Source organism: Paenibacillus sp. WLX1005, from assembly GCF_046603685.1.
In the GTDB taxonomy this organism is placed as follows: domain Bacteria; phylum Bacillota; class Bacilli; order Paenibacillales; family Paenibacillaceae; genus Saccharibacillus.
Window position 1 is genome coordinate 1,920,317 of record NZ_CP176756.1, and the last position, 57,671, is coordinate 1,977,987.

A 57,671-nucleotide genomic window follows, 5' to 3' on the forward strand; every position below is an offset into this window, starting at 1 on the left:
TATCGTTTTTATGATGTATTCATGGATAAGATCAATTCATGACATCCGCATGTGTAGAAATGTTGACGTTTACAAAACTGCTGAGAGCAGAATAATATGCTACCGTCACAGACAGAATTCAACAGCTCGGATAGGCGGATAAACCGTCATATCGTCATACTCTGTAGCACGGAGCACATGGAATAACATATGCTCCGATACGTAGATAGAGTATACATGCATGTTTGAGTATCAAGACAGTATTCAGCTGATCTAGCTGGATCGGTTTGATACCTGATCAGCATATGATCGATCATTAGCGTGCGGCAGCGACAGCAGCTAGAAATTCCTGAGCGGCGGCAGTGACTTTGGTATAATCGCCGTCTTTTTGCGCAGCCTTCGTAATGTAACTACCGACACCAACGCCAATGCAGCCAGCTTGCAGCCATTCATGTACATTTTGCGGAGTTACGCCACCAGTTGGAGCGATAGGTGCCTGTGACAAGGGGGCAGTGACTGCTTTGACGTACTGTGGTCCAAGGGTTTCTGCCGGGAAGAGCTTCACGATATCGGCACCTGCTTCCAGCGTCTCTACAATTTCAGTTGGTGTATAAGCACCACTGATCGTCACTGCCTGATAGCGGTTGGCAATGCGGATCATATCTGGGTTGAGCTGCGGGCTAACCAGCAGTTCAGCACCAGCAAGTAATGCAGCACGAGCAGTTTCAGCATCCAGAATGGTGCCAGCGCCTACCAGCACATCGTCCTGTTTGTATTTGGTAGACAATGTGCGAATGATGCCGAGCGCATTCGGTACGCTCATCGTAATTTCCAATGCTTTGATACCGCCTTGGACGGCTGCATCGGCAACTGCCAGCGCTTCTTCTTCACTATCCAGACGAATGATTAACACAATGCCGGTATCGGCAATTTTTTTCAGATTATCTAGCTTTCTCCACATCTTCATATCCTCCAGTCGGTTATTCACCAGCTTGGTTTGCTGTTCAGGTGTAAGGGAAGTTCAATCGGCAAGATTGGTGTATAGCCGTTCTCCGCGATACCCTAGCTGATTGGACAACTTGAGTGCAGCATCTTTGACCAATTTTACAATCATCTGCTCACGTTCTTCATTCATGCCGGAATACATACTGGCAACGCTGATTGCCGCTACTGGTTGATTCCATTGATCATAAATGGCAGAAGCGATACAGTACATTTCCAGATTATCCTCACGATCATCGATGGAATATCCACGTTCACGAATAGCATGCAAATCCTGCAACAGATCAGGCAATGTTGTCTTGGAAAAGGCAGTACGGGCAGGTAGATCGCCATCGCCGAGCAGATAGGTTACACGATTGTCCGACATTGCCGCCAGTAGTGATTTGCCCAGACCGGTCGTATGAATATAACGCCGGGAACCAAGCTTGGCAGTCGGACGCATAACGGAATAACTTTCCGCTTTGTCCAGATAAACGACTTTGCCTTTATCCTCAATACCGAGGAACACGGTACTGCCTGTTTGCCGATTCAACTCTTGCAGCACGGGTCTTGCCAGATGAGGCACTCCCAGATTGGATACATAAGCCATTCCTGTTTCGAAAATACCCAACCCCAGACGATACGTTTTCAGGCGCGCATCATCCAACTCAATGAAACCTTTGTAGACCAAAGTCTGCACTAGCTCAAACGCACTGCTCTTCGGCAAGCCCAGCTCTTTGCAGATTTCATTTAACGTCAGGGGCGATTCGCTCTTGGATAGTAGCACAAGCAGATCAACGACCCGCTCAGCTGATTTGTTCACGCGAAATTTGTCCATAGTGGCTCCTTTGATGCACTATAAAGTTCGCATATGTGAACTTGTTTCGATATATCGAACTAACGCCCATTATAAAGACAACATTTTTGAAATTCAATGGCTTTGACCAAAAAAATAAATTTTATTTTGGATATGGAAAAAGCTATTGAAATGCAAATGAAAACGTTATACCCTAAACGTATATTGTTCGAAATATAGAACTTAGTTCGCATATGTGAACTATAATGCTCTTTTATGTGTAGTATGAATGGATCATGTGGTACATTTCGTTTTCTATATCGCTTATCGGTTTGCATTCTGTATGCGTGTTCATGATGGGATACAGCACCAAAGTGATCATTGTATCGTTATTTTATCATTAGTTGGAATTTTGCCCAATGCTTATTCAGTAGTGAAGGGAGTCATCTATTATGAAATCTACAGTTATCTTTTTGATCGGCTCTGCCGGATCGGGGAAATCAACGATTGGCAAATATATTGCACGTACATACGGGTGTACGTATCTGGATAAAGATATTGTATGTAATACATTTACGGGAGCGCTATTAGAGGCTAACGGCTATTCTGCTCATGATCGTGATGGATGCGATTATTATCGGGATGTGGTGATGCCGCTAGAATATCGCGCTTTGCTGGATATTGCGAATGATAATGTGCAGCTGGGGCATTCTGTTATACTGGATGCGCCATTTCTTGGTTATTTTGCAGAGCGGGAGTATGTACAAGAACTGGTGGAGCATTATGGATGGGATCAGTATGACGTTCGTACGCTAGTGCTGCGGGTAAAGGTAGATTTTGACGTATTACGTAAGCGTATGCAAGAACGGAATCTGGAGCGAGATCAGTGGAAGTTTGACCATTGGGATGAGTTTGTGCAAGGCATACAGCAGAAAGTTTGCTTATGGGATCAGGTAGAGATGATAGAGTTTGATAACAGCGGAGATGTGCTAGATGAGATCGGCTTGAAGCAGCAGCTTCAGCTACATCCTACTTCTTGTGATCAGCATATCGTTGGAGTCGATTGATAGGATGAGCGTTATGCAATATATCGTCTTCAATCCAGTCGTTGCCAGCAGTGACGACTGGATCATCTGAGCTGAAAATAATGCTCCATACTAGAAAGTAGCAGCGTTATAATGAAAGATAGTAGATGTGATCGCAACACCTATGGTATAGAAGCTGCTTCGCTTAGAATGCCTGTAGAAGTGCTATAGCAATTCGCCAGATGGCATTGTTAGAATCGTTATCTGTACTAATGCCCCAATCACCAAACTGTAAGAAATACGAAGAATGGTAATCTGAGGATTGCTTATGATTGTCAGCAGCATTAAGGTCATACTGTTCAGCGATTCGTTCTCGGTCGGACAGCTGGTTAGATGGACGAGTCTGTGTAGTGGCAACAAGCTGATCGTCAGGCTGTGTGGCGGCATGTGCAAGATTCGGTAACGTTACTACTACGGCGCTTATGTATAACGGCAATATCCATTTTGAGGCTGGGATCATAATAAGTATCCTCCTAAGCTAACTGTTTCTTTTATGTTAACGCTATACAATCGGAAAAGTTCTGTGTAGCATTGTTACATCATGTAATGTGCTGACGCTTGGCATGGATTGGACTTGTGAAATGGATGCAGACACTTGCGAAGGAGGCTTGGACGATGTCGGTGACTCCGATTGAAGTACATATTGTTCCGGCAACAGCGGAACATCAGGAATTTTTGTGGGAAATGCTATATTTATCACTTTATGCTGAGCCGGGACAGGAGCCATTTGCACGCGAGATCGTACATCAACCCGGCTTGTCCAAATATGTGGAGCATTGGGGAAGAACGGGAGATGCCGGATTTATTGCGTTGGTTCAAGAGGAGCATAGTACCGATATGCAGCCGATTGGAGCAGTGACTTCGCGTTTTTTTACAAATGATAATAAAAGCTACGGGTATGTCGCTGATGATATTCCTGAACTGTCGCTTGCGATTGTACCGGGTTATCGTGGGGCGCATATCGGAACTTCGTTAGTTTTTGCATTATTGGATGAGTTGCGGCGGCGCAAATATCCAGGTGTATCGCTCAGTGTGAGTCCCGGCAATCCGGCGCTGCGCCTGTACGAACGATTTGGCTTTCGCGAAGTAGGTGTGGAAGGCACTTCGCTAACGATGTTGTTACGCTGGGACGGATAAATGTATAAGCTACGTTTACTATATAGTATATGAGTGACAGGTATACATGGATACTTTGCAACACAACTGCCGGACAGGATGTAACAATGAGGCTTGCTGCGGTATACTTTACTATAGACAGACTATACAGCAGACAGGAGAACTTATGTCCAGAAAAGCGTTATCCAGTATTCTTTTCATTATTGTGGCAGTTGTGGCAGTGTTGTTTGGTGCGAATGAGTGGATGGGGCAGTCCAGTACACCGAGTAGTGAAGCGACATCAGGTTCAGCAACGTCGTCCAATACTGCATCGTCCACTACAACGTCCACGCCCTCGACATCATCCTCATCGACAGACAAGCAAGCAGCAACTAACTGCACGATCATCAATACGTTTGACGGAGTGGCGAATTATTTGCGTCAGTATGATGGTCAGTTGCCCTGCAATTATGTGACCAAAAAGCAAGCGGAGCAGTTAGGTTGGCAATCGTCCAAAGGTAATCTGGCAACCGTAGCACCGGGTAAAAGTATTGGTGGCGATACGTTCAGTAATCGCGAAGGATTGTTACCCAAAGCATCCGGTCGCAAATGGCACGAGGCAGATATCAACTATACATCAGGCTTCCGTGGTGCAGATCGCATTCTCTATTCGACCGATGGGCTGATTTACAAAACGACCGATCATTATGAGTCTTTTCAACAGGTAAAATAGATGTGATCTGAGGGAATAGCAGATACTACAATATAAAAATGAGATACGGAGAAGCATCATGATGAATCTAACGTTGGAACAATCAATCCAATACGCTGCTGAGCTACGTAGCAGTGGGCAGGCAGAGCAAGCGAAGACAGCATTGGAGCAGCTATTACAGCAATATCCACAGCAACCGGATGTGCTATATCAGTTGGCATGGACTTGCGACAATCTAGGGTTAGAGCGTCAGGCGGTGCCGTATTATGAGCAGGCACTACAACATGGTCTGACCGGTGAGGATCGTCCAGATGCGATGCTTGGATTGGGCAGTACATATCGCACATTGGGACGATATGAAGATTCACAGCAGCTATTAGAACAAGCCATTGCACAGTATCCCGAGCGGCGGGAATTGCAGGTCTTTTATGCGATGACATTGTACAATCTGGACAAATCGGCTGATGCGATCGGTATTCTGCTGGAACAATTGGCAGCGACTACTTCCGATGCAGGCATTGCCCAATATGGCAAAGCGCTGCGCTTTTACGCGGATAAGCTAGATCAAGTGTGGGACTAACACGTATACACACTCTGCAAAATGTACGAATATAAATGTACGAATATAATAGAAAGCCAGTCATCCGGAACGATTGTTACGATGACTGGCTTTTATTTGCGTTGAGACGAATATAGTCCAACTGCGGCGACTGCAAAGGAGCCTTTTCAAAACGAAGATCATAATAATGATCCAACTGAATGATCTGAATAATGTCACCTGTTGTATGCACTGCCTGTGTCTTGTCGCCAAGTTGAATAATAATTCCTTTATCGTTCACGCCAATCACCTGATATGTACCTTCTACGGTTTGAATGCCACTGCGGTATACAAAGGTTGCAGCAATGATAACGATAACAGTCAGGGCGATGATCTGTAGTATGCGCTTTTTCACAAAAGTCACCTCGGTCTGGATTGCCTGCTTTTGTTCCAACATACCAGAGTGAGCAGGGGATTGCATCCGTCCGCAGGCTGAATCAGTCATTTACCTAAGGTTGATCGAGGATGTAGAATACGTGTATACACTGTAGATTCCAGATATTTGAAACTTATAATCCAGCAGATGCGTCTGAACATTGGAATAGCAGACTACATAGTATGATCCATTTGCTAATTAACGGAAAGGAGCAACCAATCATGAAACAGAATTTGTATGACAACCCGGAATTTTTTGAGTATTACAGTAAGATGCGCGATTCAGGCATTACGTATAATGAATTTGTGGAGCAACCGGCATTGCGTTCATTGCTGCCATCGTTGGAAGGGAAAATAGTGCTGGATCTGGGCTGTGGCTCCGGGCAATTGGCTGTTTATTTGCTGGAGCAGGGTGCTGCACATATTACGGGTACGGATATATCTGCCAGTATGCTAGGGCGCGCACCACAACATGAGCAGATTACGTATATGCAGGCACCGATGGAAGAATTGGATTTCCCGGGAAATTCTTTTGATGTAATCGTTAGTTCCTTGGCACTGCATTATATAGAACAGTACGAACCACTCATGCACAAGATTGCCTACTGGCTGAAGGATGGCGGTAAGATTGTATTCTCGACTGAGCATCCCATCGTAACCGCCAAGCTGGATAAAGACGGCTGGATCAAGAATGAGCAGGGAGAGCGGCTATATTATGCGGTGGATCATTACAGTCAGCAGGGTATTCGATATTCACACTGGGTAGTGGATGGGGTCATTACGTATCATCGGACGATGGCTACGCTGATCAATGGAGTAATCCAGAGCGGATTGCGCTTGGATGCAGTGTTGGAACCAGAGCCGATTCCAGAAGGCTTAGAGAACATGCCTCAGCTGATCCACGAGCTGCGCAAACCGTCATTTGTAGTCATTGCAGCAAGCAAGGAATCGTAACTAAGATGCAGAGCCAATTGTTGCATATCACAAAATCAATTTTTACAATGAGCGTGATGCGTAGAGATTGAGATTTGCTATCATTATATAAATAGAAGAAGCTTTGTACCGCGTTCCTATCACAGGACACGATACAAAGCTTTTTGATGTTCCCCATAGTACCATTCTAGCGCTCAGCAATCCAGCATCAAACGATGCGCTTGCGAATCCAACCAGATATCCAATCCGTCAAAATAACCAGAACAATAATCCCTAGCAAAATCACTCCAACGCGGTTCCAGTTACGCATCTGCAAGGCGAACAGCAATGGTGTACCGATCCCGCCTGCGCCGACCAAACCAAGTGTGGTGGCAGAGCGCATATTGATCTCGAATCGATACAACGCATACGAGAAGAATTGTGGAATAACCTGCGGCAGAACAGCAAACCACAATATTTGCAGCTTGCTGGCACCGGCAGCAGTCAATGCTTCAGACGGACCTGTATCGATACTTTCAATCGATTCTGCATACAGCTTGGCAAGCATACCGACCGAATGAACGCCCAGCGCCAGCACACCGGCAAAGGAGCCAGGACCAACCGCTTTGATAAATAAAATCGCAACGATCATTTCCGGGAATACGCGGATTACGCTCAATACAACCTTGCCACCACCGGAGATGGCGCGCAGCTTACTCATATTTGCCGCTGCCCAGAACGCAAACGGGATACAGAGAAAAGCAGAGATAAACGTACCAAGAATAGAAATAATTAGCGTATCCAGCAATCCGCGTAGCAGATCCTCTCCCGCTGGATCGTACACATAATTCCAATCGGGATGCATAAAGCCATCTACAATCGATAGCGACACCGTCTTGGCAGTAGATTGAAATCCTTCAAAGTTCAAACCGTTAAACGCCCAGATATACACTGCCACCAGAATAGCGACCCATACCCACGGGCGCAGACGATGCCAGAGCGGACGAGCAGACCACACATTCATAGCAATTTCCTCCGTACAACCGTACTGGCATAATCAATCACAAGCACAATAACGAGCGTTAGTAAAATAATCATCGCTGCTCGATCATAGCGGAACAGACCAAGCGAGCGGTCCAATAGCAAGCCGATTCCGCCTGCGCCAACGAGACCGAGTACAGATGCCGCACGTACATTCACTTCAAATGCATACAGCAAATACGACATATAATACGGCAGCGCCTGCGGAATCACACCGAATACGATCAACTGCACTCGATTGGCTCCCACTGCTGTCATCGCTTCGAGCGGACCCGGATCAATCGACTCAATCGCTTCAAACGTCAGCTTGGCAATCAGACCGAACGAAAAGAACAAAATCGCCAGCATCCCTGCAAATGGTCCAATTCCGAATACAGCGACAAAGATTGCTGCAAACAGCAGATCCGGCACAGTACGTACCAGATTCAGAATCAAGCGCACTGGTATCGCAACGGATCTGTTGGGCGTGACATTATATGCACACAGCAGGGCAAATGGAATCGCCAGCAGTCCGCCCAGCATCGTGCCAACGAGTGCGATTTGCAGCGTTTCGACCATAGGCTCCCAGATTTTCGGAAAATAACTCCAATCCGGTGGCACCATTTCAGCTAGCAAAATGCCCATTTGTGGTAACCCACGAATCAACTGATACGGCGTAACTTCCGTCTGAATGGAGCAAACGATCAGCAGAGCGATGAACAGCCCCCACGTAGCATATCGCTTATACTTGGGCGGTGCGACAGGCGTGATGGACGTACCTGTGGTTCCCATACTCATTGCATTCCACCTGCCGTCACACCCGGTTTACCCGGAATAACGGATATTACATCATCGCCAGGTGGATGATCGCCCAGCACCTCATCGCGATGAATCGCCCGTCCATAAATATGGGCAAACACATCGTCTGTCGCTTCTGCCGGTGTGCCGTCAAATACAACTTCCCCTGCACGCAGCCCAATAATCCGAGTCGCATATTCACGCGCCAGATCAATAAAATGCAAATTAATAATCGTCGTAATCTTCAATTCACGATTAATACGCTGCAAGTCATCCATCACCTGCCGTGTGGTTAGCGGATCAAGCGAAGCGACTGGCTCGTCGGCGAGAATGATTTGTGGTTGTTGTGCCAGCGCACGAGCAATGGATACCCGCTGCTGCTGACCGCCGGATAGCTGATCGGCGCGGCTGTAGGCTTTATCGCGAATATTTACACGCTCCAATGCATCCATTGCCAGCGCGGTATCCTCAGCTGGAAACAGACCAAGCACGGTGCGCAGTGTAGAATGATGACCTACTCGTCCAGATAATACATTGCGCAGTACGGTCGAGCGTTTGACAAGATTAAAGCTTTGAAAAATCATGCCGATCCCGCGACGGATTCGGCGTAGACCGGAACCGGACGCTGTAGTGATCGATTGTCCATTGATCACAATATTACCTTCACTAATATCGTGCAGACGGTTAATTGAACGCAGTAATGTCGACTTGCCTGCGCCGGACAGACCGACGATCACGACCAGTTCTCCTTTGTTAATTGTAAGGTTAATCTGATTCAGACCGCGCGTTCCGTTCGGGTATACTTTGGATACATTTTGAAATTCAATCATGCAAACCCAACTTTCATTTCCAGATTTTCTATATAAAGAGAGGATACAACTTGCAGCAGTCTACAATAAGATGTTGTTTATCATTGATGTTGTAGAAATAGAACCAGAACTAGAATAGAAACATGAACAGTTCAACAGCAGACAGCACCGCCCGCAAAACAAGGACGATGCTGTCTTGGTAGTCATGTTTGGTGCAGCCATAGTATCTGCTGTGTTGGATATGCTTGATGGTGGTAGGTGCTATCAACGCTATACAGAATTATTGTGCCTGACCGACTTCTTTGGCATATTCGCGAACCGGATCAAAGTTTTTGTCATCGCCTTTTTCGTAACCGACGTGGGTATAGATTTCTTCGATGACTTTTTGTCCTTCTGGATCATTACCGATATCGATAAACGCCTGACTGATTTTATCTCTCCATGCTTGATCCATGTCGGAACGGACGCTGATCGTATCGTTTGGAATCGGTGCGGAGAAGTGCAGGACGCGCGTCTGGTCAAATACGTCCGGTACGTCTTTTTTCACAGTGTTGCGTGCATCTTGGAAGACTGCAACTGCATCCACCTGACCGTTTAATAATGCCATAACAGCAGCGTCATGACCTTTGATCGTTACGCCTTGTACATCGGTATCTGGATCAACGCCAGCTTGTTTCAGCTCAGCAGCTGGGAATACATAACCAGCGGAAGAAGTCACATCCTGCCAGCCGACTTTTTTGCCTTTCAGATCTGCTAGCGATTGAATCGGTGAATCCTTTTTTACCAGAATCATCGATTTGTAGTAATTCACTTTATCGGTAGTCGGTTGACCAGTTTCATCGTTCACGCCATAGCGCTGTGCTTGCAGCAACAGATCGGCAGCTTTACGATTGTCATGTGCGAGTACGTAAGCGTTAGGCGGCAGGAAGCCGACATCGACTTGTTTGGAAGCCATCGCTTCTACAATCGTATTGTAATCTGGCGATACGGATACACTAACTGGAATACCGAGCTTGTCACCGAGCAGTTTTTCCAGTGGTTTGGCTTTGGCTTCCAGTGTTTCGGCATTTTGAGATGGGACGAATTGTACTTTCAATTCTGTCGGCACATAGGCGGTACTGCCGGCAGCGGTGGAGTTTGCGGATGTGGAGCTATTGCCTCCGCATGCGGTCAATCCAGCCGCTAGAGCCAGAGTCATGCCGAGTGCTACTACTTTTTTGAACAACTTGATTTCCCCCTAGGATGTAATAAAATAATGAAACTATGTAATGCGTGAACGATGTTGTCACAGTCACAATTCGTATTCTACCAGCGTTCGAAAAGCGAAGGGTCAAACGTACCGTTGATTTGTGTTAGAAAACTGTAAAATAGCCCCAGTATAGAAATAACATTGTTTACACTGTTCTGATGTTCATATGGTACGGTTAGCCCGTTTGATGGAATAATAGATAGAAAGGAAGTATACATGTGAATTCATCTTCTTTTATACCAAAATCGTTGATACAGCAGTCTTCTTCGTCCGGTACATATGCCTTACGAATTATGGCGACTACCGATCTACATGTGAGTCTAACTGGATATGATTATGATCGTGATCTGGAAACGGACAGTATGGGATTGTCGCGTACAGCAACGTTGATCCATGCAGCGCGGTCGGAATGTATCAATCATATTCTGCTGGATAATGGGGATATTTTACAGGGGAATCCGCTCGGTGATTATGCAGCAGCTGAACGGTACTGGCAGGATAAGCAGACTGGTGAAGGGGTTCATCCATTCATTAAGCTCATGAATATGCTTCAGTATGATGCGGCAACTGTCGGCAATCATGAATTCAATTATGGATTGGATTATCTGGAGCAGTGTCTCGCCGGCGCAGAGTTTCCTTATACAAATGCCAATGTGTATCGTGTGCAGGAAGAGCAGCCGCAGACGTTGTTATCGCCGTATCTTCTACTCTATCGCACGTTAACTGGTACACAGGGACAAACCGCAGAGCTACGCATTGGCATCGTTGGTGTGGTGCCGCCGCAGATTATGAATTGGGATCGTAGTCATCTCGAAGGTCGCGTATATGCAACGGATATGGTAGAAGCAGCGAGCGATGCAGTAACTCAGGTAAAGCAAGCTGGGGCGGACATCGTCATCCTGCTGGCACATTGCGGATATGCCGAGGAAGATTCACCGGCTATTGGCGAAAATGCGGTATTGCCGCTCAGCCGAATACCGGGTGTGGACGCGATCATTTTCGGACATGCGCATAAGGTGTTTCCAAGTGGGGAATTCGCCGGACGTCCCGGTGTCGATTGGCAGCAAGGGCATATTCATGGCATTCCTGCTGTTGAGCCGGGCGTATGGGGGAGTCATCTCGGAATCATCGATCTGGAGCTGGTTGCCGAACAGGGTGATCAAGAACTGCGCTGGCATGTAGAGCATAGTAAAGGGCATGTGCGCGCACTTGTGAATCCATCCAGCGAGACATCTGGTGCACGCGCTTCGATCCAGCCGGACGCTGCGCTCGAACAGGCGGCGCAGGAAGCCCATGAACGTACATTGCAGTATATTCACACGCCTGTCGGTGAACTGCTACAACCGCTGCACAGTTATAGCGCCTTAGTAGAAGATTCCGCGGTGGTGCAGCTTATTAATCATGCCCAGACCGAAGCTGCTGCTGCGCTGCTGAATGATACGCCATATGCCCATTTACCGTTACTGTCGGCAGCTTCTCCATTTAAGACAGGCGGGCGTTACGGTCCGGCGCATTATACTGATATTCCGGTCGGACCGCTGCATCTGCGGCATATGTCGGACATTTATAGTTATGCCAATACATTGTGCATCGTACGCGTGAGTGGAGCGGAGATCAGGGAGTGGTTGGAATGGTGTGCGGGATTATATCATACGATTGTACCGGGGAAAGAAGGACAGGAATTGATTGATTCGGCATTTTCGCCGTTTCAGTTTGATGTGATCGATGGGCTGGAGTATGTGATTGATGTAAGTCAGCCACCGCGTTATGATGTCGAAGGTAATATGTTGAATCCTCATAGTTATCGAATTGTACAGCTGACATATCAAGGGCAACCGTTGGAGAAAGAAAGGATATTCGCCGTTGCGACCAATCATTATCGCGCGTATTCGACTGCCCTTGTCAATCCTGATGGTCAACGTGTTATCGTAGATGCTGGAATCGAGAACCGAGAGGTATTAACCGAATATATTCGGCGGCGCAGCAGCATTGCTCCGATTGCAGATCATAACTGGCAATTGGTATCGTCAAATGTGAGTACAACGGTCGTATTTTCGTCTTCTCCACAAGCACGTTATCAACTGGAAAAAGAATCATCCATTGTGTGGATCGGTGAGCAAGATAACGGATTTGCCCGCTATGCTTTTATTTTAAAACCGTTTTCTCATTCTTCATGTGCAAAATAGTGATCAGCTGAATAGAACATCTTCCGATCAGCAGCGAGATTGTGCAAGATCAACCTGTTGCAAAGCACTTCAGCCCTTTCATGGCATGAAGTGCTTTTTGCCGTAAATAGGGCACAGCGATGCTTGTATCGTCATGCTGAAACACGTATGATTAACAGTAAGTTTTTCGGTTGTAATATCAGGAAAAACTGTAAGCGCAGTGAGGAATATGGATTATCGGTCTCTACATACCTATCCTATGATGAGGTGAATGCTCATGAGCCAGCAACCTGCAATATTGGACAGTATTATTAAACAGTTTATGTATTACCGCACACTGGGTGAAAAGGCGATGCGTCAGCTGGAGCCGGAGCAATGGTTTGTATCGCCAAACGAAGATAGTAATAGCATCGCTGTCATTGTGAAGCATTTGCATGGCAATATGCTGTCGCGCTGGACAGACTTTTTGACCAGCGACGGGGAGAAGGAATGGCGTAACCGGGATGATGAATTTGAAGACGATACAGCAGATCCAGAGCAGGTATGGCAGCGCTGGCAGCAAGGCTGGGATTGTCTCATTCAGACGTTGGAGCACATGCAGCCGGAACAGTTGGAGCAGATCATTTATATTCGCAATGAAGGGCATACCGCGCTGGAAGCGATCAACCGTCAGCTCTGTCATTATCCGTATCATGTCGGTCAGATCGTATATATTGCCAAAATGCTCAAACATGGTAGTTGGGATAGTCTGTCGATCCCGAAGCGCCAGTCGAATGATTATAATGAAAAGAAATTTGCCGCACCGCCGGTACGACGTCATTTTACGGAGGAAGTCTAAGAATGAGCAAATGGAATCAGCTATGGAACAAGAAACAGGATGCCGAGGTGATCGAAGCACCGACGTGGGATATTCAATTAACCGATGATGAGAGTCAGCCGCTGCGCTTGCAGTTTGACAATCAACGCGAGTTGCAAAAGTTTATTTTGACATTAACGGTGGAACAGCTGCTGGGCGCGCAAATCTATGATCCTGATCAGCGTAGTATGCCAGGCAAGCTGTACGTATATCATGTGTTTGAATAAGCAGGAGGTGTTGGGACAAGAGGAGGCGATACAGATATGAACGATTCCATCGGAGACTGGATGGGCGATGGAGTGATAGGCGGTTTGCTGGATTTGTTGGAGGATGCGCCGCTTTATTTTGTCATTCCATTCGTTGTTGTTCTGCTGATGCTAGTAAGTCTGTTCGTGATTGGCTTTGTGCAGACGCTTACGCAGTGGCTGCGCAATCGCTCGCAGGATGTGTTGACCGAACCCGTCATCGTGAGTGGCAAGCGCCAGCATGTAAGAGGAAGTAGCAATAGCAGCGCATCTACATACTATTATATTACTTTTGAAAAGCAGGATCGTTCGCGTGTCGAGCTGGAAGTGCCGGGGGAAGACTACGGCGTCATTGCCGAAGGGGATAACGGTCAGCTGACGCATCAGGGCAGCTGGTTCAAAACATTTGAAAGGATCGTGTAGCAATGAACATGTTATTTGAGTACAACTGGCAAGTGCGTCAGGATTGGTTTGACTGGTGCCGTGAATTGCCAGAGGAAGAATTGCTAAGCGAACGCGTTGGCGGAATGGGCAGTTTTTTGAAAACGTTATTTCATATTGTGGAAGTGGAATATAACTGGATGACCGATCTGAAGCAGCAGGTGCATCCGTCTTATTTTGACGAATCCTTTGAACAATATCGTTCGCTGGCTCAAGTAGAAGAATTGTCCCGACGTCTGCATCCACAGGTGGCAGAAGTGGTATCTCATTGGCACCCGGAGCTGGAAGACCGGGAATTGCAAGATTCTGGACCAGATGGTCAAGTAGAAACGCATACGTACGGCGAAGTGATACGCCATGTCATTGCGCATGAGATTCATCATATTGGTCAATTGTCGATCTGGGCACGCATGATGGATCGCAAGCCGGTTACTGCGAATCTGATCCGCCGCGGTCTAGGTCATACATCGCCTGAGACGAATCAATGATGATGTAGAACGATATGCAGCTGCGGCTACCTTTCCATGAAGTCATAACGGGGGAAATGGTAACATGCTACAGTAACTTGTATGATCTTGCTCAGTATACAGCGCGTTAGCACAGCAGAACTTCCTAAGCTGCTTGTCATACAGCTATATTGATCATAATGTTATAAAAAAGTTTGCCTGACTGGTTGTACGTTTCTAGCCCCCATTACCATACTAGTGCAGGAGCGAAACGACAGCAGCATACGATCCGGGAACGATCGGCTGCTGAAGGTTCCCTTTCCTTCCTGACATGATGATAATCGAAGGGTGGACATCACAATGGCAGGATCACCAAACTTAAAATTCAACACACAAGGAAACGTACTGTTTCGCCGCAATGCTGACAATGTAGGTTATGAGACGAATGTTGGTCAATTACCATCGCTGGAAGGTGTTGCTTCTACCGATCTGTACATGACCAAAGGCAATATTCGTGAACCGCACTGGCATCCCAATGCAGGTGAATACGATTATGTGATCGAAGGCGAACTGGAATTTGTCATCTTTGATCCGATCTACAAACAGCTGCAAAAGTACCATCTCAAACCACGCGATGTTCTGTACATCCCGCAAGGCTACTGGCACTGGATCGTACCATTGACTGAGAAAACGCATATTCTGGTCGTGTTTAACAACAACGAACCAACTACAGTCGCAGGCTCGGACATTCTGCGCTTTACGCCGGGCGAAGTGATGGAGATGGCATACAGCATGCCAGCTGGCGATTATGAGCAGCTGATCTCCAACATCGACGGTACGATCGTCATCGGTCCATCCAATAACGAAACGAACGATACGCTCAAAGTCGGAACCGACACTGACAATGATCCACGTCCACAGGATGACAAAGATAAAGGGCATACACGCAAATAAAACAGCAAGAGCTTGCATAGAATGATAGTAAACCAGCCCGTTCCGATCATGTTGTATCGGAACGGGCTGGTTTTTACATACACACCTATTTGGAAAGAATATTCTAGTGGAAGTAAGATTAGAAATAGAAATAGAAATAGAAATAGAAAAAGAAACAGAAAGCGGAAGTGGATTTTGTACTCCACACCATGTATCTGTTCTATTCAAATAATAAATAACAAATAACAACAGGTCATTCCCATCCATCCCGTTCAATGCTACGCGGGAAATGGTCTGACCTGTTGTCTGATACACATCTTCCTATACATCGCATACGATAGGCTATAGGTCAATACATGGTGAACTAAAATCCGCTTAACACCAGCTCAATTAACGCCAATTTCAATGCTTGCAATGCATCTTCCGACGGCATGCGGATATACCGGGCAAACTGGATCATATCCGGCTCAAAAAGACGCAGCAGCTTTTCCATTGCTGCCGCGTTTGGTTGTACAGAAGCCTGCTGGATCAATTGGCAGATTGCATCTTCCGACATATCGTTTGTAATGCTTTCTTTTTCCATTTGCTCACCGCCTGTTGGGAAATATGATAGTGTGCAGCTACCTGTTTTTCCGTTAGATCACGGACGAACAGGGCGGTCATGACTTGCTGTTCCATGCCTTCCGGTAACGACTGAATCAATTGCTGTATCCATAGACGATTGTCCGTCTCGTCTGTAAATGGTGGCGAATACGATACGTCATACAATAGCGGCAATTCCCGGTTGATCCGTGTACGACTACGGTATTGCATCCTCCAGGCAATGCGTCGGAGTTCGGCTTTGTATTTCTCATACGTAGGACTGGATATGGATAACGACATGAGGCATCTCCTTTCGGATGATAAGATCAGTGAAGCTGTGAACGTTCAAAGATAATGGTAATCAAAAAAGGAAAAATACAACTTTATAAATAAAAATTTACATATAATTAAAGCGAAATCGAAGATTGACCGAAAATAAACACAGAACATAATCGTTATCTGAATTTGCGCGAAAAACACAACTTTTGCCGCAGAGATGCGTACAATGATATGGCTGATCTACCGGCATCCGAAGAGGAAGCATGACCGCCGTCCCATCTTTACAATGTTAGAAAGGGTATCTTCCAGCATAGTCTTGCTTCTGCAAAGGCATGACCTCTATAATAGAAACTGCTGTATTCATCGGCGTACGGGCATGGAAACATTGCTACATTGAACTGGGAGGACATCATGGCTATGAAATTTAGAACAAAAGGCCCCGGTCTGGCGTTTGCTACCAAATTGGTCGTTACAGCGGCACTGACCGTATCGGTAGGAGCTGCACCGCATGTGGCACCACAGGTACAGGCGGCATCCAGCGAGAAACCGGCGGTCATTACCATTGGCGGCAAAAGCATCGATTGGTCGACAGCACCCTTTGTCATGAACGGAACGACAATGGTTCCGCTGCGCGAAGCGGCAAAAGAACTGGGAGCACAGGCAACATGGGATGCATCGACGCACTCGGTTGTGATGTATAACAACGGAGACACCATCGTGCACACACCGAATACTTCCAAAATCACACTGGACGGATATTCACTCGATATGCCTGAAGTATCACGCAATGTGTACGGCACGATGATGGTGCCTGCACGCTTTTTGGCAGATGCGTTCAAAGCGAAGCTAACGCTCAATTCCACACCGGAACTGGCAACCATTGAGCTTACACCGGATCAAGACACGGTCATGTCCAATTCGGTTAAAAGTGTAGATACGTATTTGCAAAACCAGAACTATTCTGGTCTGGCGCTTGTTGAATACAAAGGCAAAGTTGTCCTGAAAAAAGGATACGGTCTGTCTGGCGTCAACAAAACGACTAGCCCGGACGGCATTTCTCGTATCGCTTCGCTCAGCAAATCCTTTACCGCGTCGTCGGTTATGAAGCTGATCGAAGAAGGCAAAATCAGTCTTGACGACAAGCTGACCAAGTACATCCCAGACTTCCCGCGCGGTGACGAGATTACTGTGCATATGCTGCTGTCCCACACCGCAGGCTTCAACTCCAACTTTACCCGCGGCGAAGGCACGACATTGGAAGATACGGTCAACGAGATCAAAACAAAGCCACTGCGCTTTGAACCCGGAACAACGTTTAACTATAGCAATCAGGGGTATGTATTGCTGGCATACATCGTACAGCTCGTCTCTGGCGAATCGTACGGTCAATACATTCAGCAAACGTTCCTTGATCCGCTGAACATGAAGGATACTGGCGAAGCAACGTCTGCAACCAAAACGATCTCCGGCTTTATCCAAGACAAAAAAACTAGCGATTGGTCAACCGCAGGCTATTACTGGTCCCAATCCGGCACAGGCACATTCTATTCCAGTCTGGATGACATGATGAAGTGGTACAAATCATTTGCCAACCACACCATCCTGAGCCAGTCCACGATCGATAGAATGTTCACGCCGTACTCACAACTCAAACCATACGGATACGCCTTCCTAATCAAAGACGTAGACGGCAAACACACCATTTACCACAACGGCAGCGGCACCGGCTACGCCACAGGATTCACCTACAACCTCGACGACGACGTCATGGTCATCCTGCTCGGCAACCACTACGGAATGGACATGGCAACCATGCTCACCCAAACCCAAACCCTAGCCAACCACGCCCTAGTAAAATAAGCCACACCCAGCAAAAAAACCGCATCATCAAATCACAACCCGATCAATAACCACAAAAAGCCAGGTTCTCCAACCCTGTACCCAACAGGAAGAGAACCCGGCTTTTTTAATACAAACAAAACAAATAACACTCCACAATCACCCACCCCAAACCAAAAAAATCTATAATCACTAAGTCCAAACCTAAAATCAAAATCAAAGCGAAAACAAAAAATAAGACTATTCCCCAAAGTATATAATCACTTATTTCATCTACCCAACTTAAACTCTCTAACTACATCCAACACTACTCAAATCCATAAAGTTCTAATAAACGAATTTTCAACTAATTTAATCTTTCACCTTACTTCCCCTCTCCCCAGTGGAAGTTGGAACTCACTCGTATGATGAAAGCAGCACAGAACGTAGGGAAGGAAATAAGGGGTAAGGACGCCTTTGGAGTGCGGGAATCTTCCTTCTCTCCCTAATCCAAAGATTCCCGCGGCTCCACCGAAGGACGTCCCCTTATTCCTTCCCGAAGTGCTTGCTGCTCCCCACCCAAGCCCCCCCAAGTTCCACCATCCCCCCATCCATTTGACATTGCCCAAACATTCCACCATCATAATAAACCATAGCCCTACCAATCCAACTACATATCTGCTGCCCCACCCGGCAATCTTCAGCTCAACTGCTGCTCTAAACGCAGTTCAACCCCAAAGGAGGACATTTCCATCATGACCCCAATCATAAACTATGCCCATCGCGGCGCATCTGGCTATTGCCCAGAGAACACAATGATAGCATTCAAAAAAGGACTGGAACTAGGCGCCACCGGTATCGAAACCGATGTTCAGCGCACGAAAGACGGTAAACTGGTACTCATCCACGACGAGAGTGTAGAACGCACAACTGGACAGCAAGGCGAGATCAAAGACCTGACCTATGACGAGATCAGCCGTCTGGATGCCGGTTCGTGGTTTGATAGTGCCTTTGCCGGAGAGAGGATTCCGCTGTTGGACGAATTGCTGGATTGGGCAGCTCCAACAGAACTCATTCTCAATCTGGAACTGAAAAATAACATGGAAGCTTACACAGGTATGGAGGAGCAGGTGATTGCTGCGATACAGCAACGCGGTTTGTCGGCACGCACGATCATTTCAAGCTTCAACCATTATTCACTGGCAACATGCAAGCAGCTAGCACCGGATATTCGCACCGGCATTTTATATGGAGACAATCTATATCATCCGTGGGCATATGCGCAAAGTGTTGGAGCGGAGGCATTACATCCGTATCATCTATTTCTAACTGAGGAGATTGTGCAACAGGCAGCAGCTCATGGCGTGATCAGTAATCCATTTACGATCAATGAGCCAGAGCGGATGCGCGAGCTGATTCAGATGGGGGTAGCTGGCATCATTACCGATTATCCAGATCGTTTGGCGGAATTATTGTCCTCTACAGTGTCCTGATTTCTAAATATATTTTGGATATTTGCATAAATTGTAGCGACAACTATAAACTGAACAAGCGTCGTGTACGTTATATAATGTATACGGCGCTTGTTGTGTTGTTCAAAGCTGTGTTTTTGGTTGTTTTGTGGTATGTTTAAAATCTGTTCCTGCGAGGAAGGAGCATGATTTGGAACGTTTCTGGAATCGCCACTATCGCGCTTCGGATATGCCGACTTGCCAGGTGTAAATTGAAACTTTGCAAGCGTAACAGAAAAAGTTACAATAGGGAGATATCCATGAACAGAGCGCCGCAAATGGGAGACTTTTGATGAAAAAACTACGTATCGGGCGCTATCTGAAACTGAACACAATCCGCTTACTGCGGCTCAAAAAAGGCTCGCATCAGGTGGCGATCGGATTTGCTGTCGGCTTGATTCCTAGCTGGTATCCGTTGCTCGGCATAGGCCCGCTAATCTCACTTGGTTTGAATCGACTAGTAAAAGGCGCTTTGCCAGCTGCGATTTTTGCGGCTTCGCTGGATTCATTCGTCTGGCCGCTGACCTTTTTCCTGAATTATCATACAGGGCATCTGCTCGTTAGTCTGATTAGCAAAGCCAGCTGGCCAACTCGAATGCTGCACATTCAGATACCAAATTGGCCTGAGGATTATATGCAGCCATTGCATGAATCGCATCACTGGCGGGATGCGGGATTGTATTTTGCTACAGGTGCCGCTGTGAACAGCATTGTATTTGCCGTCATTATTTATATTATTATCAAATGGGTGATGCTTCGTTACCGTTTGCCATTACTTCATCTACTGCGCCGCAAAAAATGATTCTTCCTGACGCCAATATGCACCAATACGGGTATTAGTATATACTGCTTCTTCAAACCTATGAACATAACACTACACTACGACTCGGAACAAAGGAGGAACACCCGTGAACTTTGGCGCACGCATGCTCAAAACTGGCATCGCGGTTACGCTTGCTTTATATGTAAGCTCCTGGCTCAATTTAACACCGCCGGTCATTGCGGCAATCGCTGCCATCTTCGCCATGCAGCCTTCGATTTATCGCTCATTCCGTTACTTTTTGGATCAGATTCAGACCAATACACTGGGTGCGATTTTGGCACTGCTCGGCGGGATGGTCTTCTCCAATGACCCGATTGCCGTCGGTCTGATGTGTATCGTCGTCATTATGATCTGTCTGCGTCTGAATATGGGCGATACGATTGGATTGACACTCGTTACCGTTATTTCGGTGATGGAGGTGTCTGGACAAGGACAATGGCAATTTGCCTTGAATCGGTTTACGCTCAGTATTATCGGTATCGTATCGGCGTTCTTGATCAATGTACTCGTTGCGCCGCCGAAGCCACTGGAGCAATTCAAGGCGCAGATTCAGAATACATTTAGCACGATGTCGTTGCTGCTGCGCACTGCGGTGTCGGATGAGATCAAAGAAGCTGTCTTTCGCGATGAGAAGCGTGGATTGGATGGCACGATTCAATCCTTGTCTGATAAATACAACCTGATGGAAGAAGAGTTGGGCAAATTGAATCGTCCTTCGCTTACAACGCAGCGTCATCTAGTTGTGAACAAGCAGATGGTTACAACGCTTCGCAAAGGGATGGATGTGTTGACGGCGATTGAACAGCATTATTTTCAGGCGGAACGCACTGCCGAGATCGATGAATATTTCGATTCCCATCTGGAAAAGCTGATCAAATTCCATGAACACATCCTGCTCAAGGCAGATGACAAAATCAAAAACAACGGCAATGAAGCGGCTGAGGTGGAGGCCGCCAACGATAAATTCTTGGATACGATGATTGAGCGGTATCAGGAAAACTTTGGCGGCGTTCTTCGATTATCGATCGTCGCTGCCGTTATGTATGATTATGGATACCAGCTGGAACGGTTGAATCGCTTGGTAGATCATGTGAACAGCCCCGGCAAGGACAAAGACCATGGACGTCATGACAGCGACAAAGAACTGAAAGAAGAATTGGACAAAGACAAACGTACCTCATCATCGCGCAATCCGCGCAACTTTCCATCCTGGCCCTGGAAGTGACTTGCAGGGCCGGGGTCAATACAAGCAAAGCATTACGCATTCGGTTTAAAGGAGATCGAGAGGAATGACAAGTATTCCTTATGAATTGGAACAATCTATCGGCTATAAATTAACCATTGCTTCACGTCTGGCTAGCAATCGTTTGAATCAGCAATTCCGCGATGCCGGATATCCGGTTACGTATGAACAATGGATTCTGGTATCGTATTTATGGAAAAGGGATGGACAGACTCAGAATCGTCTGGCACGACTGTCACGCAAAGATCAGCCTAGCGTCTCGCGCTTAGTGGACAATATGATTCGGCGCGGTATGGTCACCAGAGTTCCACATCCAGACGATCGTCGTACCAATCTGATCTATCTGACCGATTATTGCCGCAGTATCTTGGATGATCTGGCTGCCAAAGCATATCAGACGATCGAAGAGATTTTCAAAGGATTTACAAGTGAAGAACGCGAGCTAACTGTCAAGCTAATCGATCGTATGATTAAAAACATGGATTAATGTATATTCCAGTTTCTGTTAACTTTTTGTCATTCTGGTTAAAAAGAAGATGAGTGATAAAAAATGAACAGGAGGGATATGCAATGATTTCAACGGAAGAAAGACAACGCTGCATCGAAGCTTGTATCCAATGTGTGGAAGCTTGTAACAACTGTTATACGTCATGCTTGGGTGAAAAGGACATTGATATGATGCGGGAGTGCATCCGTCTGGATCGTGAATGTGCCGATATGTGCCAATTTGCGATTAAGGTGATGAGCACGAACAGCCCGTATTTGCAACAAATTTGTGAGCTATGTGCGCAAATCTGTGAAGATTGTGCCAATGAATGCGGCAAGCATCATCATGATCATTGTCAGCGCTGTGCGGAAGCCTGCCGTCATTGTGCAGAGGCTTGCCGCAGTATGGTTGCCTGATTGTAATGCTTTACAATGAAACAAGCTTTAGCAAAAACCGGATGGCGGATGTTACCGCAGCCGGTTTTTTGCCGTGTGTATCGGTTTGTTCATACCGGTATATCCGAATAGGGGCAAGGTGTCTAATTACGATCAGGTTATATGGCATTCAAACGATACGGTATACGGATTGGATAGCACTGTACCATAACCGTTTACCATTGCACACATGACACAAGCGTGCCATACTGGATAGAATGGGTGAAGCAATAATCAGAATCATTCATACAGCTGTATGCTTCGCTGTCATGATGAATATCGTTGTTGTGCAAATGTTTTAATAATAAGGTATAGTAGAATATGATGTTGACGGTAAAGGAGATTAGTCATGATTGCAAAAACAGAGCAAGATATCGAAGGCTTAAAGAAAATTGGTAAAGTGGTCGCTATCATCCGCGACGAACTCAAAAATATGGCACAACCCGGTGTACGTACGATCGATCTGGATCGCCGTGCAGGGGAATTGTTTGAACAGTACGGTGCATTGTCCGCACCGAAAGTAACCTATGATTTCCCCGGATTCACCTGTATTAGCATTAACGAAGAAGTGGCTCACGGTATTCCTGGTGAGCGCGTTATTCAAGAAGGCGATATGGTCAATGTAGACGTATCTGGTTCGTTGGATGGTTATTTTGCTGATACTGGCGTATCGTTCGTAGTCGGCAAAGGGAATCCGCAACTGGAAGCGCTATGCGATGCGTCCATTCAAGCATTCGATGCTGCCATGAAAAAGATCAAAGCTGGTTCCAAGCGTAGCAATGCTGGAAAAGCGAGTCATAATACCGCTCGTAAGTTGGGCTTCACGGTAATCACCAATCTAACTGGGCACGGCATCGGTAAAGGATTGCATGAAGAACCGGAATATATCCTTAGCTATTATGATCCAACCGATAACGATCTGTGGAAGGAAGGCTCTGTCATTGCCTTTGAACCTTTCGTATCGACTAAAGCTGAAGAAGTGGATGAAAGCAATGACGGCTGGACGCTGAAAACGGCGGATGGCAGCTATGTTGCGCAATATGAGCATACGCTGATTATTACCAAGGGCGAGCCGATCATTTTGACCCGCTAACAACAAAAAAGCCGCATGACCGAAGAATGTTCTCCGTCGTGCGGCTTTGTTATTTGCAATTTATACTGGAACGTCGTAAAATAAAAAATGCTCTGCAAAAATGCAGAACAGTGTGAAGTAACGCTATTATTTTTAAGATTAGCATGTTCTTTATGGATTTGTCAAGATTTTTTTTGAGCAGGTTAGTTGTACGTTAGTAATCATCCATAACTAGAATGAGTCCTCGGCAGAACTGGGGATAATATAACAACAGACAGACGGCATCGTGCCGATCTGTACAATTGATGGAGCAAAGGGGATGGCAGTATGGCAATAGAAGATCAGGACTGGAAGATGGAGCAGCAGCGTGTCGATGATGTGACTGCCAAGATCAACAGCAAGATGGCTGTACTGGAACAGCAGGTTGGCGAAAGCCGCGGCGATGTGGTTGGTATGCGGAAGGACTTCTGGGACGAAGTATCGATCAACCTTAGTGAGCAGGATGATGTCGGCGAGACGTCGACTAGCTTGCGTCAGCAATCGCAAGTATTGTCTGAGCTAGAGCTGAGTCACCGTCGTTCCAGTTTGACACTGGACAAGCTGCGTCGTCTGTCCGGTTCCCCGTATTTTGGACGAATTGATTTTCAGGAGCATGGCAGTGATCAGACCGAGCAGATCTATCTTGGGATCGGTTCATTTTTGGATGATAACGAAGAGGATTTTCTAATCTATGATTGGCGTGCACCTGTATCTAGTCTGTATTACGACGGTGCACCGGGAAAGGCGTCATATCGCACACCAGTCGGCAACATCGAAGGCAAGATGGAACTGAAGCGCCAGTTTGTCATTCGTGATGCAGATATCAAAGTACTATTTGATACCGGAGTGACAATCGGCGACGAGCTGTTGCAACAAGTATTGAGCCATAGCGCGGACAATCAGATGAAGAATATCGTTGCTACAATTCAAAAGGAACAGAATAGCGTCATTCGTAACGATAAAAGTCGGATGCTGATCGTGCAAGGAGCGGCGGGAAGCGGGAAAACGTCTGCTGCGCTGCAACGGGTCGCGTACCTGCTGTATCGGTACCGCGAAGTGTTGCGGGCGGATCAGATGGTGCTCTTTTCCCCGAATTCGATGTTCAACAGTTATGTGGCAACCGTGCTACCGGAGCTGGGCGAAGAAAATATGCTGCAAACGACATTCCAATCGTATCTGGAAGTGCGCATCGGGCGTGAATTCGATCTGGAAGATGTCTTTTCACAAATGGAATATTTGCTCGCTTGGTCGGACGATGATGGACATCCGGCGCGTGTGCAGGGCATTCGCTACAAATCATCGCTGGATTATTTCCATGCGATTCGTCGCTATGCCGAGCAATTGCTACAAAAGGATATGAAATTCCGCCCGGTTCGTTTTCAAGGACGTGAGATTGTGTCGTCGCAGCGGATGCTGGACAAGTTCTATAGCTACGATCCAGCGGTGAAGCTGGGGAATCGGATCGAAGATATGCGTGATTGGTTGCTCAAGGAAGTGAACGATTTTGGGCACAATGAGCGCAAAGAGCCGTGGGTGGAAGAGCAGATTCAGATGCTAACGACCGACGATTATCATCGTGCATATACGATGATGCGGCGCAAGCAGAAGAACAAGTCGGTTTCATTTGACGATTTCCAATTGCAATCAGAGATGGCGGCGCGGATGGTAGTGAACAACTGGCTGAAGCCGTTACGCAAATGGACGAAACGGCTGCGTTTTATCGATCTAACAGGCTTGTATCGCGCGCTGTTTGAAGATGAGCAGCTGATGGCTGGTTTGAATCATGGCAATGTGCCAGAGGGCTGGTATGAGTTTGCACCACAAACGGTGAATCGTATGCGTCAGGGCGAGCTGGGATATGAAGATGCAACACCATATTTATATCTAAAAGAGCATCTGCAAGGCTTCCGCTCCAATACGGCGATCAAGCATGTAATCGTCGATGAGGTGCAGGATTACTCGCCATTCCAGCTTCAATTCATGAAACGATTATTCCCGCGTGCGCGCATGACGGCGCTCGGTGATCTGAATCAGGCAATCTACAGCCATAATTCAGTCTTTGACGAAGAAGAACCGCTGTTGGAGCTGTATGGTAAGGATCAGACAGAGCTGATCCGATTGACGCGCAGTTATCGCTCCACATACGAGATTGTTGATTTTACGCGGTCGATGATTCCGGGCGGTGAGCATATCGTGCCATTCAACCGTCGCGGCGACAAGCCGATTGTGAATCTGTACGATGATCGGGATGATATGCATCAGGAGATTGTGCGCAATATTCATCAGTTACAGCAGCAAGGCTATCAATATACGGCGATTATTTGTAAAACAGAGAGTGAATGCGCTGAAGCTTACGAAGCGCTGCGAGGTCAGATTACGATGCGTAAAATGACCAAAAACACGCCAGTATTTGAAAAAGGGACGATCATCATTCCAGCGTATTTGGCAAAAGGTGTAGAGTTTGACGCGGTCATTCTGTACAATGCGTCTGCGGATCAGTATCATCGGGAAGCGGAGCGAAAGTTATTTTATACCGCGTGTACGCGTGCAATGCATCTGCTGTATGCGTATTCGGTCGGTGAGGTGACGCCATTCATTCAGCAGGTGAATGAAGAGCTGTACGAGCGTCATGATTATCGCGGTTGATTGCAAACGGCGATGATGCAGCTAACCCAATCACAGGGCTTTTTACGCTAGAATGTAAAAAGCCCTGTTTTCTATAGAAAGGAGACGAACATAGATGAATCGCAGACAACGTAATAAGATCATTCCCAGCGAATGGGTGATCGTCTGTCAGTTGGATAAGCAATCAGCTACATATAATAGGTATGAATTGTGGGCATTCGATTGGAAGCGTGGTGCACGTATGAGCTGGGAAGGATGGACGACGCGCGAAGAGCTACTTGCCTTCCATGTACCAATCCGTCGCAAAATAGGCGGCAAAGCTACAATCACCATCCCAGTTGCCAAACTGGCAAAGCGTGCACAATGGCTGAATGTGAATGAGCAGCAATACGAGCAACTTCAGCCTGTTTTATATCAATCGGTTACGTATCGCCAATGGCAGCAGTGGAAACAAACGCTAGACAAGGCATCCTCGTATTGCTAAGAGTAACAATGACGAATGACAAATCATGTAGCGGTAAGCAGATCGACTGTCACATGCTGCTGGCAAAATCAGATCGTTCGCACATCCGCCAGCAGCTCCGTCGTGCGAGTGGAATACATGCCGTGTAGCTCCTTGCGATAACGCGATGGTGTACAGCCATGATGCTGCTTGAATACCGAGATAAAATAACTCAGACTATCAAATCCAACCTCCAGCGAAATATCTACAATTTTGCGGTCGCTGTTTTCCAGCCATCGACATGCTTGCTGGGTGCGATAACGATTGATGTACTCAATCGGGCTTTTCTGAGTGAGACTTTTGAAAAAACGACAGAAATGTCCTTCACTCATATTGACGATATCTGCCAACTCACGCAAACGCAGCGGCTGCTGGTAATGCGCATGAATATGACTGAGCACCGTTTTGAGCCGTTCCATTCGGTCACTTACGGCAGGCTGCTGCTCCAATGGATGATCCATATGCTCATACATAAGCCCAATGATCAGATACAGATACGCTTTGGTCGTCAATTCATAGGCAACCGGACGTTGTAAATTCACTTGAATTATTTGTTCCAACAGCTCCAGAATGCGCTGTTGCCATGACAATGACGGATCAAGATGCAGCGGTGCATGTACCTGCCGTGCCAGCAGGGGGTCCAGATAATTGCCCTGCAAATGATCGTAGGAAGCGCTATCCAGCAGCGACATGCCAAACACGACCGCACAATAACTACACATCTCGCCATCGACACGATAAGCGGTATGAATCTCACCGCTATTGACGAAGATCGCTTCTCCAGTCTTGACCTCGCAGTTCACCCCACCAACTTGAAACAACGCACGCCCCTCAGTTACTAGAATAAACTCCGGCTCCTGATGCCAGTGACATTCCAGAATCACCTCATCGCGCAGATCGTTCATTTCATAAATGCTTACCGGATACATCGTACTGCCGTGAATCCGGTTTTCGCGTAGCGTGTCGCGCATTCGTTCCAGACTCTGCATGTTCATTCCTCCCGTACATCAAAATCACGATACTTTTCATCAAAATAAAAGAAGAAAAGCGCTTTCTTAATCAATATCATTATACACAGAGATGAAGGTATAAGCCAAATGGCAATTATGATACTGGATGATTCCAGCTGAAAGGAAGAATATTATGAAATTTACTGATGGCTACTGGATGACACGCGAAGGGTACAGCATGCAGCATCCAACGGATATTCGCGATATTGTACGCAAAGGCGACGAAGTAACTCTCTATGCAGCAACAAAACGTGTTCAGCACAAAGGCGATACACTGAACGGTGCACTATTAAAAGCTACAATCAGCTCCCCACTGCCAGATGTGATCAAAGTGACACTGAACCACCACAAGGGCGGTTTGACTAAATATCCACAATTTGAACTGGCACAAGCAGATACCGATATTGTGATCGAAGAGAGCGAACAGGAACTGACCTTTACAAGTGGCAAGCTCAAAGCATCTGTTCAGAAAAATACTGGCTGGAATATTAGCTTTGACTATGGCAACCGTCATCTGACTGGTAGCGTACCTAGAGGACCTGCTTACATTAATGGACCTGAGAAGAGCGTCTATTTCCGCGAGCAATTGCAGCTTGGCATTGGCGAATACATTTACGGATTAGGCGAACGTTTTACCCCGTTTGTGAAAAATGGTCAAACGGTAGATATCTGGAACGAAGATGGCGGAACGAGTAGTGAACAAGCATACAAGAGTATCCCCTTCTATCTGTCCAGTCAGGGCTACGGCGTATTCGTTAATCACCCAGAAAAAGTATCATACGAGATTGCTTCGGAAAATGTATCCAAAGTCCAATTCAGCGTAGAAGGCGAGACGCTGGAGTATTTTATTATCGGTGGTACGAATCCGAAGGAAGTACTGAACAATTACACTGCACTGACAGGCAAACCTGCATTGCCACCCGCATGGACATTCGGTCTGTGGCTGACGACATCATTTACGACGGATTATGATGAAGAAACGGTCAATCACTTTGTCGATGGTATGGCAGAGCGTGATTTGCCATTGTCGGTATTCCATTTTGACTGCTTCTGGATGAGAGAATACCAGTGGTCGGATTTCAAATGGGATGAGCGCATGTTCCCTGATCCAGAAGGAATGCTGAAGCGCCTCAAAGACAAAGGCTTGAAAATCTGCGCGTGGATTAACCCGTATATTGCTGAGAAATCATACCTGTTCGATGAAGGAATGGAGCATGGCTATCTGGTCAAACGTCCAGACGGTAGCGTGTGGCAATGGGATATGTGGCAGGCAGGTATGGCTTTGGTCGATTTTACCAATCCATCCGCAGTGAAATGGTATCAGGATAAGCTGAAAGTACTCATCGATCAAGGCGTCGATTCATTCAAAACCGACTTCGGTGAACGCATCCCGACGGATGTCGTGTACTTTGACGGCTCCGATCCGGTCAAAATGCACAACTATTATACCTTCCTGTACAACAAAGCTGTATTCGAGTTGCTAGAAGACAATCTCGGTAAAAACGAAGCGGCATTGTTCGCACGCTCCGCTACGGTAGGTGGACAACAATTCCCGGTTCACTGGGGTGGCGACTGCTCGTCGACGTTTGAATCAATGGCAGAATCACTGCGCGGTGGATTGTCGCTAGGTGTGTCCGGTTTTGGTTTCTGGAGCCACGACATCTCCGGCTTCGAAATGACTGCCGCCCCAGCCGTATACAAACGCTGGGTTCAATTCGGGATGCTCTCTTCGCATAGCCGTCTGCACGGAAATGAATCGTATCGTGTACCTTGGTTGTTTGACGAAGAGTCAGTAGACGTGGTGCGCAAGTTTACCAAGCTAAAATGCACTTTGATGCCATACCTGTTCGAAGCGGCAGTTACCGCATCTGAGCAAGGCACACCGATGATGCGCCCGCTAGTGTTGGACTTTTCCAATGATCCAACTACTCATACGCTGGATCGCCAGTATATGTTCGGCGATTCGCTACTCGTCGCTCCCATCTTCAACGAGCAGGGCGAAGTGACGTACTATGTACCAGACGGACAATGGTTCAACCTACTGACGAACGAAACCGTACAGGGCGGTCGCTGGTATCGTCAAACCTTTGATTATATGACTCTGCCATTGCTTGCCAAACCAAACAGCATTATCGCCTTCGGCAACCAAGACAGCAAACCGGATTACGACTATACCGATGGTGTCCAGCTTCACCTGTTCAACTTGGAAGAAGGCGCCACAGCATCCACCCGAATCGTAAACCAAACCGGACAACCGTCCGCAACTATAACCGCAACACGCACCAATGGCACCATCGAGATCCAAACCGAAGGCACCTTGACCAACTGGACAGCCACCCTACGAGGCATCACCAACGCCACATCCGTAGAAGGAGCCACCCAAGAGTCTAACGAACAAGGAATCCTGCTTACCCCAACCGCCAATATCATCCGCATCACCCTGTAACACCCAAACGAACGATACACTTCCCAAGCAAACCTTACGCGACATGCGCAAGGTTTGCTTTTTTCATCCATTTAGGGTTTTAATCTCTACACATGACATAGGAGCACGGAACGGAGGGAAGGAAATAAGGGATAAGGACGACTTAGAGTGTTTGCGGACTCCAAACACGAGGTTCAATAAAGAGTGATTTTTGCGAAGCGAAATATCTTACTGCTTTGGAGGGGCGGGAATCTTCATTTCTTCCTAATCCCAAAGATTGCCGCGGCTCCACCGGAGTCCGTTTCCTTATTCCTTCCCAGAGTGAATGTCACCCATATAAGCAGTATAGGCTCACAGCCTATCTATGTTAAAAGTTGCATTCCCTTTCCCAAAGCCGTACTATAATATCAGCATAAAAACGCTACCATTTCCATTTCACTCACAAGGAGGAACACCATGAAGCTGAACCGTATTCAATCCATTCGCACCAACAATTTTAAAGACACCGAAATGCTTGAGAAAATCCAGCACGTCTGGAAAGAAGCCTATCAACAACAACAGCAGGATGCCGCTAGCACCTTGTATGGCGTCTATTATGACTACGAAAGTAACTACAAAGGCGACTATTCCCTCAGCACTGCGGTAGCCAATGACCACAGATCAGCAGAAAGTCTGGATATCCCCGAAGATGCACCGTACCGCATTTTTCAAGTGAACGGAACCGACAAGCAAAAGGTATTGCAGCAATGGAAGCAAATTTGGCAGCTTGAAGAGAGCGGCGAACTGATCCGCGCCTACACTGTTGATTACGAGAAATACGAACCGGACGGCACCGTAAGCATACATATTGCCGTAGCGCCGGATAGCAGCGAAACCGCTGTGTAATAACGACAGCAACGTATGTTACGGAGCTAGAACGTTATCCCATGCCAAAATAAAATCAAGCCCGTTCTCCCTTCAATCTATACAGGGAAAACGGGCTTGGTTGGTTATTATGGAATCTCTTGCTTTTTATCATCGAATTACATCTTATCAACTACTATCTCATCCACTACTATCTCACCGACTCACATCGTATTCATATTAGTCTACTTTGATATGAACGGACTGACTTTGTGCAGGTGTCTTTTTCGCTTTCACCATATAGATCGCGCCGATCACGATATACAGCGCAACAAATACGACCGAATACCGATACATGGACGTATAGCTGGTTGCACTGGCAATCGTACCGAGGATCATCGCACCTAGTGCAACACCGAGGTCAAGGGAGTTGAGGAACATGCCGTTTGCCATCCCGCGCTGATGCGGATTAACGACCTGAATCATCCATGTTTGCATCGTTGGCTGCAATGCTCCCCAGCCAAGCCCATAACAGAGCGCTGCACCGAACAGACCGAGTGTAGAGTGGGCGAGAGACAGCAGTAATAGTCCAGCGATCAACAATACCGCACCGGGAATCAGCAATGCTTTAGGACCAAAGCGATCATACAGTTTGCCGGAAAATGGACGGATCAGAATAACCGCCAGCGCATTAAACAGGAAAAAGTAACCCGGATTAGCAATATGCGCTTCACTGCCAAACAACGCAATAAAGCTGACTAGACCACCATATGTGATCGACATCAGGAAATTGAGCAAACTTGGTAATAGCAGTTTTTTCTCAAAGGTAGACGGCTTACGTGCTGCATCTGATAAAGCAGTTGTTGCAACATCAGTTTGCGCCGATTGTACAGCATTTTGCTGCGTAGGTACATTCATTGCGTTTGCACTGTACGCTTGTTCTTGCTGTACTGCCTGTTTCCGTTTCTTACTGCTGATCAGACGATAGGCGAGAGGGAAGAGGATCAGAATGAAGATCGAGCCGATCACAACCAGCGGCGTGAAGCCGTATTGCTTCTCTACCCACATCCCGATCATTGGACCAATCGACATGGAGATCGTAGTGGAGAGACCGAAGTAACCCATTCCTTCACCCATCCGGTTACGCGGAATAATATCCGAAGCCATCGTCGGGAAGGTTGTACTATACATCCCGAACCCAAACCCGAAAATAACCCGCATCACTAACAGTGCAACAATCGTAGCACTGAAATAATACCCAACTGTACCAAATAGCGCAATTGCCAAACCACCAAACAAAATCACATTACGCTTACCTAACTCTAACGCACGCGCTGAGAACAGCCGAGCGACAATCGCCGATAGTGCCATCAAGCTAGTACAGAGACTCACATAAAAGTCACCTGCATGAAAGTGTGAGCGCATATACAGCGGTAGCGAAGACAGAATCATATGCAAATTCAAGAAGACGAGCAGATTGCACGCCGTTAATACTAGAAATTCCCCCGTCCATAACTTTGCAGCAGGCTTGTCATCAGACTGTCCAGCAGCTTGCGGGGAAATCATATCGTTTTTCGTTTGTTCCATAACAGGTATTCTCCATTTCTCTATCTTTGTTTCCGATTGATTGTGTTATGTCGGTACATCTGTGTCGATATATCGTTTATTCATCCAGCTTGGAGCGCAATTCACGTAGCAATCCGCTCAACTGCTGCATTTGCCCCGGCGTCATCAGCGCAGCCAATTCCTCATGATGCTGCGTCTCGATTTGGTGCACTTTTTCCATTACCGTCCGTCCAGCCTCGTTCGGGTAAACGAGAAAGGCACGCCGATCCTGTGGGTCCATTTCTTTGTAAATGAATTGCTTGCGGTGCAGCACATCGAGAATGCGTGCTGTAGTTGGCTGATCTTTGAACGCATGGGCGGCAAGCTCCTTCTGATTAATCCCTTCATGCATACATAGATGATACAGAATACTCCATTGCTCTGGCGTAATATCGTATTCCTTCAATCGCGCGGCAAATGCGTTGCTCACTTTGCGATACGTACTACCGAGTAAAAAGCCAATTGAATTCAATTCGGTATGTGTATGATTCATATGCGGTTCTCCTCTATACCTATATATTCATCCATATGTGTACCGTTCATGAAAATAGATGTTAATGCAATTATAATTAAAACAACTAAAATGTTCAATAAAAAAACGGGAATCGTGAGATTCCCGTCGTGTGTGTGGTTTCATAAGATGCTGATGATTCACAAAGTAGCTTACTTGGAGCCAGCTTCTTCTTTTACTTGTTCTTTGGCTTGTGGAACAGTTTCCCAGTCTTTCAGGAAGCGCTCAATACCGCTATCTGTCAGTGGGTGTTTCCACAGTGTAGGAACCAGTGTACCAGGGATCGTAGAGATATGTGCACCAGCCAGTGCTGCTTCTCTTACGTGCTCCAGGTTACGGATACTTGCTGCGATGATCTCGGATTTCAGACCATAAGTGTCCAAGATTTGACGCAGATCGCGGATCAGTTGCATACCGTCGATACCGATATCATCCAGACGACCAACGAATGGGCTAATGAAGGTAGCGCCAGCTTTAGCAGCCATCAGACCTTGTGCAGGTGTGAAGATCAGCGTTACGTTGGTTTTGATACCTTCTTTGGACAGTTGGTTACAAGCATACAGACCTTCTTCGGTCATAGGCAGCTTGATTACAACGTTTGGTGCCCATTTTGCGATTTCGTGTGCTTCTTTCAGCATGCCTTCTGCATCGAGGCTGACAACTTCGGCACTAACAGGACCGTCAATAATTTGGCAGATTTCATCGATAACATCTTTGAAAACGCGACCTTCTTTGGCGATCAGGGAAGGGTTGGTTGTTACACCATCCACAATGCCCAGGCGGGCAATACGTTTAATCTCTTCAATGTTACCTGTGTCCAAGAAAAATTTCATTTCTCTGTTCCTCCTCGATAATATATATCATTTAGTATGGTTTTAAACATATGGCAATTTGCCAACTACACAATCCACTGCACGGGTTGGATATGCCTATGTGTACATTACCCAATATCAACCACATCTGCACCTTCATCCGTATGTTTATTTGTGCGTACAAATTGCTTTAAAAATAATGCTTATACTTAGTTTTTACCACAATTCAAAGGTACATACAATGGGGGTGCCAAGGTTTGACCTGTACTTTATAATGAACCACACATAAAACCACATCAAGATGTTGATTTTGAGATAGAGTGTAAAACTAGATATGGTATAAAAAACGGATTATGAATGTCAAAATGAGTCTTTCAAAAAAACAAAAAAATATTTTTGAGATGTTATAAATGGATCGCAAATTTACATTGCACAAGCTGAACTGTTAACCATAATGATGATGTGCATTCTATCTTGTATGAGTTTTGTTTGCGATACAATTGCAGAAAATATAAATTTCCATATTTTAAGAGCTAAGCTATTCACAAAGCATCAAAATTTGTCGAAATAATGAGTAGGTTTATATTGAAGTTTGACATCTACAGGAGTGATCACACATGACAAAAGGTTTTAGAAGTTCAGAAATCAATCCCGCTATACAGGATGTAAATGTTGTAGATATGGTTATCGAGTGTATGAAGTATTTTGAGCACGTCGTTGGCGAAGATCTGATGTTAGGCGTCACTGATTTAAAAGAATTCAAATATTACAAACCTGCCAAGCAACTGGATCTTGGTTTGCGCCCAGGTACGCCAATCGCTTCCGATGATCCGAACCTGAATAATGCACTCAAAAATGGTGTGGTCAGTGTCACTCGTGTTCCTGCTTCCGCGTACGGCTTTGAACTGGATGCTACGTCCGTGCCGCTCAAAGATAAGCATGGCAATATTGTAGGTGCGATCGCTTCAGCTTATACGTTGCAGCATAACGATTTTATGAGCAATGTAACGATTGATATCGAAAGTATCAGTAACCAGCTTAGTGATATGGTACAATTGCTGGCAGCCCAATCTCAGCAAATGTCTGCTACCACTGCGGAAATTCAAAGTAATACGAGTAAAGCAGTAGAAAACTCCAAAGAGGTCAATCAGGTGACTGGTTTTATCCGCGAAATCTCGGAACAAACGAATCTGCTCGGGTTGAACGCTGCCATTGAGGCTGCGCGTGTGGGCGAAGCAGGTGCGGGTTTTGGCGTTGTGGCTTCTGAAGTGCGCAAACTGTCCGTCGATACCAAAAATGCAACTCAGAATATCGAGAGTTCCCTTGGTAGCGTACAGCAGTCCATTTTACAGATGGAAAAAGAAATCTCGGCGATTGCTACTTCATCCAGTGAGCAGGCACAACTGGTGAATGAATTCAGCACGCTGGTTGAAAAGCTAAACAGCGTCAGCCATGATTTCAAAACGTTCATGGATAGCTTCTTGAAATCCCGTTTATAATCTCAATCATTGCATAGATATAGTTAGCAAAGAGCTGGTCCACAGGTGAAACGGACTGGCTCTTTTCTTTGTGTTGGCGATATGGATATACCAAAGCTTGTTTGATATTTGATTTGGAAGATAGTTGTGTGTGTATTTCCAGATAGTAGGCATTGCTTTTTGACAGAAGAGATGTTCTTTTTCATAATAAATAAGAGAAGAACAACAAGATAAATAAGAGAAGAACAACAAGGAAAGGGGTGGAGAGCATGAGCAAGATTTTTCATAATGATTGGGCAGACGTGTTGGAGTCGGAACTGGAGAAGCCATACTATCAGGAGCTGCGTCGTTTTCTGGCTCAGGAGTACCGTTCTACGACCGTTTATCCAGATATGTTCGATATCTATAATGCGCTACATTATACGCCGCTGGAAGGCACGAGGGTCGTTATTCTCGGTCAAGATCCGTATCATGGACCTGGACAGGCGCATGGGCTGAGCTTCTCGGTAAAACCGGGTGTAGATATTCCGCCGTCGTTACATAATATTTATCAGGAGTTACGTGACGATGTGGGCTGTCAGGTGCCGTCGCACGGTTCCTTGATCCACTGGGCAGAGCAGGGAGTCTTGCTGCTCAATGCCGTACTAACCGTACGACGGGCGCAGGCTGCTTCGCACCAGAACAAAGGATGGGAGACATTTACCGATCAGGTGATTGAAGCGGTTAATCAGCGTGAAACACCGGCGGTATTCATTCTCTGGGGCAGTCATGCGCAGCGCAAAGGAGCGAATATCGATACTCGCAAACATTGCATTATCAAATCGCCGCATCCAAGTCCGCTCTCGGCACATCGTGGCTTCTTTGGCAGCAAGCCGTTTTCGCAAGCAAATGAATTTTTGCAATCGCATGGATTGGACCCGGTAGATTGGTGTGTGCCGGAGTAAGCATTGATCCCCTGATCAAGATAGGTCAATTTTGCATAAAACAGGTAGATTTTGGTCAATGTAAGCGTTACAATTATAAAGGTTGAATCACGCTTATGAACAGGGTAAATACAAACGATCATTTCATCCTAAAGGAGGATTTTTCAGTGGAATACCGTGTAGAGAAAGATACAATTGGTGAAATTAACGTTCCAGCCGATAAGTTGTGGGGCGCACAAACACAGCGTAGTAAAGAAAATTTCAAAATCGGTGGCGAAAAAATGCCGATTGAAGTCATTTATGCATTTGCTATGCTGAAAAAAAGTGCTGCTTTGGCGAATGAACAATTGGGCAAGCTGTCTGCTGACAAGACGCAAGCGATTGTTAAAGCAGCGGATGAGATTTTGGACGGTAAATGGGATGAGCATTTCCCACTCGTTGTATGGCAAACCGGTAGCGGCACCCAGTCGAACATGAACGTGAACGAAGTCATTGCACATCGTGGCAATCAATTGCTGGAGCAGGATGGCAAAAGCGACCGTCTTCATCCGAATGACGATGTGAATATGTCGCAAAGCTCCAATGATACGTTCCCTACAGCGCTGCATGTTGCCGGTGTACTCGCAGTAGAGAATGATCTGCTGCCTGCAATCACTGTATTGCAGGAAACACTGATGGCGAAATCCAAAGAATTTATGGATCTGATCAAAATCGGTCGTACGCATCTACAAGATGCAACGCCGTTAACGCTCGGTCAGGAAATTAGCGGCTGGGAAACGATGCTGCACAAATCAAGCCGTATGATTCTGAGCAGCGTAAGCGAAATGAAAGAACTGGCAATCGGCGGTACAGCTGTAGGTACAGGCATCAATGCACATCCAGACTTCGGTCGTCTAGTTGCGGAAAATATCGCTGGTCTGACTGGCAAAATGTTCAGCTCTGCACCGAACAAATTCCATGCGCTGACTAGTCATGACGAAGTGGTCTATGCACATGGCGCGCTAAAAGCACTTGCTGCCGATCTGATGAAGATCGCCAACGATGTACGCTGGCTCGCAAGTGGTCCGCGTAGTGGTCTGGGCGAATTGACAATTCCAGCTAATGAGCCGGGTAGTTCCATTATGCCGGGCAAAGTAAACCCGACTCAATCCGAAGCGATGACGATGGTTGTCACACAGGTGATGGGGAATGACGCGACTATTGGTTTTGCTGCCAGTCAGGGTAACTTTGAACTGAACGTATTCAAGCCGGTTATCATTTACAATTTCCTGCAATCGGTTCGTCTACTCACTGATTCCATTCTATCGTTCAATGAGCATTGTGCGGTTGGGATCGAAGCCAATGTGGACAAAATCCAGTATAACCTCGACAATTCACTCATGCTGGTTACAGCGCTTAACCCGTACATCGGTTACGAAAATGCTGCTAAAATCGCTAAGCATGCACATAAAGAAGGGCTATCCTTGCGCGAAGCAACACTACAAAGCGGTCTGCTGACGGAGGAGCAATTCGACGAATATGTGGTTCCAGCCAAAATGATTCATCCAAAAGCCTGATGAACGTCTGATTGGCAATCAAGCATGGAACTGAATAGAATCAACAACGAAGACCAGCGCCGGACGTCATGCACACAGATGTTATGACCGAAGACGCATCCAAACACCTGCAAGTACTTGAATCCTTGGCGTAAGAAGAGGAGATAGTCTTGGAGGTGTTTTTGCTGTTTTTGTTACAAATATAGGACGCCATTCCGACAAATTTGCGATAAAAAAGACACAATCTGCTCACAATCTATTGCCAAAGTTCAAATCCTGCTATACAATGAATACACTAATTGATAATGGTTCTCATTATCAATTAAATAATGCCGGTATTGAAGGAGGATTTTGATGAGTATCTTTTCAGAGCAACTGTCGCAATTGAGCGAGCATTTGCAACATGATCCTTCCGTATTTGCCCTGCTGCTTACAGGACAGGAAGGGATCGGCGAACCAGCAGCTGAGGCGGAGCTGGATGTCATGATTGTCGTTTCAGATGAAGAATTTGAGGAGCGTCTGCAAAGCGGATGCCTGCATTATAAAGCAGTAGGTATGACCGAAAAGGGACTATATGGCGGAGGCATTAACGGTAAATATATTTCGCCTGGCTATATGGAGAAGGTATCGCGCTTCGGTAGCGAACCGGCAAGGTTTACCTTTATGGGAGCGGTGATCGTTTTCTCTCATCTGCCGGAATTGCGCAGTATGATCAACGAGATTACGGAATTTCCGCTGCATCAGAAGCAGGCGAATATTAATCGGTTTTACGCTCAATTTGAAGCGTGGTATCAAGAGTGTCGTAAGGCGCTGCAAAGCAACGAGCATTACTTGCTGCATCAGTCCGTCATGAATATGATTCTGTTCAGTGGACGATTGATTCTCTCTCACAATGAGATGCTGTATCCGGGACACAAGTCGCTGATACATATGTTGGAACATGCCCGCAAAAAGCCGGATCAATTGCTGCCAGTTATGCAAACATTGATGACCTCACCGTCTGAGCTGAGTTTGGAGCGATTGTATCGCCAAATTCGTGATTATGATCGCTGGGTGAACGAGGATCTCAACTGGACCGATTACGTTATTATGGATAATGAACTGCAATGGATGCGTCGCAGCGTGTCGGTAAGTGAGATTTAAGTGGAAGACTAGTGCTGATCGCTGGTCAAGAATGAGTGACCGTCCAGAGATAACAGAAGATGGAACCGATACGGCGTGCAACAAATCATTGTACATTTGGGTTGGAAGTCATAACTTAAATGTCCCTATGGATTCTGTATTCAATCGCATATCAGTTGACATAAAAAAGACGCCTTGCACATTCGTAATGAACGTGTACAAGGCGTCTTTTGTGTGCTGCCGTTCATGTGATCAACGAGAAGCTGCACCTGGATCGAATACGTGCTGGAAGCTGACCATACCGTAACCGTACAGGTCATCGCGTCCTGCTGTACCAAGATCGATACTGTTCACTTCAATCAGATGACGAAGCTGGTCGTTAGTCAATTGTGGATACGCTTGTTTCAAAGTTGCTGCCAGACCGGCTACAAATGGTGCTGCTACCGAAGTGCCATCACGCAGCTCATAGCGACCGTTAGTAGAGGTGCTCACGATGTTAGCGCCTGGTGCAGCGACATCGGCTTCGGCACCCGTAGCGGAGAAGCTGGCACGCTCCAGATTGTCATCTACAGCAGTAACTGCCATGACATAGCTGGACTTAGCTGGAAACTCGATCGTATCTTGTGTTGTATTCGCCGTTCCTTTGTTGCCAGCAGCTGCGATCAGCAGAATCCCTTGATCATGCGCCGTTTGCAGCATTTGCTCAACGACTGGAGAGTCTTGCGGGAATGCGATGGACATATTTACGATATCCATTTTGTTCTGGATTGCCCAGTTGATACCACTAGCAAGGTCTTCTGTGGAGCCGTTACCTTGAGTATCAAGGATTTTGACAGCGTAGATGCTTGCATCTGGTGCTTCGCCAATCAATCCTTTGCCATTGTCCTGTGCGCCGATGACGCCAGCTACGAATGTACCGTGACCGTTATCGTCGGTGTAGGAAGAAGTGTATTTTACAAGCGATACACCGCCGGCGATTTTTAGATCGGAGTGAGCGGAGATGCCGGTATCCAGAATCGCAACTTTTACACCTTTACCTGTATAATTTTTATCAAGAGCAAGCTTGGCATCGACTGCGCCGTATCCCCAAGATGCTTGCTCCTGACCTTTGACAGTAACCGCTTTGACGTTCGCTGCAAATGCTTGGGCTGCACCTTGATAATTCTCATTAGTATCGATGCGAGTGATGCCTGCTGTATGGGACAGCTGTTCTTTTTCACTAGCTGTCAGATCGGCAGCTGCCATATTCAGATTGTCGAAGAAACGTGTATTTTCTGTACCAGCGGCAGCTGTAAGAATTTGCTTGGCTTGACTGGTAGAGTATTGAACCAGATAGCGCTGGGAAGCTTCAGCAGTAGCGGATTGAGTTGTCATTGGAATAACAATAGCTGTTAAAAGGGGCAGTGCAATGACTGCTGATAAAGTGGCGGTTTTCCACGAGTTTAGTTTAGTAAGTATGCTCATCGGTTCAATTACTCCTTAGTTGTGGGTAATAAGTCTTATAACTAATTAACCATTTTAGATAGTTTAAAACACCTTTTATTGATAAATTATAACTTTTTTCGACAAAAAAATCAATATTTATTATAAAATGTAATTTTTTGTCGTATTATGTAGTATATATCGACTACACATCCTGTTTTGTGTATAGCATTGTAATTATATTGTAAATGAGTTTTATAATAATCACCATCTTATATTGCAAATGAATAGAAACGCCTCTGATTTTGCGAATCAGAGGCGTTTTGGTGTCATCGTAAACGATATGAATATGGGAGTAAGAAGTTACATTTACAGATTGGATGGCATCTGGTTGATTACAGGCGTCGTATCGCGCTCTGTTTCCGTCTGAGGCTCGACCGGAACAGCAGCAGGGAAATAGCCAATTCCGGCAGCATATGTGAGCATCGCGTTAATAAATGCCAGATCGGTTGGCGTGCACTGAATGTCGGCTTTTTCCAGAATAGCGTGTGTCCGTGGATTTGCCAGACGATATGGTGAGTTACGTGCACCGTCACCTTCCAGCTGAGCCATTGCCAGTTGAAGTGCTTCAGTCGATTTGTCGATTGATGCATCCAGTAACCAGTTGCTATATGCTTCCGGGCGCATCAGTTCTACCGGATAACCGGCAGCATTGATAATGTCAATCAGCTGCGAATAAGGAACCTGTTGCGGATTGCAAATATGGAAGATCTGTCCGGCAGTATCCGGTTGAAGTGCCAGATGCACAATGGAACGTCCTGCATAATCAATCGGTGTAAAGTCCATCCATTGCTCTACGGAAGGAGCTTTACCAAGCAGCAGCATAGCTTTGATCATCCGATACATCGCATTGCTGTCGATATTACGTTGGAAGCTACCTGTAAAGGAATGGCTAGACAGATTGCCTGCCCGGTAAATGTTCACCGGAATGCCTTGCTCTGCTGCTTGCAGCACCAGTTTCTCAGCTTCCAGTTTACTATTCGTATACACATTTTCAGCATACAGATCATCTGGCAAAATACCAGTTTGTTTCACTTGCTGCCATTTACCTTCCAGTGATAGATCTTCTGGAATACCCATGGTAGAAATATGATGGAAACGAATGCCTTTGCGAATGCTTGCTAGTTTCAGCAATTCGCTAGTAGATTGAATATTCGTTTTGCGGAAATGATCACTATCGCCAAAATGACGAACATCTGCGGCGCTGTGCATAATGGAGTCGATCCGCTCATTCAGCAGATTATAATCATGTTCACTCAAGCCGATGCGTGGCTGGTCTAGATTGCCTTCAATTACCGTGACGCGTTCGTCAAAGCCAGTCAGGATGCTACGTCCAAAATACAGCTCCATTGTTGCTTTGAGGCGATCCATACTACTAGCATTACCAGATTTACGTACTAGAGCATACACATGTGCCTCACTGCGATGTAACAATTCATACAGCAGATAAGAGCCGAGGTAGCCTGTTGCACCTGTCAGCAACACATGAGTAGCAGGAAGCAACGTATCTGGGGCAAATGTTGCGACCTGTTCCGGGTATTCCACCAGATCGATCAATTCACCCGATGGAGTAAATGGCAGCAATTCTGCTTGTCCACCACCTGGAAGTTCAGCTCTAGTTGCCAGCGCAGCAATCGTTTTGTAATCAAAGAAGTCGGCAATTTTCAGAGCAGGATAGTATGGTTTGAGCAAAGTTAATACGTGAATAACATGTAGCGAATCGCCACCGATCGCAAAGAAATCATCTTGAATACCAATATGCTGACGATTGAGAACTTCTGACCATGCATCGGCAATGCGTTGTTCGGTTTCCGTTTGTGGGGCTACATAACCTGCTGGTTGTTCAGCCAACTCGGTGTTTGGATAGTCGATCAGCCGTTTCCGTTCTGCTTTACCAGTTGGTGAGATTGGGATCGCATCCAGCTGACATACAAATTTCGGTACAAAATAGGATGGCAGGCGATCAGCTAAAAATTGTTTGATTGCTGCTGGAGATAATTTGCTACCGTCCTGCGTTGTAAAGTAGGCGACAAGCATATTTTGATTGGACGCATCTTTTTTGGCGACAACTACAGCGTCTTGAATGTCTTCGTATTTGTTCAGATTATCTTCGATCTCACCGATTTCAATACGATGACCTCTGATCTTGATCTGGGAATCGCGACGTCCCACATATTCAATCGTACCATCAGGCAGCAATTTCGCCAGATCACCAGAGCGATATAGCTTGGCACCTTCCACATGAGGATGAGGAATAAAGGCAGCATCTGTTTTATCCTGTTGATTCAAATAGCCTCTAGCAATACCCACTGTAGAAATGTACATTTCACCAGGTACGCCAACTGGGCATAACATCAGCTGGTCATTCAGAATAAAGATTTCGTAGTTATGAATCGGACGACCGATCGGAACGTTAACGACATGTTCAGCCAGTGGTTCTGTAATTTTGTGCATAGTAGCGCACACGGTGCATTCTGTTGGACCATACGCATTGACAACATGAACCGGTTTACCGACATTTTGTTGGAAAGCACGTACACGTTCGCCATAGAGTGCTTCACCAGCTACAGCCAGCAGACGCAAGCTGGACAGACGTGCGTAGCCTTCCGGTGATAAGTAAGCGGACAGCTGATTGAAGAATACGGTTGGTAGTGCAGTAATGATTGTTGTACGCGTACGTTCAATCGCTACGGCGAATTCTTCAATCGATACACGCTCATCCGCATCCAGCATATACATATGTGCACCGTGGAACAGTGGAGCAATCGTATCCCAGACGGAGCCGTCAAAGCTGTAGCTGGCGAACTGCGCCATAATATCCTGTGGCACAATATCGAATTGTTCCTTCAAAATTTGTCCAAGGTTAACGACACCGCCATGGGCGATTAATGTACCTTTTGGCTTACCAGTAGAACCGGAAGTGTAAATGACGTATGCCAGATCGTCAGGACCTGCATTGGATTGTGGATTGATTAACAGGTTCGCAGGAGCATCGGAACGAATCGATTCAATAGAGATGACACCGCGAAGAGTGGAGATACCGGCAGTCAGTTCATGTACTTTGTGATAATGCTCGGATTGGGTGATAACGAAAGCAGAACGTGTATCCTGAACAATATAGTGATTACGATCATCTGGATGCGCAGGATCAACAGGTACATATACACCACCAGCTTTCATAATACCGAGCAGCGTGATAACACTATGCAAGCTGCGATCCAGAAACATTGTTACAAATTCGCCGCGTTTCAAACCTTTGTTCAGCAGCAGATGAGCGATCTGGTTGGATTGTTCATTCAATTGACGGTAAGTCAGTGTAGTGCTGCGGTAGCTAATAGCATCGCGATCCGGGTATTGACTCGCTGCTTGCTCAAACGCGCCATGGAATGTTAATTCAGTGTTGTAAGGTGCAGCTGTATGGTTAAGTGCATTGTATAGCACTTCATCTTCGGCGTTTAGAATATCAATCGCGCCTGCGGGCAATTCGGGATGCGTAAGTAACCCTTCTAGCAGGCGAATGTAATAAGCAGAGAAACGTGCAATCGTTAAAGGTTTAAACAGAGAATCGTTGTATTCTACAACCATAGTTAAAGAAGCTTGATGAGGCACGATTGCCCAGTTAATAATCTGTCCGGGTTGTGCAGGAATCGTTTGTCCAAAGCTGAATACGGTATCACTCTGTACACGCTGACCGGTTTGAGCCTGAGACAGCTGTGCATATACATGTTGAACGGTACTTTCAAACGAAGATTGTTCTTCAAACGAAGCATAGACGGGAATCATCCCTTTTGCTGAAGCGAAGAGAGCGGCAGTTTCATATTCGCCTGATAGACGATACATCCAGCCAAGATAGGCAGCAAGTAAAACACTTTGCTGTTGTAAGCCCGGTTGCAGTGTATTCACATAACCGGCAATTACGGGACCAAGATCAAAGCGATGAATAGCAAATGTACCCTTCTGATGTTTGCGAGCATGATCTAGCGGAATCTGCAAGGCAGGCAGCTGTAGAGGAACATGGGACGGACGGCTATTTTCAGATAGGGGCATAATGATCTCTCCTTAAAATTGAAGTTGTAAAACTGTTTAATGTCTGAGCACAGTTGAAAAGAGAGTTGCGTTGTTTACAAGACTTTTCAGTATAAGTTATGAAAGTACCGCATTTTCCCGGGAATCGGGGGAGAGCAAATGATTCTACATAGGCAGAAGTCATTTGTTCTCCCGATTACCAGAAAATATCAGATGAATTTGAATATTAGATGAATTCTATATTAATCAACTTTGCGTACGTGGAAATGGGAGATCAATTCTTGGAGCTGTTCAGCCATTGTGGAAAGCTGGTTGGCAGCATCCGAAGTCGAAATAACGGTTGCTTTTTGACCTTCCAGGTTTTCAGATACTTTGGCACTATTAGCAGCGGCAGTTGCTGCCGTTGTTTTCAGGCTATCTGCAGTTGCGGTCATCTCTTCTGTACCAGCAGAGATTTGTTGAGTCGCACTAGAGATATCTTGAATCTGCTCCGTTACTTTTTTGGTTGCATTGTGAATATCGGCAAACAGCAAGCCGGTTTGATCAGCGATGGACATTCCATGCTCCACTTCCAGCGTACCTTTTTTCATCGATGTTACGGCATTTTGAATCTCGGACTGAATTTCAGCGATCAATGTGCTGATTTGATTTGCTGAATCGGCAGATTGTTCTGCCAGTTTGCGAACTTCACCAGCTACAACTGCAAAACCTTTGCCATGCTCGCCAACACGTGCAGCTTCGATAGAAGCGTTCAATGCTAACAGGTTGGTTTGACCGGAGATTCCTGTAATGATGCCCAGAATGTTACCGATCTCCTGTGAACGGCTTTCCAGCAGTTCGACTGCTTTGGCAGTTTCATGTACGGAATCGGAGATCAATGCCATCTGGTCTGTTACTTTGGATACAATTTGATTCCCTTGCGCGGATTTCTGTTCCATCGCATAGGCTTCATCCGAAACGGTAGAGGAGTTTTTGGCAATCGTATTGATGACTGTCGATACTTCACTCATCGATTTGGCTGTTTCTTCAGTAGCGGCTTCCTGATATTTCATGCCATCCGCGATGTCTTGTACACTGTTAGCAAGTGTCATGGAGCGGCTGCTATGGTCTGAAGCACTATCCATCAGCATTTTGGCAGATTCGGTCACTTGTTTGGAAGCGGATTGAACGTTGACGATAACGCTGTTCATTTTCGCAACCATTTCGTTGAATTTCTGGTTGATAATACCGAGATCGTCTTTACCCGTTTTGATATGAGTATCCAGATTTCCTTTGCTAACCTCTTCAATCCCGCGAATCAATTCACGAATCGGAGAGAGTGTGCGGCGAACAATGAAGAACTGAACGATAAAGATCAGGACAAGGAAGATAACCATAATAGTGATTCCGCGAAGAAGCAATTCATGCAAACCGTCCGGAATTGCGCTCGCATCGGCGTCAACACCGAAGTAGGCAAAGATTTTACCATTGGAGTCTTTGATCGGATAAAGGATTGTAGTCCACAGTCCAAAATCGTCACTATAGAAGCTGGTAAATGTAGTCTGTCCGGTTTTCAGCATTTCCTGAACACCTTCAACGATCGTTTGCGGCTGTTCGTACATGTCGCCGATATTGACCTTGCCTTCTTTGAGAGCTTCCATCAGTTTGGTTGGAACCGCAACCAGCTGTGTGCCGTTGCCATTCTCAAGCTCGGTACCAAATACATAAGCTTGTGCGATATTCGGATTGTATTTGTTTACATTATCAAGATATGCACGTAATTCGCTTTGTACTGGACCTTCATAGCTTTTTTCAGCCATTGCTTGTTGAACTTGCTGGGTAGTAATGCCCTGAGCAAAAGTATCCGTAACCGCTTGGATCTGCCCGTGAAGCTGGTCAATCAAAATCGTTTTCTGGGTAAAGTAGCTGCTGACAAGCAAAATAACACCGATCAGAATAATACTCATTGCCGAGATGATCAGGTTTTTTGCAAAGAAGGACAGTTTGCCTAGTTTTTTCAATGAACTTCACTCCTGTAATCTAATTGATAAATACAATTCGTTCGACGCTATGGCAATTCGACTGCCATTATAGACAATCGGTTTACCATCCCCGACATTTTGCACACCTCAGTAAATTAGGTATTTAGAATCATTTATTCGGTATGAGGCAAAAGTAACAATTAAACATCGGAACCAATTTTTGCCTTAACCTAGTAAAAAATTCAATTTCACTCGGCTGCACATAACTTAATATGTCGGAAATTGTAAGGTATTATGTTATAGCGTTATAAAAAAATTATCAGGAGATGAAGCTGAGTCTTTTAAACTAGTTCTATAAGACTATTAGCTTATACCCTGTATAAAGAATGTTGAAACAACATCTTAAATAATTTTTTCTGTGGGATCATGTCGAATATTGCAATTATACTTGTGCGTTGATTACCTTTGTATTTCTCAAATGGTTGGGATAAAATGGGGTATAGACGTTATTCAGGCATGATAATTGCCCTGAGGCTGGTCCAGTACCCATTCCAGCATGAGGCACATGTCTTCCAGACGGACAAGTTGTTCGTTTAGAGCTGTGTATGCAGCTGCTTCTGGTGTGAGGGTGGAGAGTCTTGTTCGGAGATTCGTTTGTTGGGCATTCAATTCGTGTAGCTTCGCCTTGATCTGATTTTCAGTTCGCATAGCGTTGACTCCTTTAATGTGGGAATGGATAGGATGTGTAACTGCGTATATTCGCCAGTTTCAGTATAGTTCAATTGAATCATGAAATCTATGGATGATGATAAATTGAACATGTATTTGGGCAAAGTAAAGTTTGAGTAATAGGTGGTTAACGTTTGTGGTACTTCTCCATTTATGAAAGCGTAACGCATCATAAGAGTGGAGAAACCGGCAAAAATCTGGATGATGGAGTGAACGAAAGCTATGAATATCAAACAGCTGGCTGCTGAAAAAGCGGTAGACTGGGTAGAAGATGGAATGACAGTAGGATTGGGAACGGGATCTACAGCGGTTTATGCTATTCGTAAATTGGGAGAACGCGTACAACAAGGACTGACGATCCGAGCAGTTGCTACATCGATGGAATCGGAAAAATTAGCACGCGAGTGTTCCATTCCCATTGTGCCTTTTGCCGAAGCTGGCATGATTGATCTGACCATTGATGGCGCAGATGAAGTGGACCCTGATCTGAACCTGATCAAAGGTGGCGGTGGTGCCTTACTGCGAGAGAAGATTGTCGCTGCCCGCAGTCGCCAAGTAATGATCGTTGTCGGCGAAAATAAAGTTGTGCAACGGTTAGGTACATTTCCACTGCCGGTAGAAGTTGTTCCTTTTGCACACGAATGGACAATTGAGAAGTTGGAAAGTCTGGGCGGCACGCCAGTTCTACGTAAAACGGAAGATGGTGAAGTGTTTGTTACCGACAACGGTAACTACACGGTGGATTGTCATTTCAAAGAAATTCTGAATCCGGCGCGTATGCACCGTCAGTTGAATGATATTCCTGGTGTCGTAGACAACGGATTATTTATCGGTCTGGCGAGTGCGGTCATCGTTGCTTATAATAGTGGAACGATTGAAGTATTACGCGCTGGCAGATAAACGTGATTTATAAATATGCGTATCCTTCCAAACGGAATTAACAAAGGCTTGGAAAGATAAGCTCTATTTGGAAGGATAAGCTCTAATCGTTACTAGGATAAAATCTGACTGCTTGAACAGACACATGTTCTTATACGAGTATTATCGCTGACTGGATTGCGTATATTTCAATGTAAGTCGAAAAATGTTGCATGTGAACATTTTTCGGCTTTTTGTTATGTAATCGTGGAGACTGCCACTGGATTGTTCACAATTTCACAGTTGACAAATATGCTTTGTTATACTATCTTTAAATCAAGATTTACTAATTCATAATTTCCGTACAGGTTAAAAGGAGAGAATACCATGTCTAAAGTTTTATTCGTCAAAGCTAATAACCGTCCTGCTGATCAAGCGATCACTGTGCAATTGTATGATGCCTTCCTGGAAAGCTACAAAGCTTCCCATCCAGAAGATGAAGTACAAGTCCTGGATCTGTTTGAAGAAAAACCAGCTTACTACGATGCATTCGTAATCGGTGCGAACTTCAAAGCATCCCAAGGTATCGAAGTATCTGCTGAAGAGCAAGCTGCTGTTGATCTGATCAACCGCTACCTGACTCAATTCCTGGAAGCTGAAAAAGTAGTAATCGCATTCCCGCTGTGGAACTTCACCGTTCCTGCTGTACTGCACACTTACTTTGACTACCTGTCCCAAGCGGGCAAAACATTCAAATATACTCCAGAAGGTCCTGTAGGTCTGGCTGGCGGTAAAAAAGTAATGCTGCTGCACGCAAGTGGTGGCGTATACTCCGAAGGTCCTGGCGCAGACGTTGAGCTGGCTGTTCGTTATGTACGTTCCATGCTCGGATTCTGGGGCATCACTGATGTTGAGAAGTTCCTGATCGAAGGTCACAACGCATTCCCTGATCGTGCAGCTCAAATCGTTGCTGAAGGTCTGGAAAAAGCGAAACAAACAGCAACACAATTCTAAGATTGTTCGCTGCTTGAGCTTGTTATCCTGTGGTTCCCATGCTTGCATATGATCTTTGCTTCTCACTTGAATACGATCAGTCAGACAGAGAAACCGGCAGGAATGGAACATATATATGTCGAAGTAAGACATGTAAGGTATTCTTGATTTTCTGATGTATTCAGTATCAGATTCATCGATTACAATGGCGCCTGGTGTGCTGCGAAAATGGCAGTGCGTCAGGCGTTAAACATCATGAGGGAGGGACCTAATTATGAAACAGGCAAACCGTACAACCGCTCCTGCTAACGATGTGGAGAAGGAATCGCTGCATCTGTGGACTGTTTTATCGCGTGCCTATCAGTCAGTGGTATCACTGATTAATGCCGATATACAGAGCTATGGTCTGAATCCGACTGAACTCGGCGTGCTCGACTTCCTGTATCACAGCGAAGAACCGCAACCGCTGCAAAAGATCGGACAAAAGGTACTCATTTCCAGTGGGAACATCACGTATGTGGTGGACAAGCTGGAGAAAAAGAATCTGCTTGCTCGCCGTTCGTGCGACAATGACCGTCGTGTTATTTTTGCCGAATTGACGGAACAGGGGAATTCATTTTTTGAAGGCATCTTTGATCAGCATAAGCAGGCAATCGTGGAAGCGATGGCAGGCTTGTCGCAGGAAGAGAAGCTGGTTGTCATCCCGCTGCTCAAGCAATTGGGCTTTGCAGCTGCGGACAAAACAGTCTGACCGATAGCATTTATCGGTTGGGCTTTTTTTATGTGATTTTGTTGTGATTTTGTTGTATAGATAATTCCTATCAATTTTGTATGAATAATCATTGACCTGCTGAAAAAGAGCGGGTATAGTAATGAAAAGTCATATTTTGTCGCCATTTTAAATGGTCTAAAGTTCGTACCATATACCATTTACAATATAGGGAGGATGGCATGCCTACGTATTTTCCACAACAATTTGAAAAAGTCTCCCCCAAGAAGGTCAGTGACTTTATTTTTGAGCAGCTGGAAGAAGCGATTATTCTGAAGGAGTTGCTACCAGAGGAACAATTGCCGAATGAGCGAGAGTTGGCTGTGATGTTCAATGCTAGTCGGCTAGCGGTACGTGAAGCGCTGGCACGGCTAGAGGAGGAAGGGCTGATCGAGAAGCGGGTTGGTGCACGCGGGGGTACTTTTATTTTGCCGCTGACGCTTCATTCGCATCGACGTCACCGGGATCAAATTGCTGCCGATTGGGAGCAGTGGAGCAAGGTATTTGAATATCGGCTCATTATTGAACCGGAAGCGGCATGTCTGGCAGCGCAGCGAATTAGCGAGGCAGAGCTGCGACAGTTGCAGCAATATCTCGATATGAGCATTGAGGCAGATTGTCCGCGTGAACTATTCCGCTCACTCGATGTGAAGTTTCATCTGTCGATCGCGCGTGCGTCAGGCAATGTGTATTTTGAAAAGGCAGTCCGTTCGATTCGGACGAAGATCAATCCGGCGCTTGATCTGATGCCATACAGCAATGAGGTGCGCGTGCGCAACTCGGATAGTCACTTTGAATTGCTACGGGTACTGCGTGAACGGGATGGAGTACAATCGCGCGAATTGATGAAACGTCATATTGAGCAGGCGGCATCAGCCATTCATCGGCGTGTATTCGAAGAACGTCCAGCAGATGAGGAGGTGCCAGAATCGTGATCAACAGTACTGGCAATCAGCGGTTGCTAGAGGCACTGCAACACTTACCGGCGCAGCAGACATTGCCGCAATTGATGCCGCTGGCAAGACAGTTACAACCCAAGCTCAGTGCATGGCGACGAGATCTGCATCGTCATCCAGAGATCGGGTATGAGGAACATCGCACATCGGCGATTGTGGCGGAGCATTTACAGCAACTCGGTTTGAACGTTCAGACTGGTATTGGACAAACAGGCGTGGTAGCACTGTTAGAAGGCAAACAGCCGGGTCCAACGATCGGCTTGCGAGCGGATATGGACGCACTGCCGATACAGGATGCCAAGCAGGTGGAGTATGCGTCTACTGTTCCGGGCAAAGCTCATCTGTGCGGTCACGATGCGCATACAACGATGCTGATGGGAGCTGCGCAGCTGTTAACCGATATCGGTCAACCGGAATGCGGCAATATCAAATTCATTTTCCAACCTGCGGAAGAAGGACTGGCAGGTGCGCAAGCAATGATCCGCGACGGGGTATTGGACAATCCGGCAGTAGATTGGATCACTGGTCTACATGTATTTCCGGGTTTACCTGTCGGGGAAATATCTATTTGTAAAGGTGCTGCCTTTGCGTCAGCTGACTTCTTCACGATTACCGTTCACGGGCAATCCGGTCATGCAGCACGTCCGCATGAAGGAGTCGATGCGATAGCAGCGGCAGCGCAGATGATCACTGCCCTGCAAAATATATGCAGTCGTATGCTGAATCCGCTCGATACAGCAGTTGTTAGTATCGGTCGCATTGAAGGCGGGCAGATGGCTACAGCACTGGCAGATCAGGTGCAGATGAGTGGGACCGTGCGTACATTGTCAGCAAGTGTGCGTCAGCAGATGCCGGAGCTGATGAAGCGTGTACTGGACGGTGTGGCATCTTCATTCGATGCGGTAGTTGAGCTGGATTACCGGATGAGCTACCCGGTTGTACATAATGATTCGCAACTGGTGGATTTTCTGACCCGTACATGTGAACAATTACCAGATGGACCGCAGTGGACAGTCATGCAGCCGTCGACAGGCGGAGAAGATTTTGCTTTTTATGCGCAGCAGGTGCCGGGTGCCTTCTTCCGCTTAGGTACGGGAAATGGCAGTCCAGAATACACATATCCACTGCATCATCCGCGGTTTGATCTGGACGAGCAGGCATTGCCTTACGGAGTAGCGATGTTGTCGGCTCTGGCGTTGCAAGGTCTAGCGGTTTCGCAGAACGTTAGGGACAATTAATACCGTGAACCGTGAACCGTGAACCGTGAACCGTGAACCGTGAACCGTGAATCTGTGCAATACCCGCAATATGGATTGGAATGAATCCCATAGACAAGTATAGGAGTGGATGAAATGAGAACGTCCAAATGGTTTGGCAGCAGCGTAATAGTATTGATCATTGCAATTGTGCTGGCAAGTTGCAGCGGCAACAAAGGCGATAATGACAGCGCAGCGCAGGGAGATAGTGCTACGAACAGCAAAGTGCTGACTATTGGTACATCGACCGATATTGAGAGCTTTGACCCGCATAACAATAACAATACTGCCAGTGAAGCCGTATTGGTAAATATGTATGATTATTTGCTCAAAAATGACAAAGATCAGAAGAAAGTGCCGGTTCTCGCTACATCATGGGAACAGACTGACGATACGACGTGGCGTTTCAAGCTGCGTGAGGGCGTGAAATTCCACAACGGCGATCCATTTACAGCAGCCGATGTTAAATACACCATTGAGCGTGTCGCCAAAGACAGCTCGCTCAAGCAAAACTCCTATTTTAAAAATATTACAGAAGTGAAAGTCGTGGACGATCATACGGTCGATATCGTAACCGATGGTCCAGACCCGCTGCTGTTGAACCGTTTGACCAAAATGGGCGCTGGCATTCTGCCATCCAAATACATTGAGGAAAACGGCATGGAGCAGTTTCTGAAACAACCTGTCGGTACAGGGCCTTACAAATTCAAACAATGGATCAAGGATGATCGTGTAGAGCTGATACGCAATGATGATTATTTTGGTGATAAGCCGAAGTGGGATGAAGTTGTATTCCGCGCCATTCCGGAATCGTCCACTCGTGTATCTGAATTGTTGGCAGGTGGTGTAGATATCGCTTCTGGTATTCCGGCAACTGATGTAGAGCGTATTCAGCAAGAGGATGGCAAGGATATTGTAAAAGTACCGATTCAACGTGTATTGCAAATCATTTTGCGTATGAGTGATGGCAGTGTAACCGCCGACTCCAAAGTACGTGAAGCGATTGATCTGGCGATCAACAAGCAAGGCATTGTAGACAGTATCGCTGGCGGGGCAGGTGTAGTCACACGGACATCGGTAACACCGGGGAACTTTGGTGCTGACCCGTCGCTGTACAAACAAACGCTATATGATCAAGCAAAAGCGAAACAATTGTTGCAAGAAGCTGGCTATAGCAGCGGCGGACCAGAGATTACGATGAGCGTCTCGTCGCAATACAAAGAGTATGCCGAAGTCGTTGCGGCGATGCTGGATCAGGTCGGTTTCAAAACAACACTGGATGTGTTAGAGCCAAGTGCATTTAGCGAAAAATACAGTTCCAAATCATTCAAAGAAGCATATATGATCGGGATCGGTAACTCGCTGTTCGACGCATCGAATAACTATAACCGCTATCTGAAATCCGAAGCGGCAGGTGAAACGGATTATAACAATCCGAAGGTAGAACAATTGCTGCAAGCGGCAGCTGTTAATATGGATTCGGCTTCGCGTGCAAAGCAATATGAGGAAGTGCAACAGATTTTGGCGGAAGATCGCCCGGCAGTATACTTGTTCCAAATGGAAGGTGTATACGGTACGGACAATCGTGTGAAATTTGAACCGCGCAGTGATGAAATGTTTTATGCGGATGAAATTACGCCTGTGAATGGATAATTAACGAGCAGGGCAGGGATGAGCTGGGAATATCCCTGCCCTTTGCCGTTCATGGAGGGATTGCATGTGAAAACTTATATTATGCGCACGTTGCTGCAGATTATACCGGTGCTGCTGCTTGTATCGCTGATCGTCTTCATTCTGGTGCGTGTGACCGGTGATCCGGTGGCACTGATGCTGCCAGAAACAGCAACAGCGGAAGATCGGGCAGCGCTGACACAAGCGCTTGGGCTGGATCAACCGCTGTATCAGCAGTACATCAAGTTTCTCGGTAGTGCGCTGCTGGGCGATTTTGGTACATCATTCCGATACGGACAATCGGCGTTACCGCTTGTGCTGGAGCGTTTGCCTGCCAGTATAGAATTGGCGGCAGCAGCGATGGTGTTCGCGATTGTGATGTCCGTGCCGCTTGGAATCTGGTCGGCAGTGAAGCGTAATACATTTACCGATCTGATTATCTCTGGGGTATCGGTTATCGGTAAAGCTATGCCGAACTTCTGGATGGGTATTATGTTGATTCTGCTATTTTCGGTTATTCTCGGCATGCTGCCGGTATCAGGACGAGGGGGATTGGATCATCTGATTTTGCCCGCCTTTACACTAGGTGTCGGGATCGGTGCACAGATGACTCGGCTGGTGCGCTCCAGCATGTTGGAGATTCTGAATCAGGATTATATGGTGACTGCCAAGAGCAAAGGGGTAAACCGATTCGTCCGTATTACCCGACATGCGCTACGCAATGGCATGATTCCGATTGTGACGATTGCGGGGATGCAGTTCACTGGGCTGATCGGCGGTACGCTAATTACAGAAACGGTGTTCGCGTGGCCCGGTTTGGGACAGCTGCTCGTCACCGCAGTGAATACGCATGATATGGCAATTGTACAGGCAGCGGTATTCGTGATTGCCGTCATTGTAATTATCGGCAATCTGCTGACTGATATCGCTTATCGTCTGCTGGACCCGCGCATTAAATATAACTGATTGATTTGCAATCATACAATGAATGGAACATTGGCATATAAACACAGCAAGTTTGCAGGGAAAGAAGGGATACAGGTATGAAACAATCCGGACGAAACTGGTTGCGTCAGCTGAGTGGCAGCAAGACAGGCATCATCGGACTGATCGTATTGATTCTAGTTGCGTTATGTGCGCTGCTGGCTCCGTGGCTGGCAACACATGATCCGGGTGCAGTTGATCCATTGAAGCGGCTAAAGCCACCGGTATGGCTGGATGGCGGCACATCGGAATACTGGCTGGGTACAGACAATTTGGGTCGCGATATTTGGAGTCGGATCGTATACGGTGCACGCGTATCGTTGATCGTCGGTATTGGGGCGGTGCTTGTCTCTGGCATTATCGGTGCTGTGCTTGGACTGCTGTCCGGTTATTACGGTAGCTGGGTGAACGCGATCATTATGCGTGTTGCCGATTCGTTTCTAGCGATTCCAGCCGTATTGTTCGCATTGGTTGTACTGGCGGTGACCAAGCCGGGCTTGATGACGCTTATTATCGTGATCGGGTTGACGAACTGGGTTACCTATGCGCGCGTTATCCGTGGTGAAGTGCTGACGTTAAAAGAACGTGATTTTGTCAAAGCGGCACAGTCGGTCGGTGCAGGGCAATTTCGGTTGATTTTCCGACATGTGCTGCCTAATGTAATGTCAACGCTCATTGTTGTATCCAGTATGAATGTATCGACGACTATTCTTATGGAAGCTTCCCTGAGCTTTCTCGGGCTTGGCATCAAGCCGCCGGATGTATCATGGGGCGGTATGCTGAGTGATGGACGGCAGTATATTGCGACGAGCTGGTGGGTCGCGACATTCCCAGGACTGGCGATTACGTTAACCGTACTAGGTGTGATTTTCCTAGGCGACTGGCTGCGGGATAAGCTGGACCCGCGTATTACTAACGATCAAGCGTAAATCAACTGGAAGCATATGCTAGAAGGAGGAACAGCATGACACGATTATCGATACAACCGCAAGATCTATACCAGAGCCAGTGGGTCAGCGATCCGTCTGTTGCTCCGGATGGACAAATTGTATATGTGCATAAAAGGATAGATGCTGAGAGCAATCAGTATAGAAGTACGCTACGATTGCTCTCAGCAGACAATAAGGATGATACGCCATTGACGGACGGACCTGCCGATAGTGCGCCGTCTTGGTCACCAGATGGTAGACAGATTGCCTTTATCCGCCGTACAGAAGGATTGCCGCAACTGTGGATCTGGTCAGTCCAGACGCAGGAGGCGACTCTTGCGCTGTCTATGAAAAAGGGAATCGGTACATTTAGCTGGTCACCGGACGGCAAGCATATCGTATTGATTAGCCGTGAACCTTTTGAAAATGGGACGGGTGTTCATGATGATACTCGTGGGCGTGTATTGCAGCGTACGACCCCACGAGCGGAAGGCAGTGGTTGGTGGGATGGACAGATCGGCAGAGTGTGGTTATGGCAGCTTGGAGAGCCAGAGGCGATTCGTTTGACAGAAGATACAGTAGAGGCTTCTGCACCGGTCTGGTCACCGTCCGGCACCTCTATCGCCTACCTCGGTCAAAAAATTCCTTCTATTAATAGTAGGTATTATACAGAGCCAGATGAAGACGGTTCCCCCTTCAATGATCTGTATACAGTGGACTGTTCTTCTGGTGAGGTGACATGTCATACGAATCATTCATTCAGTATTAGTCAGATCAATTGGCTTGCCGATGAAAGTGGTTGGATTCTGATCGCCAATGATCGTACATTTGGTAGTGGTACGCAGAATACAATATATCGTCTGGATGCCCTCTCCCAGCAATGTATAGAGCTAACTCCCAATATGGATATTCAATTTGGAAATTTCATTCTAAATGATATGAAAATGTGTACGGCGCGTCCAGGTCCGACATACGGTAAGGATGATACTCATATCCATGTGATCGGCTCCTATGAGGGCAATGCTGGTTTGTATAAGATACAGACTGATGAAGTGGGGCATATTACTTTACTGACAGATGGCGAGCGGGATATTCATCAAATCATGTATAACCCATCTCGAGACTCATGGATTACGCTGGAAGCAACACCGGAACGTCCGTATGAGCTGGTAGAATGGTTTATGAATCATCATGATGACAGTTCGCGTCCACATCAGCAGGTGTTAACGACTCATGGCAGCAGTTGGCTGAATGGCAAGGAGGTTATTATTCCACAATCATTCCGGTATACGAATTCAGAGGGACAATCTGTACAGAGCTGGATTATGAAGCCTGAAGGCAAGCATCATACAGGCAAATTACCGCTGATTTTGCAAATTCATGGTGGACCGCATGCGATGTATTCACCGGTGTACAGTCATGAGATGCAGACGCTTGTATCACAGGGCTATATGCTGCTTCTCGTCAATCCACGCGGTAGCTTTGGATATGGTCAAGCATTTGCTCAAGCGTGTCGTGGTGAGTTTGGCGGTGGTGATTATGACGATCTCATGCAGGCTGTCGATGAAGTATTGGCAGCACGCGATGATATAGATGAGGATAAGCTTGGTGTATGCGGTGGTAGTTATGGCGGATTGATGGTCAATTGGATCATTACGCATAATGAGCGTTTCCATGCGGCAGTTAGTCAGCGCTGCATTTCGAACTGGTTATCCTTTTATGGAACGAGTGATATTGGAGTTTCGTATACCGAAGGGATTGTTGGTGGCAATCCTTGGGAACATGCGCCAAAATTATGGGATCGTTCGCCAGTGGCGCATGCTCATAACGCTGCTGCACCACTATTGATCATACATGGTGAGCAGGATCTGCGTTGTCCGGTA

At 46.4% G+C, this 57,671-nt stretch carries 53 protein-coding genes (1 of these 53 cut by a window edge); 35 read left to right on the forward strand and 18 right to left on the reverse strand.

Annotated elements, in window-relative coordinates; all coding sequences use genetic code 11:
* Positions 1-295: 295 nt before the first annotated feature.
* Both ACE3MZ_RS08315 and ACE3MZ_RS08320 read right to left on the reverse strand, forming a co-directional pair.
* Positions 296-940: a bifunctional 2-keto-4-hydroxyglutarate aldolase/2-keto-3-deoxy-6-phosphogluconate aldolase gene (locus tag ACE3MZ_RS08315; protein WP_411345975.1), complete on the reverse strand. Its 645-nt coding sequence runs from the start codon at positions 938-940 to the stop codon at positions 296-298.
* Between the two features lie 60 nt (positions 941-1,000).
* Positions 1,001-1,798 (reverse strand): IclR family transcriptional regulator, encoded by a 798-nt coding sequence (locus tag ACE3MZ_RS08320; RefSeq protein ID WP_411345976.1) that lies wholly within the window; start codon positions 1,796-1,798, stop codon positions 1,001-1,003.
* A 410-nt stretch (positions 1,799-2,208) separates the two neighbouring features.
* Here ACE3MZ_RS08320 and ACE3MZ_RS08325 point away from each other — a divergent pair, with 410 nt between their 5' ends.
* A complete protein-coding gene (locus ACE3MZ_RS08325; protein WP_411345977.1) occupies positions 2,209-2,823 on the forward strand; it encodes an AAA family ATPase in 615 nt (204 codons plus the stop codon).
* A gap of 163 nt (positions 2,824-2,986) precedes the next feature.
* Here ACE3MZ_RS08325 and ACE3MZ_RS08330 read toward each other — a convergent pair whose 3' ends face one another.
* Positions 2,987-3,301 carry a hypothetical protein gene (locus tag ACE3MZ_RS08330; protein ID WP_411345978.1) on the reverse strand — a complete coding sequence of 105 codons (315 nt, stop codon included), beginning with the start codon at positions 3,299-3,301 and terminating at the stop codon, positions 2,987-2,989.
* Positions 3,302-3,456: 155 nt separating this feature from the next.
* On the opposite strand from ACE3MZ_RS08330, the gene ACE3MZ_RS08335 reads away from it, so the two are divergent.
* The 3 genes from ACE3MZ_RS08335 (at position 3,457) to ACE3MZ_RS08345 (ending at position 5,228) form a co-directional block, all read left to right on the forward strand.
* Positions 3,457-3,978: a GNAT family N-acetyltransferase gene (locus ACE3MZ_RS08335; protein ID WP_411345979.1), complete on the forward strand. Its 522-nt coding sequence runs from the start codon at positions 3,457-3,459 to the stop codon at positions 3,976-3,978.
* Between the two features lie 145 nt (positions 3,979-4,123).
* Positions 4,124-4,669: a ribonuclease gene (locus ACE3MZ_RS08340; protein ID WP_411345980.1), complete on the forward strand. Its 546-nt coding sequence runs from the start codon at positions 4,124-4,126 to the stop codon at positions 4,667-4,669.
* 58 nt (positions 4,670-4,727) lie between these two features.
* The gene (locus ACE3MZ_RS08345; RefSeq protein WP_411345981.1) at positions 4,728-5,228 is read left to right on the forward strand and encodes a tetratricopeptide repeat protein; all 501 of its coding nucleotides are present in this window, start codon (positions 4,728-4,730) and stop codon (positions 5,226-5,228) included.
* Between the two features lie 76 nt (positions 5,229-5,304).
* Here ACE3MZ_RS08345 and ACE3MZ_RS08350 read toward each other — a convergent pair whose 3' ends face one another.
* Positions 5,305-5,691: a hypothetical protein gene (locus ACE3MZ_RS08350; RefSeq protein ID WP_411345982.1), complete on the reverse strand. Its 387-nt coding sequence runs from the start codon at positions 5,689-5,691 to the stop codon at positions 5,305-5,307.
* Between the two features lie 152 nt (positions 5,692-5,843).
* On the opposite strand from ACE3MZ_RS08350, the gene ACE3MZ_RS08355 reads away from it, so the two are divergent.
* A complete protein-coding gene (locus ACE3MZ_RS08355) occupies positions 5,844-6,575 on the forward strand; it encodes a class I SAM-dependent methyltransferase (protein WP_411345983.1) in 732 nt (243 codons plus the stop codon).
* A gap of 187 nt (positions 6,576-6,762) precedes the next feature.
* On the opposite strand, the gene phnE (ACE3MZ_RS08360) is transcribed toward ACE3MZ_RS08355, so the two are convergent.
* The 4 genes from phnE (ACE3MZ_RS08360) to ACE3MZ_RS08375 form a co-directional block, all read right to left on the reverse strand.
* Positions 6,763-7,557 (reverse strand): phosphonate ABC transporter, permease protein PhnE, encoded by a 795-nt coding sequence (gene phnE / locus ACE3MZ_RS08360; RefSeq protein ID WP_411345984.1) that lies wholly within the window; start codon positions 7,555-7,557, stop codon positions 6,763-6,765.
* Positions 7,554-8,351, reverse strand: coding sequence for a phosphonate ABC transporter, permease protein PhnE (gene phnE / locus ACE3MZ_RS08365; RefSeq protein WP_411345985.1), 798 nt, complete (start codon positions 8,349-8,351; stop codon positions 7,554-7,556). The genes phnE (ACE3MZ_RS08360) and phnE (ACE3MZ_RS08365) overlap by 4 nt, the downstream gene beginning before the upstream one ends.
* Positions 8,348-9,181 (reverse strand): phosphonate ABC transporter ATP-binding protein, encoded by an 834-nt coding sequence (phnC, locus tag ACE3MZ_RS08370; protein WP_411345986.1) that lies wholly within the window; start codon positions 9,179-9,181, stop codon positions 8,348-8,350. Before phnC ends, phnE (ACE3MZ_RS08365) begins: the two co-directional genes overlap by 4 nt.
* A 259-nt stretch (positions 9,182-9,440) precedes the next feature.
* The gene (locus ACE3MZ_RS08375; RefSeq protein WP_411345987.1) at positions 9,441-10,385 is read right to left on the reverse strand and encodes a phosphate/phosphite/phosphonate ABC transporter substrate-binding protein; all 945 of its coding nucleotides are present in this window, start codon (positions 10,383-10,385) and stop codon (positions 9,441-9,443) included.
* 242 nt (positions 10,386-10,627) lie between these two features.
* On the opposite strand from ACE3MZ_RS08375, the gene ACE3MZ_RS08380 reads away from it, so the two are divergent.
* The 6 genes from ACE3MZ_RS08380 to ACE3MZ_RS08405 all read left to right on the forward strand — a co-directional run bounded on the left by ACE3MZ_RS08380 (position 10,628) and on the right by ACE3MZ_RS08405 (position 15,516).
* The gene (locus tag ACE3MZ_RS08380; RefSeq protein WP_411345988.1) at positions 10,628-12,595 is read left to right on the forward strand and encodes a bifunctional 2',3'-cyclic-nucleotide 2'-phosphodiesterase/3'-nucleotidase; all 1,968 of its coding nucleotides are present in this window, start codon (positions 10,628-10,630) and stop codon (positions 12,593-12,595) included.
* Between the two features lie 256 nt (positions 12,596-12,851).
* Positions 12,852-13,412, forward strand: a complete 561-nt coding sequence (locus tag ACE3MZ_RS08385) for a DUF1572 family protein (protein WP_411345989.1) — start codon at positions 12,852-12,854, stop codon at positions 13,410-13,412.
* A gap of 2 nt (positions 13,413-13,414) precedes the next feature.
* Complete coding sequence (locus tag ACE3MZ_RS08390) at positions 13,415-13,657, forward strand: hypothetical protein (protein WP_411345990.1); 243 nt, start codon at positions 13,415-13,417, stop codon at positions 13,655-13,657.
* 36 nt (positions 13,658-13,693) lie between these two features.
* Positions 13,694-14,098 (forward strand): DUF2500 domain-containing protein, encoded by a 405-nt coding sequence (locus ACE3MZ_RS08395; protein WP_411345991.1) that lies wholly within the window; start codon positions 13,694-13,696, stop codon positions 14,096-14,098.
* 2 nt (positions 14,099-14,100) lie between these two features.
* Complete coding sequence (locus ACE3MZ_RS08400) at positions 14,101-14,604, forward strand: DinB family protein (RefSeq protein ID WP_411345992.1); 504 nt, start codon at positions 14,101-14,103, stop codon at positions 14,602-14,604.
* Positions 14,605-14,922: 318 nt separating this feature from the next.
* Positions 14,923-15,516, forward strand: a complete 594-nt coding sequence (locus tag ACE3MZ_RS08405) for a cupin domain-containing protein (protein ID WP_411345993.1) — start codon at positions 14,923-14,925, stop codon at positions 15,514-15,516.
* A 343-nt stretch (positions 15,517-15,859) separates the two neighbouring features.
* Here ACE3MZ_RS08405 and ACE3MZ_RS08410 read toward each other — a convergent pair whose 3' ends face one another.
* Positions 15,860-16,078 carry a hypothetical protein gene (locus tag ACE3MZ_RS08410; protein WP_411345994.1) on the reverse strand — a complete coding sequence of 73 codons (219 nt, stop codon included), beginning with the start codon at positions 16,076-16,078 and terminating at the stop codon, positions 15,860-15,862.
* On the reverse strand, positions 16,024-16,377 hold the full coding sequence (locus ACE3MZ_RS08415) for a sigma factor-like helix-turn-helix DNA-binding protein (RefSeq protein ID WP_411345995.1): 354 nt from the start codon (positions 16,375-16,377) through the stop codon (positions 16,024-16,026). The genes ACE3MZ_RS08410 and ACE3MZ_RS08415 overlap by 55 nt, the downstream gene beginning before the upstream one ends.
* 396 nt (positions 16,378-16,773) lie before the next feature.
* On the opposite strand from ACE3MZ_RS08415, the gene ACE3MZ_RS08420 reads away from it, so the two are divergent.
* The 9 genes from ACE3MZ_RS08420 to ACE3MZ_RS08460 all read left to right on the forward strand — a co-directional run bounded on the left by ACE3MZ_RS08420 (position 16,774) and on the right by ACE3MZ_RS08460 (position 26,892).
* The gene (locus ACE3MZ_RS08420) at positions 16,774-18,216 is read left to right on the forward strand and encodes a serine hydrolase (protein ID WP_411345996.1); all 1,443 of its coding nucleotides are present in this window, start codon (positions 16,774-16,776) and stop codon (positions 18,214-18,216) included.
* Between the two features lie 713 nt (positions 18,217-18,929).
* A complete protein-coding gene (locus tag ACE3MZ_RS08425) occupies positions 18,930-19,667 on the forward strand; it encodes a glycerophosphodiester phosphodiesterase (RefSeq protein ID WP_411345997.1) in 738 nt (245 codons plus the stop codon).
* A 310-nt stretch (positions 19,668-19,977) separates the two neighbouring features.
* Positions 19,978-20,487: a DUF2062 domain-containing protein gene (locus tag ACE3MZ_RS08430; RefSeq protein ID WP_411345998.1), complete on the forward strand. Its 510-nt coding sequence runs from the start codon at positions 19,978-19,980 to the stop codon at positions 20,485-20,487.
* A 106-nt stretch (positions 20,488-20,593) separates the two neighbouring features.
* Positions 20,594-21,733: an FUSC family protein gene (locus ACE3MZ_RS08435; RefSeq protein WP_411345999.1), complete on the forward strand. Its 1,140-nt coding sequence runs from the start codon at positions 20,594-20,596 to the stop codon at positions 21,731-21,733.
* Positions 21,734-21,797: 64 nt separating this feature from the next.
* Positions 21,798-22,238 carry a MarR family winged helix-turn-helix transcriptional regulator gene (locus ACE3MZ_RS08440; protein ID WP_411346000.1) on the forward strand — a complete coding sequence of 147 codons (441 nt, stop codon included), beginning with the start codon at positions 21,798-21,800 and terminating at the stop codon, positions 22,236-22,238.
* Between the two features lie 83 nt (positions 22,239-22,321).
* On the forward strand, positions 22,322-22,654 hold the full coding sequence (locus ACE3MZ_RS08445; protein WP_411346001.1) for a four-helix bundle copper-binding protein: 333 nt from the start codon (positions 22,322-22,324) through the stop codon (positions 22,652-22,654).
* Positions 22,655-23,021: 367 nt separating this feature from the next.
* Complete coding sequence (gene map / locus ACE3MZ_RS08450; protein WP_411346002.1) at positions 23,022-23,765, forward strand: type I methionyl aminopeptidase; 744 nt, start codon at positions 23,022-23,024, stop codon at positions 23,763-23,765.
* A gap of 306 nt (positions 23,766-24,071) precedes the next feature.
* The gene (gene helD / locus ACE3MZ_RS08455; protein ID WP_411346003.1) at positions 24,072-26,429 is read left to right on the forward strand and encodes an RNA polymerase recycling motor HelD; all 2,358 of its coding nucleotides are present in this window, start codon (positions 24,072-24,074) and stop codon (positions 26,427-26,429) included.
* A gap of 94 nt (positions 26,430-26,523) precedes the next feature.
* Complete coding sequence (locus ACE3MZ_RS08460; protein ID WP_411346004.1) at positions 26,524-26,892, forward strand: hypothetical protein; 369 nt, start codon at positions 26,524-26,526, stop codon at positions 26,890-26,892.
* Positions 26,893-26,960: 68 nt separating this feature from the next.
* On the opposite strand, the gene ACE3MZ_RS08465 is transcribed toward ACE3MZ_RS08460, so the two are convergent.
* A complete protein-coding gene (locus ACE3MZ_RS08465) occupies positions 26,961-27,899 on the reverse strand; it encodes an AraC family transcriptional regulator (RefSeq protein WP_411346005.1) in 939 nt (312 codons plus the stop codon).
* 154 nt (positions 27,900-28,053) lie between these two features.
* Between ACE3MZ_RS08465 and yicI the strand changes: the two genes are divergently transcribed.
* The gene (gene yicI / locus ACE3MZ_RS08470) at positions 28,054-30,366 is read left to right on the forward strand and encodes an alpha-xylosidase (protein WP_411346006.1); all 2,313 of its coding nucleotides are present in this window, start codon (positions 28,054-28,056) and stop codon (positions 30,364-30,366) included.
* Between the two features lie 435 nt (positions 30,367-30,801).
* Positions 30,802-31,230 carry a GyrI-like domain-containing protein gene (locus ACE3MZ_RS08475; RefSeq protein WP_411346007.1) on the forward strand — a complete coding sequence of 143 codons (429 nt, stop codon included), beginning with the start codon at positions 30,802-30,804 and terminating at the stop codon, positions 31,228-31,230.
* A gap of 198 nt (positions 31,231-31,428) precedes the next feature.
* On the opposite strand, the gene ACE3MZ_RS08480 is transcribed toward ACE3MZ_RS08475, so the two are convergent.
* The 3 genes from ACE3MZ_RS08480 to fsa form a co-directional block, all read right to left on the reverse strand.
* Positions 31,429-32,754 carry an MFS transporter gene (locus tag ACE3MZ_RS08480; RefSeq protein WP_411346735.1) on the reverse strand — a complete coding sequence of 442 codons (1,326 nt, stop codon included), beginning with the start codon at positions 32,752-32,754 and terminating at the stop codon, positions 31,429-31,431.
* 97 nt (positions 32,755-32,851) lie between these two features.
* A complete protein-coding gene (locus ACE3MZ_RS08485; protein ID WP_411346008.1) occupies positions 32,852-33,286 on the reverse strand; it encodes a MarR family winged helix-turn-helix transcriptional regulator in 435 nt (144 codons plus the stop codon).
* A gap of 170 nt (positions 33,287-33,456) precedes the next feature.
* Complete coding sequence (fsa, locus tag ACE3MZ_RS08490; protein WP_367056115.1) at positions 33,457-34,137, reverse strand: fructose-6-phosphate aldolase; 681 nt, start codon at positions 34,135-34,137, stop codon at positions 33,457-33,459.
* A 596-nt stretch (positions 34,138-34,733) separates the two neighbouring features.
* Here fsa and ACE3MZ_RS08495 point away from each other — a divergent pair.
* The 4 genes from ACE3MZ_RS08495 (at position 34,734) to ACE3MZ_RS08510 (ending at position 39,195) form a co-directional block, all read left to right on the forward strand.
* Positions 34,734-35,615, forward strand: coding sequence for a methyl-accepting chemotaxis protein (locus ACE3MZ_RS08495; RefSeq protein WP_411346009.1), 882 nt, complete (start codon positions 34,734-34,736; stop codon positions 35,613-35,615).
* 248 nt (positions 35,616-35,863) lie between these two features.
* Positions 35,864-36,538 (forward strand): uracil-DNA glycosylase, encoded by a 675-nt coding sequence (locus tag ACE3MZ_RS08500; RefSeq protein WP_411346010.1) that lies wholly within the window; start codon positions 35,864-35,866, stop codon positions 36,536-36,538.
* 146 nt (positions 36,539-36,684) lie between these two features.
* Entirely contained in the window at positions 36,685-38,073 is a 1,389-nt protein-coding gene (gene fumC, locus ACE3MZ_RS08505) for a class II fumarate hydratase (RefSeq protein ID WP_411346011.1), read from the forward strand.
* 333 nt (positions 38,074-38,406) lie between these two features.
* Positions 38,407-39,195, forward strand: coding sequence for a hypothetical protein (locus tag ACE3MZ_RS08510; RefSeq protein WP_411346012.1), 789 nt, complete (start codon positions 38,407-38,409; stop codon positions 39,193-39,195).
* A 231-nt stretch (positions 39,196-39,426) separates the two neighbouring features.
* Here ACE3MZ_RS08510 and ACE3MZ_RS08515 read toward each other — a convergent pair whose 3' ends face one another.
* The 4 genes from ACE3MZ_RS08515 to ACE3MZ_RS08530 form a co-directional block, all read right to left on the reverse strand.
* Complete coding sequence (locus ACE3MZ_RS08515) at positions 39,427-40,638, reverse strand: S8 family peptidase (RefSeq protein ID WP_411346013.1); 1,212 nt, start codon at positions 40,636-40,638, stop codon at positions 39,427-39,429.
* A 327-nt stretch (positions 40,639-40,965) separates the two neighbouring features.
* Positions 40,966-44,703, reverse strand: coding sequence for an amino acid adenylation domain-containing protein (locus tag ACE3MZ_RS08520; RefSeq protein ID WP_411346014.1), 3,738 nt, complete (start codon positions 44,701-44,703; stop codon positions 40,966-40,968).
* A gap of 221 nt (positions 44,704-44,924) precedes the next feature.
* Positions 44,925-46,682, reverse strand: coding sequence for a methyl-accepting chemotaxis protein (locus ACE3MZ_RS08525; RefSeq protein WP_411346015.1), 1,758 nt, complete (start codon positions 46,680-46,682; stop codon positions 44,925-44,927).
* A 471-nt stretch (positions 46,683-47,153) separates the two neighbouring features.
* Positions 47,154-47,351, reverse strand: coding sequence for a hypothetical protein (locus tag ACE3MZ_RS08530; protein WP_411346016.1), 198 nt, complete (start codon positions 47,349-47,351; stop codon positions 47,154-47,156).
* 243 nt (positions 47,352-47,594) lie between these two features.
* Between ACE3MZ_RS08530 and rpiA the strand changes: the two genes are divergently transcribed.
* The 9 genes from rpiA to ACE3MZ_RS08575 form a co-directional block, all read left to right on the forward strand.
* A complete protein-coding gene (gene rpiA, locus ACE3MZ_RS08535) occupies positions 47,595-48,272 on the forward strand; it encodes a ribose-5-phosphate isomerase RpiA (RefSeq protein ID WP_411346017.1) in 678 nt (225 codons plus the stop codon).
* Positions 48,273-48,617: 345 nt separating this feature from the next.
* Positions 48,618-49,244: an FMN-dependent NADH-azoreductase gene (locus ACE3MZ_RS08540; protein ID WP_411346018.1), complete on the forward strand. Its 627-nt coding sequence runs from the start codon at positions 48,618-48,620 to the stop codon at positions 49,242-49,244.
* Positions 49,245-49,497: 253 nt separating this feature from the next.
* Complete coding sequence (locus ACE3MZ_RS08545; RefSeq protein WP_411346019.1) at positions 49,498-49,974, forward strand: MarR family winged helix-turn-helix transcriptional regulator; 477 nt, start codon at positions 49,498-49,500, stop codon at positions 49,972-49,974.
* A 200-nt stretch (positions 49,975-50,174) separates the two neighbouring features.
* Complete coding sequence (locus ACE3MZ_RS08550; protein WP_411346020.1) at positions 50,175-50,927, forward strand: FadR/GntR family transcriptional regulator; 753 nt, start codon at positions 50,175-50,177, stop codon at positions 50,925-50,927.
* Between the two features lie 74 nt (positions 50,928-51,001).
* A complete protein-coding gene (locus tag ACE3MZ_RS08555) occupies positions 51,002-52,186 on the forward strand; it encodes a M20 metallopeptidase family protein (protein ID WP_411346736.1) in 1,185 nt (394 codons plus the stop codon).
* Between the two features lie 114 nt (positions 52,187-52,300).
* Positions 52,301-53,857 carry an ABC transporter substrate-binding protein gene (locus ACE3MZ_RS08560; RefSeq protein WP_411346021.1) on the forward strand — a complete coding sequence of 519 codons (1,557 nt, stop codon included), beginning with the start codon at positions 52,301-52,303 and terminating at the stop codon, positions 53,855-53,857.
* A gap of 51 nt (positions 53,858-53,908) precedes the next feature.
* Positions 53,909-54,841 (forward strand): ABC transporter permease, encoded by a 933-nt coding sequence (locus ACE3MZ_RS08565; protein WP_411346737.1) that lies wholly within the window; start codon positions 53,909-53,911, stop codon positions 54,839-54,841.
* A gap of 77 nt (positions 54,842-54,918) precedes the next feature.
* Complete coding sequence (locus tag ACE3MZ_RS08570; protein ID WP_411346022.1) at positions 54,919-55,788, forward strand: ABC transporter permease; 870 nt, start codon at positions 54,919-54,921, stop codon at positions 55,786-55,788.
* A gap of 35 nt (positions 55,789-55,823) precedes the next feature.
* On the forward strand, positions 55,824-57,671 hold the 5' portion of the coding sequence (locus ACE3MZ_RS08575) for a S9 family peptidase (protein ID WP_411346023.1). The gene runs 624 nt beyond the window's last position; only the first 1,848 of its 2,472 coding nucleotides appear in the window; the start codon lies at positions 55,824-55,826; its stop codon lies off the right edge, out of view.

Bases quoted from the DNA above. Each gene is read 5' to 3' on its own strand.
- ACE3MZ_RS08315 (WP_411345975.1), bottom strand. From the start codon at position 940: ATGTGGAGAAAGCTAGATAATCTGAAAAAAATTGCCGATACCGGCATT.
- ACE3MZ_RS08320 (WP_411345976.1), bottom strand. From the start codon at position 1,798: ATGGACAAATTTCGCGTGAACAAATCAGCTGAGCGGGTCGTTGATCTG.
- ACE3MZ_RS08325 (WP_411345977.1), top strand. From the start codon at position 2,209: ATGAAATCTACAGTTATCTTTTTGATCGGCTCTGCCGGATCGGGGAAA.
- ACE3MZ_RS08330 (WP_411345978.1), bottom strand. From the start codon at position 3,301: ATGATCCCAGCCTCAAAATGGATATTGCCGTTATACATAAGCGCCGTA.
- ACE3MZ_RS08335 (WP_411345979.1), top strand. From the start codon at position 3,457: ATGTCGGTGACTCCGATTGAAGTACATATTGTTCCGGCAACAGCGGAA.
- ACE3MZ_RS08340 (WP_411345980.1), top strand. From the start codon at position 4,124: ATGTCCAGAAAAGCGTTATCCAGTATTCTTTTCATTATTGTGGCAGTT.
- ACE3MZ_RS08345 (WP_411345981.1), top strand. From the start codon at position 4,728: ATGATGAATCTAACGTTGGAACAATCAATCCAATACGCTGCTGAGCTA.
- ACE3MZ_RS08350 (WP_411345982.1), bottom strand. From the start codon at position 5,691: ATGACTGATTCAGCCTGCGGACGGATGCAATCCCCTGCTCACTCTGGT.
- ACE3MZ_RS08355 (WP_411345983.1), top strand. From the start codon at position 5,844: ATGAAACAGAATTTGTATGACAACCCGGAATTTTTTGAGTATTACAGT.
- phnE (WP_411345984.1), bottom strand. From the start codon at position 7,557: ATGAATGTGTGGTCTGCTCGTCCGCTCTGGCATCGTCTGCGCCCGTGG.
- phnE (WP_411345985.1), bottom strand. From the start codon at position 8,351: ATGAGTATGGGAACCACAGGTACGTCCATCACGCCTGTCGCACCGCCC.
- phnC (WP_411345986.1), bottom strand. From the start codon at position 9,181: ATGATTGAATTTCAAAATGTATCCAAAGTATACCCGAACGGAACGCGC.
- ACE3MZ_RS08385 (WP_411345989.1), top strand. From the start codon at position 12,852: ATGAGCCAGCAACCTGCAATATTGGACAGTATTATTAAACAGTTTATG.
- ACE3MZ_RS08390 (WP_411345990.1), top strand. From the start codon at position 13,415: ATGAGCAAATGGAATCAGCTATGGAACAAGAAACAGGATGCCGAGGTG.
- ACE3MZ_RS08395 (WP_411345991.1), top strand. From the start codon at position 13,694: ATGAACGATTCCATCGGAGACTGGATGGGCGATGGAGTGATAGGCGGT.
- ACE3MZ_RS08400 (WP_411345992.1), top strand. From the start codon at position 14,101: ATGAACATGTTATTTGAGTACAACTGGCAAGTGCGTCAGGATTGGTTT.
- ACE3MZ_RS08405 (WP_411345993.1), top strand. From the start codon at position 14,923: ATGGCAGGATCACCAAACTTAAAATTCAACACACAAGGAAACGTACTG.
- ACE3MZ_RS08410 (WP_411345994.1), bottom strand. From the start codon at position 16,078: ATGGAAAAAGAAAGCATTACAAACGATATGTCGGAAGATGCAATCTGC.
- ACE3MZ_RS08415 (WP_411345995.1), bottom strand. From the start codon at position 16,377: ATGTCGTTATCCATATCCAGTCCTACGTATGAGAAATACAAAGCCGAA.
- ACE3MZ_RS08420 (WP_411345996.1), top strand. From the start codon at position 16,774: ATGAAATTTAGAACAAAAGGCCCCGGTCTGGCGTTTGCTACCAAATTG.
- ACE3MZ_RS08425 (WP_411345997.1), top strand. From the start codon at position 18,930: ATGACCCCAATCATAAACTATGCCCATCGCGGCGCATCTGGCTATTGC.
- ACE3MZ_RS08430 (WP_411345998.1), top strand. From the start codon at position 19,978: ATGAAAAAACTACGTATCGGGCGCTATCTGAAACTGAACACAATCCGC.
- ACE3MZ_RS08440 (WP_411346000.1), top strand. From the start codon at position 21,798: ATGACAAGTATTCCTTATGAATTGGAACAATCTATCGGCTATAAATTA.
- ACE3MZ_RS08445 (WP_411346001.1), top strand. From the start codon at position 22,322: ATGATTTCAACGGAAGAAAGACAACGCTGCATCGAAGCTTGTATCCAA.
- map (WP_411346002.1), top strand. From the start codon at position 23,022: ATGATTGCAAAAACAGAGCAAGATATCGAAGGCTTAAAGAAAATTGGT.
- helD (WP_411346003.1), top strand. From the start codon at position 24,072: ATGGCAATAGAAGATCAGGACTGGAAGATGGAGCAGCAGCGTGTCGAT.
- ACE3MZ_RS08460 (WP_411346004.1), top strand. From the start codon at position 26,524: ATGAATCGCAGACAACGTAATAAGATCATTCCCAGCGAATGGGTGATC.
- ACE3MZ_RS08465 (WP_411346005.1), bottom strand. From the start codon at position 27,899: ATGCAGAGTCTGGAACGAATGCGCGACACGCTACGCGAAAACCGGATT.
- yicI (WP_411346006.1), top strand. From the start codon at position 28,054: ATGAAATTTACTGATGGCTACTGGATGACACGCGAAGGGTACAGCATG.
- ACE3MZ_RS08475 (WP_411346007.1), top strand. From the start codon at position 30,802: ATGAAGCTGAACCGTATTCAATCCATTCGCACCAACAATTTTAAAGAC.
- ACE3MZ_RS08480 (WP_411346735.1), bottom strand. From the start codon at position 32,754: ATGATTTCCCCGCAAGCTGCTGGACAGTCTGATGACAAGCCTGCTGCA.
- ACE3MZ_RS08485 (WP_411346008.1), bottom strand. From the start codon at position 33,286: ATGAATCATACACATACCGAATTGAATTCAATTGGCTTTTTACTCGGT.
- fsa (WP_367056115.1), bottom strand. From the start codon at position 34,137: ATGAAATTTTTCTTGGACACAGGTAACATTGAAGAGATTAAACGTATT.
- ACE3MZ_RS08495 (WP_411346009.1), top strand. From the start codon at position 34,734: ATGACAAAAGGTTTTAGAAGTTCAGAAATCAATCCCGCTATACAGGAT.
- ACE3MZ_RS08500 (WP_411346010.1), top strand. From the start codon at position 35,864: ATGAGCAAGATTTTTCATAATGATTGGGCAGACGTGTTGGAGTCGGAA.
- ACE3MZ_RS08510 (WP_411346012.1), top strand. From the start codon at position 38,407: ATGAGTATCTTTTCAGAGCAACTGTCGCAATTGAGCGAGCATTTGCAA.
- ACE3MZ_RS08515 (WP_411346013.1), bottom strand. From the start codon at position 40,638: ATGAGCATACTTACTAAACTAAACTCGTGGAAAACCGCCACTTTATCA.
- ACE3MZ_RS08520 (WP_411346014.1), bottom strand. From the start codon at position 44,703: ATGCCCCTATCTGAAAATAGCCGTCCGTCCCATGTTCCTCTACAGCTG.
- ACE3MZ_RS08530 (WP_411346016.1), bottom strand. From the start codon at position 47,351: ATGCGAACTGAAAATCAGATCAAGGCGAAGCTACACGAATTGAATGCC.
- rpiA (WP_411346017.1), top strand. From the start codon at position 47,595: ATGAATATCAAACAGCTGGCTGCTGAAAAAGCGGTAGACTGGGTAGAA.
- ACE3MZ_RS08540 (WP_411346018.1), top strand. From the start codon at position 48,618: ATGTCTAAAGTTTTATTCGTCAAAGCTAATAACCGTCCTGCTGATCAA.
- ACE3MZ_RS08545 (WP_411346019.1), top strand. From the start codon at position 49,498: ATGAAACAGGCAAACCGTACAACCGCTCCTGCTAACGATGTGGAGAAG.
- ACE3MZ_RS08550 (WP_411346020.1), top strand. From the start codon at position 50,175: ATGCCTACGTATTTTCCACAACAATTTGAAAAAGTCTCCCCCAAGAAG.
- ACE3MZ_RS08555 (WP_411346736.1), top strand. From the start codon at position 51,002: ATGCCGCTGGCAAGACAGTTACAACCCAAGCTCAGTGCATGGCGACGA.
- ACE3MZ_RS08560 (WP_411346021.1), top strand. From the start codon at position 52,301: ATGAGAACGTCCAAATGGTTTGGCAGCAGCGTAATAGTATTGATCATT.
- ACE3MZ_RS08565 (WP_411346737.1), top strand. From the start codon at position 53,909: ATGGAGGGATTGCATGTGAAAACTTATATTATGCGCACGTTGCTGCAG.
- ACE3MZ_RS08570 (WP_411346022.1), top strand. From the start codon at position 54,919: ATGAAACAATCCGGACGAAACTGGTTGCGTCAGCTGAGTGGCAGCAAG.